The organism is Flavobacterium sp. FlaQc-57 (assembly GCF_044007395.1).
In the GTDB taxonomy this organism is placed as follows: Bacteria; Bacteroidota; Bacteroidia; order Flavobacteriales; family Flavobacteriaceae; genus Flavobacterium.
Genome location: NZ_JBIPDA010000001.1, coordinates 288,358 through 346,028, shown reverse-complemented (window position 1 = coordinate 346,028; position 57,671 = coordinate 288,358). Strand labels below are relative to the sequence as shown.

Below are 57,671 nucleotides of genomic sequence, written 5' to 3'. Positions count from 1 at the left end.
GTGCGCTTTACGGAACAGCTTATCAACGCGACGCAAGTGGAAATATAGTAATTGGTGCAAATGGATTACCAAAAGCTGATCCGCAAAAGAAGGTATTAGGACATTATACTCCAGATTATTTGGCGGGTATTACCAATACATTGACGTATAAAAATCTTGAATTATCATTCCTTATCGATGCTAGTGTTGGTGGAGAGATTTTTTCTGGAACCAACAGAACTGGTAATTATACAGGTGTACTTGCTCAAACGCTTCCTGGTCGTGATGCTGCAAATGGCGGATTAAGTTATTATACTTCTGGTACTACAAAAGTTTTGTTACCAGCTGGAGGTGCGCCAACCGGATCAACGGTTTATGATGACGGTATGATCTTTAAAGGTGTATATGCTGACGGAACTCCTAATACTACAGTTCTTAGTGCACAGGAATATTATAAAGCATCGTACAATATTAGCGAAGCTTACATTTATAGCTCAACATTTGTAAAACTAAGAGAAATTAAATTGGCTTATAATTTCAATAAATCATTTGCCAGAAGACTTGGACTAGATGGTGCCAGCGTTACTGCAGTAGGTCGTAATCTTTTATTTATCTACAAAGACGCTCCAAATATTGATCCTGAAACAGCTTTTAATACAGGAAATGCACAGGGATTGGAGAGTTTGGCTTTGCCAACAACGAGAAATTTCAGTCTTAGTTTAAATGTTAAATTTTAAAACACAAAATCATGCTTAAAAAAATAGCCTATATAACTCTATTTGCATTATCGCTGACTTCTTGTAATGATGCACTGGATGATATTAATAAAAATCCAAATGCAACAGAAACGCCATTGGCACCCTACCTGTTAACAGGATCATTAAAACAAGGTGCTGACTTATATTGGGGTTCAGATAATAACTTTAATTCGTCTTTATTATTTGTTCAGCATTGGGCTAAAATCCAATATACAGAGCCGGACAGATACGATGTTTCGAATACATCTTTCACTTCTTTGTGGAATACTGGTTACGCAACTTTGATTACGGATTTGAATACAATTATTAATTTTCCGGCAGAGCAGGCAAATTCCAATTACAAAGGAATTGCATTGACCTTACGCTCGTGGACGTTTTTATTGTTGACAGATGCTTACGGTAGTATTCCTTATAAAGAAGCAGGTAAAAAAATAACTCCGGCATATAATACTCAAAAAGAAGTTTATACGGGATTACTAGAAGATTTGAAACAAGCTCAATCTTTGTTAAGTTCAGCAAATGGAGCAGTAACTGGTGATTTGGCTTATAAAGGTGATATAGCGAGATGGAAAAAACTGGTAAATTCACTTCGTTTACGTATTGCTTTGAGAATTTCGGACAAAGAACCTGCTTTAGCAAAACAAGCTGCAATTGACGCGACAAGTGATGCAGGAGGATTAATTAGCAATAACGACGAGACTTTTAAATTTACTTATACCAGTTCTCCGCAGCAAAATCCGGCTTCGGCTTGGTTTGAAACTCGTGACGATTTTCGTATTTCAAAAACATTGGTTGATAAGTTAAATGAATTATCAGATCCGCGTTTACCTGTTTATGCACAATTGCCATCAGATGTTACTGTGGGTAAATATGTTGGAGGTGCAAACGGATTATCAAACAGTGATGCTAATAGCCAAGGTTTTGCTAAAACATCAAAACCGGGAACTTATTTCCTAACGTCAACATCGCCTGCTGTAATTGCTTCTTATTCTGAGACGTTGTTTAATGTTGCCGAAGCAGTAGCTCGTGGTTATATTTCTGGGAATGCAGAGCAGCTTTATAAAGATGCTATTACAGCATCGTTCAATCAATTTGGTATTACAAATACGACAACTATTTCTAATTATCTTAATCAGGCAACTGTGAAGTACGATGCAGCAAATTATGCTAAATCTATAGGTACGCAAAAATGGATTGCATTTTACGGACAAGGTCTTGATGCCTTTGTAGAGTGGAGAAGACTTGATTATCCTGTGTTAACGGCTGGTCCTGCTACAGTCTTGGACGGAAAAATACCTTCGCGTTTCTTTTATCCTGGAACAGAGCAATCGTTGAATGGAACTAGCTACCAGGCTGCAGTATCTGCTCAGGGAAAAGATTTATTGACTACAAAACTATGGTTTGATGCCAAGTAAGCTATAATCTGAAAGAAATATACAGTTTACTAATTATTAAAAAAGCCCATTTCTTAAGAAATGGGCTTTTTTGTATCTGGTTTATAAAGAGTAATTTTTAAACTATTTTAAGATTCTAAAGCTTAATTATCAAAAAAAATAGATAATAAGCATTTTTACAGGCTTTTTGCTCTTGTTAATAGGTATGTGTTTCAATCTTCTGAAGATTAAAACAAGTTAAATAGAAGAAGTTTATTTCTTCTCTATATTCTTTAGTTTACATCATTTTTGAACTCATATGTTCAAAAAGCAAATTGAATTTGTCTCCAAGCTTTTTCTTAAGGCGTTGTTTAGATTTTTTAACCGCCTCTGTTGTAATTCCCAATAATTCGGCAATTTCGGTATTATTGAATTGTAGTTTTTGGAGTAATAATATTCGTTTATTAGAATCTGTAATTTCCGGAAAATCTTCTTCTAGTAAACGATAGAATTCAGGATATTCTTTTTGAAATTCTCTCTTAAAACTATTCCAGTTTTCATCTGTCATTAAATGCGATTCCAGTAAAGTACTTAAATTTCCTTTTTCAAGACTATGAGATGGTGATTGTTTAATTTGCTCAATCTCATTTTTTAATCTCTTGATTTGATTGTTTTTATCTTTTAGATAAGCAACATGAGAGTTTAAGTTTTCGTTTACCTCAGATAATTTTTGTTCGCTTTTAATTTTTTCAGTTTTTAAAGAAGTAACATTTTGCTTGTATTCAAATTGCCTTTTTTTCAAATGTTTCTTAAAAATAAAGTAAAGAGCGATAAGCAATACAAAAGCCAATATGATAATAATTGCATAAATGTTTTTAACAGAAGTTTCGTGTTTGTATTGCGCTTTTGTACGGTTTATATTTTGTTGAAATTTTGTTTTCTGAATCATCCAGTTTGACTTATTGATAGCCATATCGCCATCTTTGGTTTCCAGAGAATCCTGAAGAACAAGCATTCGTCTTCTTAACACCAATTCATTATCCGTTTTACCTTGCTTTTGTAAAATTTGTAATTGAAGCTGAATAATCTGAAGTTCAGATTTTTCAAAATACGGTTTTGAACGTGCAATAGCTTGCGCATCTTTTAAAACTTGATTAACCTCTTCAAAATTTTTGTCAGCCACATACAATTCTGCCAATAGGATAGAAGCATACATGGTGTTCTGGTCGCTTTTTTGAGATTTTGAGATACTAATATCTTTTTTAACTAAAGAAATAGCGGTTTTAAAATCTCCATTTTTCTGTTTTACGACTGCTAAATTTCCAAGTGCTTTGGCATATCGAACCTCATCCTGAACTTGTTTTGCTAAAGCAGCAGCTTCTAGAAAATAAGCTTCAGCATTTTTAAGATCTAAAGAATTTAAATAGTTAATACCAATGTTGTCAAGAATTGTGGCATACTCCGCAGTTTTTTTTGGGGTATGTTTTTTGGCAAGATTTAAGTAATAGGTAGATTCTTTATAATCGCCAAGCGTTTGCATAATCCATCCAATTTTTTTGAAGGATTCACCGGGTTGAATAATTTTTTCTGATGGTAATTGCTCAATTTGATCCAGTATTTTAAGCAATACAGGTGTCATCTTGATATAATTTCTGTAGTGATAGAGATAGCTTACATAATTAAGCTGAGCCCAGGTTTCAATATTTAACTCCTTTAAAAGTTTGGCTTTTTTAATAGATTGTAAATAGTAAAAATCACTTTTGTTGTTTAACGAGTTGTAAAAATCGCTATATCCGTTGGCAAGTAACGCTTCGTAAAAAACGCTGTAATATTTATTTTTAGTAAGAGGTTGTAGATAGTTTTTTAAGGCGATAGTATCCGTATCAAAAGATTTTTCCTGCTCTAAAATTGCCTCAAAGTTTTTGCTGTTATTTTCAAAAGATGACACTCGGATTTGAGCATTTTGTGCCATTAGTTGAAACACAAAAAAAAGTAAAAAGATACAGTAGGTTTTTTTTAAAAGCATTTGGTTTTTGGCTGTAGTATTTGTTTTTGGGATTGTAAAAATAATAAAAAAAATAACTTTAGAGTAAAGAGTAATTTATAATAAGCTGATTTTACAGGTTTTCGAAGTGTAAAATGTCCCCCTTTTGTCCCCCCTTGCTTTTATTGAAAGTATAACTGATGCTTTAAATTTGTCAATATACTCCTCATGTTTTTTAAAGATAATTTCAATTGTTAAATAAAAGATATTTAGAGTTGGTGTTTTTAGAAATCACTATTAACTTCTCATTTTAGATATGAAAAAAAAAATACTATTCTTCTTCTTATTTAGCATATTAAAACTTCATAGTCAAACAACTGCTGGATATTTAAGTTCAACCTTTCAACCGTGGGGATCACCTACAAATATTAATGCAATGAATACCGTCTATGGCGCAGATTGGTCTCAGTATAATTATAGTACAGTAAACGTAACTGCTCTTTTTGATGCTAACAGAAAATTTATTTGGATAGAAGGTAGTGAAAGCAATACGAGTCAAATGATAACTTTTCTTACTGATAATGCTACAATCATAGAAAACTGGGTTAATGCAGGAGGAACTTTACTGATAAACGCAGCTACATATTTAAATTCACCACCTTATAATGTAGGTTTTGGTGTTACTAGTGAGTTTATTTATTCGTTAACTGCAGTGGCAGTAGACAATTCTGATCCTTTTTTTACTTTATCTCCCTATCAGCCTGTAACAGTTACAAATTATCAGGGACAAGCAATTGCACACAATACTTTTTCTGGTGTTGGATTAAACAATATTTTAACTTCTCCTTCAGGAGCAACAATTTTGGCCGAAAAGAAAATAGGTTCCGGATTGGTTCGTTTTTCAGGATTAACAACTTCATGGTTTGAAAATACAGCTTGGGGGCCAAAAGTTGAAATATTAAATTTATTGTACAGAATGATAAGTAAGCTTTCTGAACAACTTTTTATTACGGTAATAAAACCGGTAACAATGGTTTGTGGGGGCGAATCTGACGCTGTTCAATTTACTATATCTGATGATAAAACATCGCCTAATAATCTTATTGTCTCCGCAACTTCGTCAAATCAAACTCTTATTCCAGATGCAAATTTAGTACTATCAGGTACAGGAGCTTTGCGTACCCTTGATTTTACAAGTGTTGCCGGTCAGTCAGGAACCACAACAATATCAGTAAAGATAACAGATGAAGATGCAAATACTTATACTCAAACTTTTACAGTGACTGTTAGTGATACTGAACTTCCTGTTGTAAAAACAAAAGATATTACAGTTCAGCTAGATGCAAATGGAAACGCAACTATTACGGCCGATCAAATCGATAATGGTTCGACAGATAATTGCGGTATTGCTTCGAAGACGCTTGATAAAACTAATTTTAGTTTTGACGATTTGGGAGAAAACACTGTGACATTAACTGTGAAAGATTTAAGTGGTAATACAAGCACAAAAACTGCCATTGTAACAATTCCTTTAAAATGTCCTGCCGATATTATCATAAATAACAATGATCTGAATAAATGTGGCGCTATTGTTAATTATAATTTTGAAAAAGAACAAACAAAAGCACTCATTCTAGGTGGATATCATTATGATTTGGGCTCGGATGTGAAACAGAAATTGGAGAACACTCATGAATTTGATGTAGTAGATCTGATAGATATATCGACTTTTACTCCTGATTTAGCAGTTTTACAAAAGTATGATGTTATACTTGTTTATAGTTCTTATGGTAGTATTGGAATGCCTAGTCTAGGTGACGTATTGGCTCAATATATCGATAGTGGCGGTGGTGTTGTAGACGCGGTTTTTGACAATGCCAACCAAGCTATTACCGGATTGTATAATACAGATGAATATAGAGTGCTGGTTCCAAGTGATTATGCTGAAGTAGCATTTTCGAGTTTGGGTACAATTGATGTTCCAAATCATCCGATAATGAAAGATGTGGTAACATTTAATACAGGATCACGCGGTTTTCGATCTAGTTCTACACAAATAACTCCTGGTTCTTATGTGGTGTCACGTTATAACGATGGTGCCATGTTGGTTATTGCAAAAGAAAATATAGGTCTAAATTTTGCAAAACGTGTTAGTTTAAATTTTTACCCAATTTCTAGTACTGTAAATCCTGATGGCTGGGATGTTTCTACAAATGGGGATAAAATAATAGCAAATGCTTTAAAATGGGTAGGAAGATCTTTAATAATAAAACGAATTGCCGGATTGCGTAGTGGAAGTTTATTTCCGGTTGGAACCACCACAAATACATTTGAAGTTACAGATAAAAATAATGTTATACACACTTGCTCCTTTAAGGTTACCGTAAAAGATACTGAAGTTCCTATTGTAGTAACAAAAGATATTACTGTACAATTAGATGCTTTAGGAAAAGCATCCATAACCGAATCTCAAATTAACGACGGTTCAACAGATAATTGCTCGATTGATAAAATAACTTTAGGCAAAACCACTTTTGATTGTTCGAATATTGGCGCAAATACAGTAACACTAACAGTTTTAGACGTAAACGGAAATTCGGACTCCAAAACTGCAATCGTTACGGTTGAAGATAAAATAAAACCAGTAGTTGCCACAAAAGATATTTTGGTGCAATTAGACGCTTTAGGAAAAGCATCCATAACCGAATCTCAAATTAACGACGGTTCAACGGATAATTGCTCGATTGATAAAATAACTCTAGATAAAACCACTTTTGATTGCTCCAATATTGGCGCAAATACAGTAACATTAACGGTTTTAGAGGTAAACGGAAATTCGGACTCCAAAACAGCAATTGTTACCATTGAAGATAAAATAAAACCAATAGTTGCCACAAAAGATGTCTTGGTGCAATTAGACGCTTTAGGAAAAGCCACTATAACTGAATCTCAAATCAACGATGGTTCAACTGATAATTGCTCAATTGATAAAATAACTCTGGACAAAACCTCTTTTGATTGTTCGAATATCGGTGCAAACACTGTAACACTTACGGTTTTAGATGTTAATGGAAACTCAGATTCAAAAACAGCAATTGTAACTGTTGAAGACAAAGTGAAACCAATTGTTATCACGAAAGATATTACAGTTCAATTAGACGCTTTAGGAAAAGCCACTATAACCGAATCTCAAATCAACGATGGTTCAACTGATAATTGCTCAATTGATAAAATAACTCTGGACAAAACCACTTTTGATTGTTCGAATATCGGTGCAAACACCGTAACACTTACAGTTTTAGATGTTAATGGAAATTCAGATTCAAAAACCGCAATTGTTACGGTTGAAGACAAAGTGAAACCAACTGTTATCACTAAAGATATTACAATTCAATTAGATGCTTTAGGAAAAGCGACAATAACCGAATCTCAAATCAACGACGGTTCAACGGATAATTGCTCGATTGATAAAATAACGCTCGATAAAACAGCTTTTGATTGTACAAACATTGGTGCAAATACAGTAACACTTACAGTTTTAGATGCTAACGGAAATTCGGACTCCAAAACTGCAATCGTTACGGTTGAAGATAAAGTGAAACCAACGGTTATCACAAAAGATATTTTGGTGCAATTAGACGCTTTAGGAAAAGCAACTATAACCGAATCTCAAATCAACGATGGTTCAACTGATAATTGCTCAATTGATAAAATAACTTTAGACAAAACCACCTTTGATTGTTCGAATATCGGTGCAAACACAGTAACACTTACGGTTTTAGATGTTAATGGAAATTCGGATTCAAAGACAGCAATTGTTACGGTTGAAGACAAAGTGAAACCAATTGTTATCACGAAAGATATTACGGTTCAATTAGACGCTTTAGGAAAAGCGACAATAACCGAATCTCAAATCAACGACGGTTCAACGGATAATTGTTCGATTGATAAAATAACTTTAGACAAAACCATTTTTGATTGTTCGAATATTGGAGCAAATACAGTAACATTAACAGTTTTAGATGTTAACGGAAACTCAGATTCAAAAACAGCAATTGTAACTGTTGAAGACAAAGTGAAACCAACAGTTATCGCGAAAGATATTACAGTTCAATTAGACGCTTTAGGAAAAGCTACTATAACCGAATCTCAAATTGATAATGGTTCATCAGATAATTGCTCAATTGATAAAATAACTTTAGACAAAACCACTTTTGATTGTTCGAATATCGGTGCAAATACTGTTACACTTACAGTTTTGGATGTTGATGGAAATTCAGATTCAAAGACAGCAATTGTTACGGTTGAAGACAAAGTGAAACCAATTGTTATCACGAAAGATATTACGGTTCAATTAGACGCTTTAGGAAAAGCGACAATAACCGAATCTCAAATTAACGACGGTTCAACGGATAATTGTTCGATTGATAAAATAACTTTAGACAAAACCACCTTTGATTGTTCGAATATCGGTGCAAACACAGTAACACTTACAGTTTTAGATATCAATGGAAATTCGGACTCCAAAACTGCAATCGTTACGGTTGAAGATAAAATAAAACCAATAGTTGCCACAAAAGATATTTTGGTGCAATTAGACGCTTTTGGAAAAGCGACAATAACCGAATATCAAATCGATAACGGCTCAACGGATAATTGTTCGATTGATAAAATAACTTTAGACAAAACCATTTTTGATTGTTCGAATATTGGAGCAAATACAGTAACACTTACGGTTTTGGATGTTAATGGAAATTCAGATTCAAAGACAGCAATTGTTACTATTGAAGACATAGTAAAACCAATTGTTATCACGCAAGATATTACGGTTCAATTAGATGCTTTAGGAAAAGCCATTATAACTGAATCTCAAATCGATAACGGCTCAACGGATAATTGTTCGATTGATAAAATAACGTTAGATAAAACAGATTTTGATTGCACTAATATTGGAGCAAACACAGTAACGCTAACAGTTTTGGATGTTAATGGAAATTCAGATTCAAAAACTGCGATTGTTACTATTGAAGATAAAGTAAAACCAACAGTTGTCACACAAGATATTACGATTCAATTAGACGCTTTAGGAAAAGCTACTATAACCGAATCTCAAATCGATAAAGGCTCAACGGATAATTGTTCGATTGATAAAATAACGTTAGATAAAACAGATTTTGATTGCACTAATATTGGAGCAAACACAGTAACATTAACAGTTTTAGATGTTAACGGAAATTCAGCGTCAGGAACTGCTGTCGTAATTGTAGAAGATTTGATTGCCCCAAATGTTATCCCCAAAAACATTACAGTCCAACTTGATGCTACAGGAAAGGCAGAAGTTGTTCCGGCGCTGATTAATAATGGTTCAACGGATAATTGCGCGATTGACAAAATTACTTTGGATAAAACCACATTTGATTGTACCAATATTGGTGCAAATAATGTCACTTTGACTGTTACAGATGTTAATGGAAATTCGGCTTCAAAAGTTGCGGTTGTAACAGTAGAAGATAAAATTGCGCCTATCGTAGTTACACAAAATATTACGGTTGAATTAGATGCTACAGGAAATGTTACTATAAATGAATCGCAGATTGATAATGGTTCAATTGATAATTGCAAAATAGCCACAAAAGTATTAGATAAAAGTACTTTTGATTGTACTAATATTGGTGCAAATACAGTAACATTGACCATTACAGATAGCAGTGGAAATTCGGATTCTCAAACCGCTATAGTTACAATTTTGCCACTTTCAGCACCAACATTTCTTAATCTTACCCAAAGTTTTTGTGCTGTAGATTATCCGAGTATTGGCGATGTTGAAGTTAAAGAAACGAATGTAAAATGGTTTAACGATGCTAATTCGTCTCAACCTTTAGCACTAAGCGCCCAGTTAGAAAGTAAAACATATTATGCAGCAACTTTTAAAGGGAGCTGCTATAGTCAAAGAGTTCCCGTAACTATAATTGTGAACGATGTTGCAGCTCCAACAGGGAATTCTGTACAATATGTTTGTAAAGAAAAAGAAACCTTAATTACAGATCTTGTTACCAATGAACAAGAGATTCTTTGGTATGACAGAGCTTCAGGAGGTATTCCGCTAAACGGTTTTACGGTTTTAGAAGATAAACATAAATACTATGCAGCATTGGTGGGACCAGAATGCGAAAGTTCTCAAAGACTGGAGGTTGAAGTCAACTTCCGTTATTGTGATGTTGTCGTGCATAACGGTATATCAGCCAATGGTGACGGAGTAAATGACTTTTTTGATATTGAAGGTGCAGATACTTTTAAAGACAATAAACTGGAAATTTTTAATAGTTGGGGAAGTTTAGTTTTCGAAACTTCAAGTTATGGAAATGAAGACAATAAATTTAGTGGTTACGCCAATAAGGGATTAGGAGGCGGGAATGGTTTGCTTCCTTTTGGAACCTACTATTATGTATTTAGTTTTACAAACCATGACAATATACGCATTACAAAAAAAGGCTTTTTACACCTGAATCCGTAAACCTACAAATCGAATTATATAAATGAAATTTAATTATATACTTGCCATACTAGTTACTTTTACTATGTTTTCGGGCAACGCACAGCAAGACGCTCAGTTTTCAGATTATAAAATTAATATGTCGAGTTTTAATCCTGCTTTTGCAGGTTTCTTTGACGGAAGCATTTTATTACTTCATCGCTCACAGTTTACCGGTTTTGAAGGCGCTCCGGAAACTCAAAATCTGAATGTAAATATTCCTCTTACCATGAATATGGGAGCAGGATTTAATGTAATAAACGAAAAAGCAGGAGTAACTCAACAATTAATTGTAACAGGAGACTATTCGTATACCATTTATACAAATGATATAAACATGCTTACTTTTGGTTTAAAAGCAGGGTTTAACAGCCTAAATGTAGATTATACACGACTTGATTTAGGCAATTCTAATGATAATAGTTTCAGGAATAATATTAATAATCAAATAACGCCACGAATAGGATTAGGTTTTCTATACAATACGCAGAGTTGGTTTATTGGAGTATCGTCTCCAAATTTGATAAAAGAAAAGTTTGATCCAGAAATTAAAGAAGTTACACTTTCGGCCAAACCTCAAATTTACTTTACAACAGGATATCAGACGGCGCTTAGCGATGATCTTCTTTTTAAACCTTCCATATTGGCAAAAGCGGCTTCAAATGTGCCTTTTGCAATAGATTTTGCTTTAAACTTTGAGTATATGGAACAATTTCGTTTTGGAGCTTCATACCGATTAAATTCTGCGGTTACTGCCATGATGGGAATTAATATATTACAGGACTTTCAGGTAGGTTATGCTTATGATTACAATACAAATGAATTGGGTAAATATGCGCAATCGTCTCACCAGTTTTACCTTAAATACATTTTTAAACAAGCCAAAAACATGCGTCGCGATTGTGGTTGCAGTTTTACTGATCCGGTAAACAATATTGGTTTTTAAGAAGATTCAAATAAAAAATAAAGCCTCCAAAAATCATTTGATTTTGGAGGCTATTTTTAGTTTTAAAAATCCTCAGTTAAATTATTTTACTAAAGAATTTTAGGATTTGTGATTTTAAAGAAATTCTAAAAAGCTTGCGTAAAACTAATAGTCATGCGTGTACCATTTTCTTTTACATAATTCATATTGCTCGACTGCCATTGCGAAATAACCGTATAATAATCTTTATTAAATAGATTTTCGACACCTAAACGAATAGTGCTTTTTTCTTTGAAGGTGTAGCTCGACGAAAGATTGAAAGCCGTAAAAGATTTTATAGGACCAGTTCCATAAGTATACGCTCCATTTACGGGTTGAAATCTGTCTCTTCCTGTAGTACTAATCATTTGTAGAAAAATAGACCAATCTTCTAAAGGTCTAAAAATAGTATAAGCAGCTATTTTGGGCGGATTTATACGATCGCCTCCCAAATATACTTTTTTGTCTGTAAGTTCGCGTTTTCCCTCAGTAAAAGAATAGTTAGCACCAACATCCATTTTTGAAAAAAGACGATACTTAGCAGACAATTCGAAACCATAAATTTTTTCGGGTGAGCGTGAAATCTGCGGATTTCCGTCAATATAAACATACGAAGCTCCTAATTTTGATGTACTGTAATACAAAGCACCTTCATAAGAAAGTTTGTTTAAAGCTCCAGAGAATCCAAATTCATAATTATTTGCTGTAACCGCTTTTATTGAAGTATTATTTACTGTGTTTTCTTTAGCAGCACGCAACACCAAACCTAAATCAGCCACACTAAAACTTTGAGAAAAACTAATAAAAGGTTTAAACAAAGTCCATTTTGTGTATCGTAAACCTGCATTAAACATAAGAGCATTGAAATCTAATGCTCCGCCATTTACTGCGACACCGCCGCCTACATAAGTTCCGTTTACATAATTACGAATACCAATAGTCGTATAACCCGGAACATCAATGTTCACGTTTTCAAGTCTTAAGCCGGTTTTAAAAACAAGATCTGGTCCAAACATATTTTTAAGCTGAAAATAAGGGGCTAAATTGTTCATTTTCATTTCAGGAATTACTAATCTTCCATCAGTAAGATGCGTATCAGTAATATCCGAAAGAATATCTAATCCATACGTTAAATTACCAGATAGAAGAGAACTGAATTCATATGGTGTGTTTAAATTTAGACGAAAACCCAGTTTCTTACTTTGTGTAGCCGGCTGTCCGTTATTTTGAAAAAAGTCACTGTAGTTAATTAACGTAAGATAATCTTGAAAATAAAGCGTAGCATTAACATCAGTATTGCCAATAACATTCTTTCCAATATAACTTAAACTTGCATTATGATTATAAGGAGTTCCTTCAGGCTCACCTGGTCTTTGTCCTTTAACTCCAATAGTTGGTGAATCAAAATTGCCATAAACGCCCGCTTTTGCAATATAATCTGTATGTTGTGTGCTTTGGAAATAGTTATACATTACTTCTAAGCGATTGTTTGAATTGAGATCATAACCAATTTTCGCAAAAGCATTATAATTTTTCAGATCATTCATACCATATTCCGGCGAAAGCACACGCCCTTTGGCATCACGATAAAGACCAGTTTCTTCGTAACGACCGCTAACAACATAATCGATCTTTTTTACTTTTCCCGAAAATAATTGAGACACAAAGAAACCGGCTGTTTCTTTAGGTTTTACAAGAGAGAAATTTGTTCCAACCTCAGTCGATCCGCTTATGGTTTTATCTGTGTTTGCCCTTTTCGTAATGTAATTTATCAAACCACCATCAGCACCATTTCCGTAAATAGCCGTGGCTCCTTTAATAACTTCGACACGGTCTAAAACTGTAGGATCCAGAGAGCGCATGTCTTTTGCTCCATCTCTTAAAGGTGTAGATTGCGGAATGCCATCAATCATGACCAATACTCTGCGTCCACGTAAAGTCTGACCTAAATTTTGAGTTCTGTTAGTCGTAAAACCTAAACCTGGTACAGATGCACCTAAGATGTCACTAAGATTAGAACTTATACTTAATTGTTGTTGTATTTGTTTTTTAGAAAGTAACGTAACAGAAGACGGAACTTCGTCTAAAATTTCGGCCTTTCTGGATGCAGAAACCACAATTTCTTGTAATTCGTTATTAGTAGCAGACTTATCCTTTAAGATGCTGTCCTGAATTTTTGAGTTTTTATCTTTTTCTTTATTAGAGTTTGTTTTGGATATTTCTTGTGCCGAAAGTGAACTTATAGAAAAGAACACAAGAAGTAGAGTAGCGTATTTTATCATGTTTTATTTAGACTTAATTAAAATAAATGCAAATATATAAAATGTGATAAAAATAACTTGAGAGTTTACAGTTTTTAATTTTTATGTTATTGGCGAGAATAAAAATGTTGATAATCAGTGTGAAATGAAATTTTTTGTTGTTTTTATTTAAAACGTAAACCGACTTTTATTGTTTGAATGCCTTTGAAGAGAAATAATCGATTTCATTCTATGAAATAGTTTTCTAGTATTTACGGGTTCTCGTATTGATTTTTAGGCTTTAATTTGAAAGTTTACTAAACAGTTTAATGTAATTTTTTAAGAGTTAAACATGTGTTGTTAATTTGTTAGTAAATAATAAAGTATCTCATTTTTTTTAACAGATAAAAAAATAAAAAATATTTACATTTGATGAGAATTGGATCATTATTAATTTAAAAATATTTACAATGGAAAAAGCTATAAAACTAAAAGTTCGTAAGGAGTTGGATAGTCAACAACAGTTGAATATAATTAAATTAAAAGGAAGCTTAATTTCTAAAGGATATACCGAAATTATACATATTCTTGATCAGGATGATGAATTTCATATTAACTCATTTGAAACTCCGGTTGAAACCAAAATTGAAGTGCAGGAATTTATTAATGCATTTATAATTAAAGAAAATCTGGCTGATACAATATCGCTTTTTAGATAAATTTTATTGATAATAAAAATGATGAATAAAAAGCCTCCATTAGAAATAATGGAGGCTTTTTGTTTTGAATAGACATTTGTTTAGACCTGACCGAAAATGATGATGTCAAAACAATTATTCTTAAGTATTTTGACTAGTTTGAACTGACTGAATTCTACTATAGGTACAGCTACAATTTAGGGATGTTTGTATTAAGTATTAAAAGTTACGATTTAGATTTACTTTTTACTTTACAAGTTATTTTTTATTATTAATTTTAATTTAACAGTTTAAATGTAATTCACAATAGGTTGAGATCATTTGCCTAAAATTAAATTGTAAATAACTTTAGAGATACAAGTATGAATCAATCGCAAAATGTTACGGACTACCCAAATAATAATACCATTTTTATGGTTTGGAAATTTAAAAATGAGCCTGGTATAAAGTCTGCATTTGAGAAAATTTGTTCGCTGGTAAGTAATTTGAATAATTCTTTTACAATAAGAATTCCCAATGGGCGAAGCAGTTGCGTAATGGGTATTGGGCATGATGCGTGGATAAAACTTGGATTACCAAAACCGTTACCTTTAGAATTAACGAATTTTGAACCAATAGCAGGATCAAAGCATATCGCAAAATCTACTGCAGGAGATCTTCATTTTCATTTAAGAGCTCAAAACGTCGCGATTTGTTTTGATATGGCTATGGCGATTTCAAATGTGCTGGAACCAGTTGCAGAATGTCTTGAAGAAATCCACGGATTTAGATATTGGGATGGTCGTTCGATCATCGGTTTTGTTGATGGCACAGAAAATCCGATAGGAGATGAAAGACAATTTTTTGCAGTAGTAGGATAGGAGGATTCTGCTTATAAAGGAGGAAGCTATCTCTTTGTCCAAAAGTATTTCCATAATATGAAAAATTGGGAAAATTTATCTACTGAAGATCAGGAAAAAGTAATTGGCAGATCTAAAATGAACGATATTGAAATGGCAGATGAAGTGAAACCGACAAATTCTCATAGCGCTCTGACGGCTATTACAGATGAAAATGGCGATGAACTTAAAATTGTACGGGATAATATGCCTTTTGGAAATCCTTCTAAAGGAGAAGTAGGTACCTATTTTATTTCTTATGCCAGTAAATTCAGTACGACAAGAAAAATGTTAGAGAATATGTTCATTGGTAACCCACCGGGAAATTACGATCGCATACTGGATTTTAGTACTGCAGAAACCGGAGCATTATTTTTTGTACCAACATTAGATTTATTAGATCAATACGCTGCTGAATCTGATTCTTAAAAGTGTTTTTATTACAATCAGGAGTAATTAGCAAAAAAACATCATATAGTCCATATTTAGGCATAACAGCAACTCAATTGAGTCGAATACGTAAAAAAAATAAAGTTTTAATTCATCAACAAATGTAAATGTTTGAAAATTTTTTATATCTGACTTTTGTGTCATCATAAAAAATATAAAAAATGAAAACATTAATTAGTACAGCTGTACTGCTGGCATTATCATTATCTATTTCGGCACAGGATATTATTCATAAAAAGGTATTTAGCCAAAAAATGAATAAGGAAATCGAAACTGTAATTATTACTCCAAAACTTTTTAAAGGGAAAAAGTATAAGACTATTTATATTCTTCATGGTTATAGCGGAAATGCCGACCGAACTTACAAAGAAGATATTCCGGATCTTGCCGCTAAAGCTCAAAAATACAATACAATTTATGTCTTACCCGACGGTAATTTTAATAGTTGGTATGTCGACAGTCCAATAGATAAGTCGTCGCAATATCAAACTTTTATAGGAAAGGAACTGGTCGAATACGTGGACGTAAATTATCCGACAATACAAAATCGAAAGTTTAGAGGAATTCTTGGATGGAGCATGGGAGGATATGGCGCATTGAATATTGGAGTTTTTTATAAAAATACTTTTTCTATCGTGGGTAGTTCTTGTGGTGCATTAGATTTTAATCGCTTTGGAGAAAATTTCCATACTTATCAGGCAGATAAAGTTTTAGGAGAATTTAAGAGCTTACCCAAGGAGTATTTTACATTTGAAAAAATAAATCAAATGGCTTTAGCAAATCAACTGTATGTACTAGATTGTGGTATATATGATTACCAAATGATTGGGATGAACAGAGATTTTCATCAACTTCTAACAAATGAAAAAATCGAGCATTTTTACATTGAATCGCTTGGTGGACATGACCCCAAGTATTGGAACAAATCGTTATCAAACCAATTGGCTTTGTTTGAAAACTATTTTAATAAATAAAAACAATCTGTTTTTTTGTAAAATGACCAAACCTTTAAAATTATCCGGATTTTTAGAGGTTTGATCATTTATTCTCTTATCAAAATTATTTTTTAAATATAAATCAGTAGTTTAGGTACTGGGCATCTTATATTATTTAGTCAATTGATATCCAATTACTGTTTTATTTAAAGTTGGAACTATCAATAAGTTGTCCTTTGCAATATATTCGATGTCTGCAGTGATGATTTTTTCTTTACCTAAATCAATAATTAATTTTTTATTCCCTCCTGAATCGATATGAAACAATTGTCCCTGCCAGGCGCCGGACACTATATATCCGTTTTTACCATCACTAACAATACCGTCTAAATTATCAATACCATTAAAAAATTCATGAGACTTTTTGCTCAATTTGTTTATAGCAAAAGCGGTTTGATTTTTCATATTCAGCACTAAGACATTGTCTTTTGTACATAATAATCCATTTGGTTTAGAAAGAATGTCAGATTCAAGCCATACTTTTATTTTTCCATCTGATATTTTATAAATTTTATTATCAAAACAATCAGAAATGTAAATATCTCCGTTGGTATCAGATGCGATATCATTAAAGAATTTGGCAGAATCAACTTTGTATATTTTTTCTATTTTAGCAGTATTGGTATTGATCTGAATCACTCTGTTAATGTCTGCAACATACAATTTGTTTTTATATAAACCCATACCTTGTGGATTATCCAAGCCATCAACCCATTTCAGTGTTTCTATTTTCCCATTTGTTTTAATTCTTGAAATAAATCCGTTGCCATCTTTGGCAAGGTATTCACCATTTATATTTGAGATGTAAATAATCTTTTTAGAAGAATCATAAAGTGCCGATTCTGGTTTTAAAAAAAGAGAATCTGACTCCCATACTTTTGTGATTCCTTGACTAAAAACGATTAAAGGAAGTAATCCAACATATAAAAAGAGAATTATTTTTTTCATTATTCATTATTTAAATGGTTAACTATATTTTGTGATTACCGTTTGCTGTATAAATTAAATCACTCTCCCGCGACGCGAGGCCAATGTTATTAAGTTAAGCAAGCACTATATTGTACTTTTTTGGTTTTAAGTATTTTAGATTTGGATTTACTTGAAACTAAGTACGATTTGAATAAAGCATTTAATTCCCCATTCTGAAATCTGTAACACTTTTTTGATCCAGGCTAATTTCTTCAAAAATACTTTGGGTTCCTTTATCGACAGGGCATTGTGTACTAATTCCCATCCAGATGCTAGCAGGATAATTGTTTTTATACAAACGAACCATCTGCCAGTTTTTTTTATCTAGCGAATAGTAACTCGCAACGGTTCGGGTATCAGATGATATTTTCATATATATCGTTGGGCTTTTGACAATATCGTGATTGTTATCATCAGAAGTGCCAATTGTACGAACCGTTACAACACGATGATTGCCACGCTCATCCTGCTCAAAGCAGAATTTCTGATAAAAATTATCATTGACATAAATATATAAGACACCGGCATTGTATAATCCTTTCTCAGTGAACTCCGGCGTTACTTTAGAGATTAAAGTAAAAGGTTTTGTATTATCGACTTTCGAGAGTAGAATAGGAGCACTATTATTGGATAATTGCCCGTTGGGATCAGAGAAATAATCTTTTTTTTCGCCAGCGCGGAATACTACTTTACCATAATCAGCTTCTGCAAGCTTATCTGCATCATTAACTGATTTTGTAAAATGAATATTAGGAAGTTTAATATCACAAGGACTACCATTGACAAAAGCAGAATCTGTTTTTGTATTGTTTTTTGAAGTAACAGCTGTTTCTTTTTGGTTATTGTTGCCACAACCCGTTAACAAAGTTAATCCGGATAAAATGCATAGGCCATAAAATTTTGATTTCATAAAATGTTTTTTTTAATAGAAAAATTATATTTTAGTTAATCCAAAAATACCACTGCTTCCTAAAAGCTGCAATACGTAAAATTAACCATTTTAAGTTCCGTTTATGTCAAATGTGTCCGTCGAGAATCAATTATCAGCCACTTTATTAGAGCAAACATTTTCGATCGAAGAATGCAATGATATAGAAACATTCAAGAAATTAGTTGCAGGTTATGTAAGCCTTGATCAGTGTGTGGCTGTATTGTCTGATTTTCAAGCAGACTGTAGTTATATTTATGCCGGTAATTTCGGAAGGGTATTTGGACTGCCTTCTGAAAACTCCGTTATTGATTCTGCTTTTGAAGAGTGTATTTTTACCAAAATTCATCCGGATGATTTAATTGAACGCCACATATTAGAATTAAATTATTTTCAGTACCTCAAAAGCCAGCCTTTTCAGGACAGTCATAAATACAGTACATCAAGCAGGATACGAACCCAAAACACAATTGAGAATTGTGCCTATATCAACCACAGAACCATTTATCTAAAAAGCTTTAGCAACGGAAGCGTCTGGTTGGCATTATGTCTTTACGCACCGTCAGCAGATATTCAGCCTCGTTTAGGAATCGACGGGAAAATAGTGAATATAGAAACGGGTGAGGTTATTGCGATCGAAAAATACAAGCATTACGAACAGACCCTGCTCTCTAAAAGAGAACTGGAAATCCTGACGTTTGTAGCCAAAGGAAGTAACAGTTTACAAATCGCAGCACAGCTCAATATTTCAGTTTATACCGTTCGTCGCCACAGGCAAAATATAATAGAGAAAATGAAAGTCTCCAATACTACCGAAGCTGTAAAAACGGCAATGGTTATGGGAATTATTTCTATTTAAGGATTACTGTTTTTTAAATTTTTAAAAAGCGCTATCCTAAGTAATCAGGCGAATAGGTTTTCTGGCCGTATTTAATATCAATTTCTTTCAAAAAATCCTTTCGTTTTTCCGTTAATTCAGGAACTGGCAGAAATTGACCGGCTTCTACCAGAGTTCCTATTTCCTTAAATAAGTTTTCCAATCCTGAGGGGACGACGGTACAAAGTAGACGGGCATAGTTTTCTGAAGTATTTTTAAAACAGTGCACCGCTCCTCCAAAAGGAATATTTATAAAACCGTCCTGAGTTACGATCTGTTTTCCGTGCTCAGTTTTAAATTCGAGCTCACCTTCCAATACATGAAACATTTCCTGGGTTTCAGGGTGTGCATGAGGAGGTGGTCCACCACCTGGAGGCACTATCATTTCGATAACGGCGTAATTACCGTTGGTCTGTTCACCCGAGATTATAATTCTGTAATTACCTCCGGCAACTGCCAATCTTTCTCCTTCATTTTTACTGATAATCTTGATTGTTTTATCCATATTTACATTTGATTTCCGCTGTACATACCGTCTTTATAAATTTCTCCTTCTTCATCCGTTAAGAATAACACCAGTTCAGCATCTTCTGAAACTTGTATTGAAACAGCCTCGTTTTTAAAAACGATACATTCTTTTTTATTAAGAGCAATGTTTCCATTTACCTGCACTGATCCTTGAAAAACATACAAAAGTGCAGTAAGATTTTTCTTTGGTAGTTCAGGAATTTCGGAAGCCCTGCCACTAAGCAGTTTCATATCATAAATCCAGGTCTGGCTACTGAATTGAAATTCAGTTTCGGGATTTGGAGATCCGATAAGACGCCAGTTGTTTTCACTGTGCAGGCTGTCTAATTCCAGGAAAACCACTTCTGGATTCAAGTCTTTTTTTTTCGGACGGATAAAAATCTGAAGTCCTTCCATCGTTTCCTGCTGCCCCATGATTTTTTCCTCATGAAAGAATGATCTCCCGGCTTTCATCAGCATTAGCGTCTTTCTGCCTATTATTTTTACAAAACCTTCTGAATCACTGTGTTCTGCCTCTCCGGTTCTAAAATAAGAAAGTATTTCATCATTAATGTGAGGATGCATTTTAATAACCGTATTGTTATTGATTTCCGGATGGTCTATTCTTCCAATGCTTCCTATACCAGTATCTGTAGTTGAAACTGCAGATCCGGGATACAATACCTTTATTGGCCCATGTCCTATAAACTGAGAGCTGTTTATTTTCTGTATCATAATTATATTTTTGAAGAAGCCAGATATTATAATATCCAGCTTCGATTATAAGAATTTATTAATTAAGAGAACTGTCCTACTTTAGACATTACTTCTTCAAAAAGAATAGGAAGAACTTTTTGTCCGTCTTCTGTTGCCCAGTTGTGCACCATTTCAGATATAATCTGGTTGATAGTTGTGGTTCTAACACCTTGGCTTTCCCAAGTCTGTTGTGCAATATCATCAGCAATTTGCGAAGGAGATCCGCCAGCATCAAGAACGACCTGAACATTAAATTCTTCTTCCTGCATTGAAATTGAAGGCCAAACAATGCATACATCATTAGTAAGTCCTGCCATAATCACGTTTTTTCGTCCTGCAGCTACTTTTAAAACGGAATTTTTAAAATTCTCATCATCCCATGCATTTGTAATTCCTTCTCTTTTTACTCTGTCTGTAAATTCTTGCGGAAGGAGTTCCTGTAAATCCTGAATTAGAGGTCCTTGTGCATGATCTTCCTGACTGCTTGTAAGAACTACTGGAATGTTTAGCGCTTTTGCAAATTTAGCTAAAGCTCTTGTTCTGCTCACAATCATTTCATGAGGTCTATTTGCTGCAAAATTTAGTGTGCCTGTTTGATGATCTATTAATAACATAATGGTATCATCTTTTGTAAACTGTTTCATTTTTCTAATGTTTTAAATGTTTGATAAATTTTAAAATCATTACTACTGATTTATTGGACAAAGTTATTTCAGCTCTGGAGCAGAAAACGATGACATTTGTCAATAAACAACATTAGAAGAATTAGGGCAGGGCATTAATTTTACTTTTGGAATAATTTACTACGTACTCTACTGAGGGTTTCTTTACTAATACCAAGATAAGAAGCGATGATATGCTGAGGGAAACGCTGTATAAAATCAGGGTAATTTTTTAATAACTGTTCATATCTTTCCATTGCAGGGAGAGCAATAGAATTGTTTAATCTTTTTTGAGAAGCTATAAAACTGCTCTGATTCATTTTCCAGAACATCTCTTTAATTGCTGGTATTTCAAGGAGGCGCTGTAGATCATCAACTTCCAATATGAGGAGTTCGGTATCTTCCCAAGCATCAATATTATATATCGAAGGTGTTTTCATAAGATAGCTTTCGCGGTCCACCATCCACCAGTTTTCAAGAGCCAGCTGAATGATATGCTCATTACCGGCAATGTCAATGCTGTATTGTCTCATAGCACCCTTTAATATGAAACCTGTGTATTGGCAGATTTCCCCTTGTTCAAGAAAAAGTTCTTTCTTTTTTAATTTAGTGGGCTTCATTGATGATTTAATTAACTCTTCATCGTCTGGTGCAAGAGGAGATTCGCTGTATCTATTAATATAGCTGAAAAGCTGTTCATACATAATGTCAAATATTTTAAATAAAGGTACAAAATATTTGAATTTTCGAATAACTAATAGATTTATGGCATTTATATTTGAAAATAGAGTAAAGTGCTTATATTGAGAATGAGGTTAATAGGGAAGTAAAAATTGACCATATTTATTTGTGTACAAAAGATGTTATAAACGTATAAATAAGGTACAGAAAAAGCCCATTTCTTAAGAAATGAGCTTTTCAGTTGCACCGCAAACAAATAATTTTTCTGTTAATACTCTAATTAACAACAGTAATTTAAGAGTAGGTGTTTCATTTTATCAATGACAAAATTGGACTTGTAAATAAAAAAAATTAACCTACCAAGTATTGCGATTTTCATTATTAAGAGTTAGTTCAAAAAATAATTGCTTTTTGTTTGAAATAATCTCAACAGCACTTATTTAATTTTCTTGAAACTTTGGTTCTATGAATTCCCACTCTCTTAAATGAGACGGTTGGTGTTCCTCTTTTAATATTTTTTCGAATTTTATTACTAGTTCAGGATTTTGAGAGGCAACATCTGTTGTTTCTTTTTCATCTGTTTTGAGGTTGTAAATTTCCCAAGGAGCATTTTTATTCTTTCTCATATTGCTTTTAACTCCTTTCCAGTTTCCCATTCGAACAGCTACTTGTCCTCCTTTTTCAGGAAATTCAAAATAAAGATAATCGTGTTTTTTTTGTTTATTATCTTCTCCAAGAAGTGTTGGCAGAAACGAAATTCCGTCATTTTTCAGTACTTTTATTTCTGTTAGTTCAGATAATGTTGCCATTAAATCAAACTGAGCAGAGATATGATCTGTTACTGTGCCTTTCTTAATTTTTCCTGGCCATCGTGCAATAAATGGCTCACGAATTCCTCCCTCGTAAAGGTCTTGTTTTCGGCCTCTTAGTCCCGCAACACTATTAAAAAAGACAGTATCAGTCCCGCCTACATCAAATGTAGCACCATTATCACTAGAGAACATCACTATGGTATTTTCATCTAATCCAAGGTTTTTTAATAATTTCATGATTTCACCTACCTGTTTATCCATATAAGTAATCATGGCGGCATACGTTGACCTCGGATAAAGTGTGGATGCATATCCTTTTTCACCACGATACGGCATTTCTTCAAATTGACCTAAGTATTCTTTTATTGCCTGATCTGGTGCCTGAAGTGAAACATGAGGTCCGGTGTAAGGCAGGTATAGGAAAAACGGTTTCTTCTTGTTGTTTTTGATGAATTCAAATGTTTTCTCAGCCATTTTTGTAATTGAATACTCCTTTCCTTTGAAGTAATCAAATGCAGAATCGGGAGCATCTTTTGCTAATGGTTTGTGAACTTGTATATACGGATTATTCAATGTGTCTCGTTTCCCATTTTCCCAAAGATGCGTAGGGTAAAAATTATGAGCCTGTTTCTGACAGAGATAACCATATGAATAATCAAAACCCTGTTTATTAGGTGCACCCGTGGTGTTATTCATTCCTAATCCCCATTTACCAATGATTCCTGTAGTATAACCTGCTTGTTTCATTAGCTTGGCAATGGTGAAAGTGCCTTCCGGCAATGGCATTTGTCCACCTTCGTTCTCGTCTTCAAAACCTCCTAATTCGTAATTACCTCTAATGTAGGAATGTCCACTGTTTTTACCGGTCATTAACATGCATCTGGAAGGTGCGCAAACAGGTGCACCGGCATAGTGCTGTGTAAATTTGATACCTTCATTAGCAATTTTGTCTAAATTGGGAGTTTTTATTTTTTGCTGACCATAGCTGCCTAATTCTCCATATCCCAAATCGTCGGCATAGATATAAATGATATTTGGTTTTTGCTGAGCGAATACAAAACTTGTAATCAAACAGACTAAGATTGTTTTCCAAATTTTACTCATAATTTTATTTTTTGCTGAAGCTAACTTAATAAACCTCTTCTCATCTATGGCATCAATATACAAAGTTGTATGTAATGGAGTATCAACTCTTAGCTCTTTTTTTACAAATGATTTTCACAATTTTAATATTCAAAACATACATTATATCCTTGCCGACATTGATTTATTGATTTATATCAGAGCAGACTATGTAAACTATTAAATTTATATTTCGATTTAGTAGCCAAAATTCTGATCTTCTTGATTGATATTGTTGTTATTATTTATTTCATCAGCAGGAATTGGAAGTACTAAATTCTTCTTTAAAAAATCTTCTGTAATATTACCATTACTAAGAATATAATCTCTGAATTGGCCTCCAACACTATTAGCAGTTTCAAGTTGGTATCTGTATTGAACATTCTTACTATTGTTGTGAAGCTCTATAACTTTTCTCAAATAGACAGTTCCTCTACGGCGAATATCTTCAAACAGTGATGGTTCTCCTGCCAATTCGAACATTCTTTCAAAAAAGATTTTATCACGCATTGCATCTTTACTTAAGGCAGTTTCAGTTTTTGGATAAACAGCTCCAGTTCCACCTGAATTTCTTGCACGATCTAAAACCTGATTTAAATAAGTTAACGCCTGACCACTATTTCCTAATTCATTTTCAACATCAGCCATTAATAATAATAGATCGGCATAACGAAAGAGCATTAAATTTTTAGGATCGTATTGCGCATTAGATAAAGTCGTCGAAAGTAATTTATTGTTTAATGGATGTAAATTTCTGTCGCCGGTACCCGTATTATTCCAAAGCGTTCTTAAACCTGCTGGCATAGTTGAAGCAGCACTAAAATTATAATCAGGATTTGTTGCTGTATTTCCTGCATTACGAGGAGCAGAAGCATACATATCATAAACAACAGGAGCAGTTACTGTACCCGTATTGTATAATGGATATGCATAATAAGTTTGAGCAGTATTTAAAGCGTTTGTCCATTTTGATAAATAGGTTGACTTCATACGGGGATCGTCAGGATAAGTACCGCGATGCAAGTCATAGAATGCTCTGTCAATTTTGATATTTCCAAAAGAAGGTTGAAGCGAAGCAATACGACCAAAATTAGCACTAGGACCAAAATTATAAGTAGTACGCAAATTTAATCCAATAGCATCAGTAAAATTAATTTGAAATATAGATTCAGGAGAATTGTTGCTATGAACCACCCATAAGTTGGCATAATTAGCTTCTAAGGCAAATTTTCCAATTGCTTTATCTCCGTATGATTTTGCCAAAGTATATAATGCAGTAGCATCAGTACCGTCAGCTTGAGCGTGGTTTGCCATAATCCAGTAACATTTGGCAACAAACGCAATCGCTACATCTTTTGTGGCTAAACCATCCATACTTTCGGTTAGAGGCAAGTTTTCGGATGCAAAAACTAAATCACTAATAGCTTGTTCATATACTTGAGTTCTGGTACTTAATGGCGTATGCAGATTTTTTGTTGTAAGCGGTTGTGTTATAATAGTAGCTTTTCCAAATAAGTTAGCCAATTGAAAATAAGTATATCCTCTTAAAAATCGTGCGTGTGCTATACATCTGGTTTTGTAAGCTTGAGAAAGACTGGAACCTTCTAATCCTTTCATTAGATAATTACTTTCAGAAACTACTCTGTACAATCCTGTCCACATATTGCTTAAAAGAGTGTTCTCTGCATAATTATCATATTTAATGGTACGTTCAAGACGATCACCATCAGTTTTTGACCAGTAAACTCCGTTAGAAGTTGTTACTTCGTGTAAGTATTGGCCGTAAACGGCAGCGTTTCCTAACCAACCGTAATTTTGCATTAAAACTGCTTCAGTTGTACTCTGACTATTAAAAACTGTTGTAGAGTTAAAACTATATTTAGGATCTTCGTCTAGAGAACATGATGTGCTAATGAGTGAGACCAAAACAATCATTAAGCTTGTTATATTGAATTTGATTTTCATAACTTAATTTTTTAAAACGTTAAATTTAAACCTAGGATAATTTGTCTCTGAACAGGAAAAGAATAAAGATCAAAACCTCTTCTTAACGGATCAAAGTTGAAAGATCTGCTTGCAGGATCATAACCGCTATAGCTGCTAATTGTGAAAGGATTTTTAGCAGATGCAAATATATCCAGACTGTTTAATCCTAGTTTACCCACGACATCTTCTCTTAAAGTATATCCCACAGTAATATCGGTACATCTTAAATAACTTCCGTCTTCAAGGTAGCGATCATAAATATGTCCGTTAACAATGTTACTGTTAATTGAAGGATATTCATTAGATGGGTTTGTAGTAGTCCATGCATTTGCAATTGCTGCAGGATTCATGTTTCGGTCTCCGCTTTGCAAATTAGCTAAATTATTATATCGGTTATTGGCGTTTATAATATCTCCGCCTTGTACACCAGAAAAAGAAGTACTAAAGCGTAATTGCTTATAGTTTAAACTCGTCTGAAAACCGTAAGTAAAGTCCGGATTTGGATCGCCAATAATAGTTTTATCTGCCAAATTAACAACACCATCACCGTTTACATCTACTACTTTTAGATTTCCGGGAGCTGCTGAATTTCCAAAAGGAGCAGCTACAGTATAAGTATCATTTTGCTGTACAATTCCATTAGTTTTAAAACCATAGAAAAGCCCCGGCGCCTGACCTTCGATAAAAATATTAGCGGCACCAAAATGATCGCCTGCCGTATTACCAAGAAAAGCAGTTATTGTTCCAAGAGAACCAAATGACCCCGGAGTATTTCCTATTTTATTAATAGTAGATGTATTGAAAGCAATGTTTCCTCCAAAAGTCCATTTAAGATCTTTTTTGCGAATAATATCCACATTTAATGTAGTTTCAATTCCTTTGTTTTGAATTTCACCTCTGTTAACCGTTAATGAAGTATAAGCAGTAGAACCTGGAATCGTAATACTTACCAATAAATCCTTAGTGGTTTTATTGTAAACGTCAACTGTACCGGATACTCTACTATCAAAGAAACCAAAATCGACACCTGCATTTACAGATTGTGTACTTTCCCATTTTAGATCAGGATTATTTATTCCGCTGACGCCTAAACCTTGAACCAGCGCTCCTGAACCTGTTGCATATCCTGAACCTACAGCTCCGTAACCAAATATAGTGGAGTATGGACCAATGTTTTGACTTCCAGTTTCTCCATAACCAACACGTAATTTAAATTGAGACAACCATTTGCTGGTACTCGCCAGAAAGTTTTCCTGAGTTGCATTCCAGGCCAAGGCGAAAGAAGGGAAATAACCCCATCTGTTTTTTTGGCTGAATTTGCTGGTTCCATCTGCACGCATTGTTCCTGTTACAACATATCTTCCGTCAAAAAATGAAGCATTTAATCTCCCTAAATAAGAGAATAATTGATAATCACTTTGTATTGGAGTCAAAATTTGTACACTCGTAGCAGTATGTAAACCGTCTGTACGTAAATTTTTGTACGTAAAGCCTTTTCCAACTGAACCCGTATTTAAAAACTGGTACGAATCGTAAGTTACACCAGCCGTAGCATCAATATCTACAACACCAACAGATTTGTTATAAAACAAAAGGTTTTCAATATTATAGTTGTTGCGTTCTAAACGGTCTTTGCTTAAGTAACCATTGTATAAATAACCGTTGTATAAACCTAAATCATACCAGTTTTTCTTTTCGACATTGTTTAAGTTGCCGCCGGTTCTAAAAGTGTATTTCAGGTTCTTAGTAATTTTATAGTCAATGTTTGAAGCTACAGAAAAACGGTACTCATTTGTAATATCATCATAGTCTGTAAGCCAACTTAAAACAGTACCTCTGGTATCTACGTCGTTTGCAAAAGTTACATCATCAGTAGGTCTAAAATAAGGTGCAGTATTTATCGCTGTGGACAAAAGGGCTCCCGAAATTCTGCCAACACTGTTTCCACCAGAGGTCATGTTATTTTTTCTTAGAAATCCGCTAAACTGAAAACCCATTGATAATCTGTCTGTAATAGCAGTATTTAAATTTAAACGGAAATCGCCATGAGTCAATCCAGTGTTTTTAACAATACCTTCGACATCTTTATAAGAAGTAGAAAAGCTGTATTTTGTTTTTTCAGATCCACCGCTTATATTTAAATTATATTCTCTTGATAATGCCGTTCTTGTAACTTCTTTTTGCCAATCTCTGTCTGTAAGAAGAGTTTCTTTAACAATGTTTTGTCCACTTTCATTCACACCAGTATAGACATACTTGATATCATTGCCAATAACGAATCTTTGATCACTAGGATATTTTGTATTCCAGAACGAAGCATATTCTCTAAGGTTCATAAGATCAATAAATTTCGTTGGGTTTGCCACAGAAAAAATTGCACTCACACGAATCGTTGCTTTTCCTGCTTTTCCTCTTTTGGTAGTAACTATAATAACACCGTTGGCACCACGAGAGCCATAAATTGCAGTTGCTGAGGCATCTTTTAAAATTTGAATATCTTCGATGTCATTTGGATTTATTCCTGCCAACGGATCTAGAGTAGGTTGATAATCTCCAGTAGAATTTCGCATTGTTTGCCCTGTAGATGGTTGAGGTACGTTATCAATTACATACAAAGGCTGGCTGTCCCCATTAAGAGAATTCGATCCGCGGATAGTGATAGAACCTGCTGCTCCCGGTGTTGAACCTCCTGTTGATACGCTAACTCCCGCGACTTTTCCTTGTAATAAATCGTCGATAGACGTTGCAATAGCAGCCTGATCACGACTTGGCTTAAAGGATGAAATAGCTCCGGTAAGATCTTTCTTTTTCATTGTACCGTATCCTACCACAACAACTTCGTTTAACTCTTGCGAATCATCTTTAAGAGAAACATTTATATCTTGCTCTGCATTAACAGTTTTTTCCTGAGTAATAAATCCCATGTAACTAAAAACTAATACATCACCTTTTTTTGCTTCCAGTTTGTACTTACCGTCAAAATCTGTAGAGGAACTTTTCGAGGTATTTTTAATCTGTATATTTACGCCCGGTATAGACGAACCTTTATCATTTGTAACCTGCCCGGTTACTACTTTTATTTGTGCAAGCAAAGTATTGCTGGCTACAATTATAAAAAGTAATGATAATATCAAACTTCTTTTGTTCATGAATCTGTGTTTAAATTGGTTAAAAAATAAAATTTTGGTTGGTTATTTAATAGTGTTTTATATTTATTCTGAATATTCTTTATGATTTGATTTCTTTACTGTTTTGCGATTGTTATAAAGCTGAATATAATAATTGTCTAAAGTCTCAGAATCTTTATATTTTACTCTTAACTCCTGTAGTTTAGTTTTCATCGTTGCAGCAATATCTTTATAAGCCGGATCGTCATAAACATTATGTAATTCGTTAGGATCTTTTTCTCGATCGTACAATTCCCAAGCATCAATATCATAATAAAAATGGATCAATTTGTACTTTTTTGTAGCAATTCCGTAATGTCTTTTAACAGCATGCTCTGCAGGATATTCGTAATAATGATAATAGATAGCATCTCTGTCCCATTTTTCTTTTTTGCCTAATAGTAACGGAACCAAACTTTTTCCCTGCATATCATTTGGAGCTTTAACTCCAGCGATTTCTAAGAATGTCTGCGCAAAATCAAGATTTTGTACCATCTCATCTTCAGTTGTTCCGGGCGCTATTTTATTGGGCCATTTTATTAAAAGTGGAGTTCTAAAAGATTCATTATACATGAAACGTTTATCAAACCAGCCGTGTTCGCCCAAATAAAAACCTTGATCTGAGGTATACACCACGACGGTGTTTTCTGAAAGCTTTTTATCATCCAGATAATCTAATAATCGACCCACATTTTCGTCAACAGATGCAATTGTCGCTAGGTAATCTTGCATATAGCGTTGATATTTCCAAATCGTCAGCTCTTTCGGACTCATTTTTGGATAGTTCTTTAAGAATTCTTCATTAATAGGACCATACACAGCATCCCAAGACGCACGTTCAGCCTTAGTCATTCGATTTAAACCCGTATTTAGTCTTCGTTCATTAATACCCAAACTATCCAAAACAGAACCTTCTAATTTATTATCATACGTTAAAAGCATATCTTTTAAAATGTTCATTTCGGCAGATTTAGCAGCACTAGATCTCGTACTATAATCGTCAAATAAAGTTTCAGGTAACGGAAATGTCTTTTTAGTAAACTCCTTATAATACTTTTCCTTAGGAAGCCACGGACGGTGCGGCGCTTTGTGCAAATACATCAATAAAAAAGGTTTTGTCTTATCTCGACCTTTCTCCAGCCAGTTTAAAGTTAAATCTGTAGTAATATCCGTTACATAACCTGTTATCGTAGTATCGCCTTTTTTAGTAATAAATTCCGGATTGTAATAATCGCCCTGATCAGGCAAAATCATAAATTCATCAAACCCTTTAGGATTGTTACCAAAGTGTAATTTTCCAAACATTGCAGTTTGGTAACCTGCTTTTTGCAGTAATTGCGGAAAAGTTACATTCGAAGTATCAAACTTACTTAAGTTATCTATTTTACCATTTAAGTGACTGTGTTTCCCCGTAAGGATTACGGCTCGAGATGGAGAGCAAATCGAATTGGTTACACTTGCATTCGTAAAAATCATTCCTTCTTGAGCAATGCGATCTATATTTGGAGTTTGCATTAATTTATTGTCATAAGCACTAATAGCTTGATAAGCATGATCATCAGACATTATAAAAATTATATTAGGCTTTTGTTTTTCAGTTACGTGATTTTTGTGAACTGAGCATGCAGTTATACATAAAATTACAGCTCCTAAGATTCCGTTTTTGGGAGCAAAGATGCTGTAATTTTTTATTTTAAAAGAGGGAAATAAGTTGATTGAAGTAAAATTCATTTTTTATAACTTTTATTGAGTAAACTATTGGTTAAATCAAAAACTAATTAGGGCAAAAATATCATTTGTATTAAATTATTGTTAATATTGCAGGCCTACATAAAGGTTACATGTGAGGAATTTTCAGGTTACATCCCTACTTTTGCGCCTATAGTCTTTAATGACTAAAAGCCAAAAAAAGAATAAATTATGATACTACGATTAAGGTTAATAAATTTTATATTTTTTGTATTTCTATTACAACAAACTGCTTTGCACTCTCAAACACATGCTTTACGATTTAAACGAATTACATCGCAACAGGGCTTAACCACAAATAGAGCCAATGCCGTATTTCAGGATTTTAACGGAGTACTTTGGGTAGGAAATAAAATAGGAATAAACAGCTTTGACGGAGAGCTAACAAAAGTGTATCACGTTGGTGAAAACAATAGCGTAAATCAATTTTTTGAAGACGTTTACAAGAACCTTTGGGTAGCCACAGAGTTTGGGCTTTACTTTTTTGATAAGAAACAGAATGATTTTGTTAGAATTAAAATCAATGCAGAAAAAATTAAGGTTTTATTTAATTCTAATGTATTATGCGCCTCACAAGTAAAAGGAAACGAACTACTAATAAGTGGAGGAAAAGGTTCTTTGGTCAAGTTTAAAGTTGATAATAAGGGACAGATCGTAGACAATTCAATTAAAATTTTAGACAAACGAAAGATAAACGGATATGTTATCAAAATTGTAAAAGGTTACGATTCCAGATTTTGGTTAGGTACAGATAAAGGCGAAGTATTTTATATAGAAAATGATGTTATAAAAGAATCAGGTTTTGCAAAATCCGGCAATAATTCATACATAAATGATATGTCTATTGATAATTTGGGTAATCTATGGATTGCTACAAACGGTAACGGACTTTATTCTTATGCGATTGAAAATACTACTGTAAAACATTTTTCTAAAAAAGGAAACCAGCAAGAATCAACCATAAATAATGATGTAGTAACAAAAGTGTATGCAGAAGGAAAAAATGTTTGGATTGGTACAGATGGAGGAGGACTCAATCTATACAGTCAGGATAAAAAAAGTTTCAATTATTATATGTACGACTTCGGGAACGAGTTCTCTATATCAGATAATTCTATTATCGACATACAACCCGGATTAAATGGCGTAATCTTATTAGGAACGGTGCATGGCGGAATATCCATTTTTCGAAATAATTATAAAACAGAAAATATTCCAGCTAAAAACTTCCATTTTTTAATTCAGGATCCGCAAGGTTCCCGCGTGATAGAAGACAGTTATAAAAACATTTGGTTATCAGCAGGAAGAGCAGGACTTCGAAGATATAATCCCAAAACAAAAGCATTAAATGTATTTTCCGGCACAGGATCCGGTACAGGATTTCGAGGAGATATAGTACTTTCTCTTTTTGAAGATTCGAATAAAAGACTTTGGGCAGGAACGCTCAGAGAAGGAGTTAATGTATATGATCTAAAAACGGATAAGTTTATAGACGTACCTAAAGGCAGAGAATTAAGAGGCGTTTTTTCAGTAGCCGAAGATAAAGAAAGCAATATTTGGGTTGGTCATAGAAATGGTATTACTATTTACAGCAAGGAGTTAAAATTGATAAATGAAATAAAACTCGCAGCCAATGTTAATTCAAATTCAAATCAGGTAAATTGTATTTATAAAGATCTTGCAGGAGCTATGTGGATTGGAACTACAGATGGCCTTTTTAAATATGAAAGGCGAGGCAACAGTTTTCTAAAGAGCAGTTACAAACACAATAGTAAAGACACTCGCTCTTTGAGCAGCAGTTATATATTATCAATTGATGAAACCTATGATCATTCGATTCTTGTGGGAACCTATGGCGAAGGATTGAACAAATATATAAGAAAGTCCGGAAAATTTGAAAAGGTTGTAAATGGCGATCGAATTAAAGGAGGAATTATACGTGGAATCTTGCAGGATAATCAAAAAAACATTTGGCTTAGCACAAACACAGGTTTAACAAAAATAGATTCAAACAACAACGTATCTAATTTTGGAATGGCCGATGGTATTTATCCATTTAATGGAGGTGCCGCAAGTTTAGATTCTGACGGAAAAATATTAATGGCTGGTGTTTATGGATTGTCTTATTTTAATCCTGAAAAATTAAACTATAAGATTTATTTTCCGCACGTTTATTTTACTTCAGTTAAAGGAGTTAACGGAAAAAAAGAGTTTGTTTATCCTTTTGCCGAATTAGCAAACGATACAGTAGTTATTGAACCCGACAATAAGTTTTTGAATATAAACTTTGCTTCGTCAGAGTTATATTCGAAAAGTAGTATCGAATATCAGTTTTTGATGGTTGGACTTGATGAGAATTGGCAAAACTTAAACGGACAAAATAAAATATCTTTTTCGAATTTAAATCCGGGCAAATATGAGTTAAGAGTTAGAGCAACTAATAATTTAAAATTGTGGGACAAAAAATATACCTCGCTGTACATTATTGTTAAGCCGTCATTTTGGCAAAGACCTATTGTGCGAATTATGATGGTTTTATATTTTATTGGAATGCTTTTATTATTGTACAATTGGAGAACTTCCAGCATTAAAAAACAGAAAGAAAAGCTTGAAAAACTTCTGGACTTAAAAACAATAGAGATCAAAGAACAAGAGCAAAAAATATCTCAGGACAAGATTTCTATCTTAGAATACGAGAAGCAAAATCAAGCCTTAAAGCAAAAAAAGTTAGAAGATGAGCTGACTTTTAAAATAGACGAACTCACCAATAATACGCTGCGAACCATACACAAAAACAATTTACTAAACGATATAAAAGACAAGCTTAAAATCGAAGTAAAAAGTAAAACCATTGATAAAACCAGTTTGCAAGGTATTGTTGATCATATTAATGATAGTTTTATACTCGATGCAGATTGGGAAAGTTTTTACACCGTTTTTAATCAAGTGCATCCTACCTTCATTAAAAGTCTAAAAAAGCAGTATCCCGCACTAAGTGAGCGCGAAGTAAGATTGTGTGCTTTGGTTTTAATTAATTTCTCTTCTCAGCACATAGCAACACTTTTTGGAATATCGTTAACCTCGGTAAAAGTAGCAAGGCATCGACTTCGAAAAAAACTAAATATACCAGCTAGCAAATCTGTGAAACAGTTTATGTCTGAGTTGCCACTTGAATAATCATTAAAAGTAAATTACAATAGCAAAAAATGATAAGTCTAAAAGCAAGCCATTTGCTTTTAGACTTTCAATATTCGTGAGTTATACTTTTTGATATTTGTTTGTATACTTCTTTTGCGGGATAAGTGCTTTATTAGTAGTTGTTTAGTTTTGTTTTTAAGCGCTAATGTAACTTAAATGTAGTAGTGAAGTAACGTATTTGTAACCCTTAAAAAAGCCGTCTAAGTAGTTTTAATTTTATTTTTGGACAGTCGAAGTTTAAGATTTAGTTACATTGAAATAATATAAAACTTCGAAACCATTTGGCTTAATCAAAAGATTTTATTTTGATTCTAGATTGCCATTTTTTCCTCTTAAAGAGAATAATCCGAACAATTCAATTTAATGAATGTCCGATAAAATAAAAATTATATAAAAAATAATGAAAAGAAATTATAGTAGTAGAATATTAATATTAGCTCTTGTTTATTGCGGATTTACGTCTTGTTCAGTTCGTAAGAATACAGTAGAAAAAAAGAATGCGATTACTTATAAGTTAGTATTAGAAGATAATTTTGATGGTAATGCATATAATACAAAGTTATGGAGTGCTTATCCGACTAAAAATGCAAAATCACCGTGGAATAGATTTGTAGTTGATGATAAAACTCTGACAGAAGTTAAAGATGGTAATTTGTTTGTAAGAGCGCGCTGGAATACTGAAGAAGAACGTCCAGAAACAGGCGCAATACAAACGAGAGATAAATTCAGTTTTAAATATGGAAAAATTGAAGTTAGAGCAAAATTTAGTAAAGCAGGACAGGGAGGATGGCCTGCAATATGGCTAATGCCTCAGAATCCAATATATCCGGAGTGGCCAAAAGGAGGTGAAATTGATATTATGGAAAGGCTCAATAATGACAATTTTGTCAATCAGGTAATTCATCAGAGCGATAGTGGTTTCAAGCCAATATCAACAGGAAAAACACCGTTGATTTCGCCTACAGAATACAATACGTACAGCGTAATAAAACTACCAAATCGCATAGAATTTTATGTAAATAATGTATTAGTTATGACACATGAACCCAAAGGTGACTTTGCTAAAAATTGGCCTTTTGAAACCGATTATTATATTATTTTGAATCATGCTTGTGCAGACAAAGGAAAGGCTGGTGTTAAATTTTGGCCCGGATTTGTAACCTCAACAGATGGATTTCCATACGAAATGGCAGTTGATTATGTAAAAGTTTGGAAAGCTGCCGATTAAAACATGATGGTTTAAAATTCAAAATTAAGTAAAAAAACTAACCAAAATAAACCAAAAACAAACCAATATGAAAAGGTGTCTAATACTACTATTATTAACCTGCATTTTATTTTCCGCATGTGTTAACCCTTATAAAAGTTCCAAAAATTCAGCGTCAGATTATCAGATAATACCAAAACCAGTATCATTAGAAATTGTCAAAGGGAAGTTTTTAGTAACTCCCGAAACCAAAATTTCAGGAACCTTAGATTTAGAAAATGAAGGACAATATTTAGCCTCATTTTTAACGCTAACTACAAAAATGAATATTCCGTTTGTAACAGAAGGTTCGGGTACTATTGAATTGAAAATAGATAAAAGCATTAATGAGGATGAAGGTTATGTACTTTCAGTTACGCCAGATAAAATTCTAATATCAGGAAAAAACTCTACAGGCGTTTTTTACGGCATTCAAACCTTAAGACAATTATTTCCGGCTTCGCTAGAAGCAGGAAATAGTGTTACAGATAAAATTACAATTCCGGCAGTTACGATCAAAGACAACCCGAGATTCTCATATAGAGGAATGCATCTGGATGCAGGAAGACATATTTTTCCTGTGTCGTTTGTAAAAAAGTACATCGATCTAATTGCCCTGCATAAAATGAATACGCTGCATTGGCATTTAACAGAGGATCAAGGCTGGCGCATAGAAATAAAAAAATATCCAAAACTTACCGAAATAGGATCTAAAAGATACGGAACCATTACAGGGCATTTTCATCAGGAAACAGGTAATGATGAGACAGAATATGGCGGTTTTTATACTCAGGAAGAAGTAAAGGATATCGTAAAATATGCCACTCAAAGACATATTACAGTTATTCCCGAAATCGAACTTCCCGGTCATGCAAGTGCCGCGATAGCCTCATATCCTTTTTTAAGCTGTTTTCCGGACGAACCTACATTTGTAACAAACAACATGGGATCGAAAGCAGGAAAAGAAGCGCAGGCAAAAGGAAATCCAAAAATTGTTCAGGAAACCTGGGGTGTATTTGATGACGTATTTTGCGCCGGAAACGAAAAGACCTTTGCGTTTTTAGAAGATGTTTTAGCCGAAATTATTCCACTGTTTCCTTCAGAATATGTTCATATTGGAGGAGACGAATGTCCAAAATCAAATTGGCAGCGTTGTCCGGCCTGTCAAAAAAGAATGAAGGATAATAAGCTGGCTAACGAACATGAACTGCAAAGTTATTTTATACAGCGCATGGAAAAATACTTAAACGCAAAAGGCAAAAAGATTATTGGTTGGGATGAAATTCTCGAAGGAGGTTTAGCACCAAATGCAACAGTAATGTCCTGGCGAGGAGAAAAAGGCGGAATCGAAGCTGCAAAACTGCATCATAACGTTATTATGACTCCGGGGACGCATTGTTATTTTGACAAATATCAGGTAGATAAACAGGATTATGCAAAAGAACCTTTAGCCATTGGAGGCTTTATATCTGTCGAAAAAGTGTACAGTTATGATCCAACACCAGACGCTTTAAGTTCTGAAGAGAAAAAATATATACTTGGTGCTCAAGCCAATGTTTGGACAGAATATATGGACACAACCAATTATGTCGAATATATGGTTTTGCCTAGAATGTCGGCCTTGTCAGAAGTAGTTTGGACTCCAAAAGAAAATAAGAATTGGAACGATTTTAAATTTCGTTTGAATACAATGAAAGTGCGTTATGATGCTTTGGGAGTAAATTATGCGAAACATGTTTTTGAAACTAAAAAGGATAGTACTCCCTGATATTGAGAAAATCGACCATAAAAATAACATAACTCGTTGGGTGTAATTACTTCTTCTGTTCACTTTGTTCGAGTCATCAAAAAATGTAATAAACACATAGAAACATAGATTCTATTGGTAAAAAAAGGAGATAAAAAGGAATATATTTCTGGCACATAGCAAACTATGTGTCTTTTAAAAAAGTGAAACGCCTTTTGAAGAAAACAAAACCTATGTTTCTATGTGTTAAAATAATTGCCCCGCTGGGTTAACAAACTATATATCGTAACTAAATATGAAGATTTCTATAAAAAATAAGTATTGGATTTTATTTTTGATGTTTTGCGTCTCCTCTCAAGTAGTTTATTCTCAGACTAAAACTTCAAAATCCAGACAAATCACCTCTTTAAATAAAAACTGGAAATTCCATTTAGGCAGTGCCAATAATCCATCAAAAGACTTTGACTACAGCATCGTTCGTAATTTTACCATTGCAGGCGGCGGCGGCGGTTGCATTGTTCCTGAATTTAAGGATGATGATTGGCGCACCGTAAATGTGCCACACGATTGGGCGGTTGAACTTCCTTTTGAATACCATAAACATTTTGATGTACAAAGTCATGGTTACAGACCCGTTGGCGGTTTTTATCCTGATAATAGCATTGGTTGGTACAGAAAACATTTTACGGTTGATAATACAAAAGAAGGACAACGTTTTATTATTCGTTTTGAAGGAGTTTATCGTGATTTCAAGATTTGGGTTAACAACAATTATATTGGAAGTACTTTTAGCGGATATTCTGAAAGTTCATTTGATATAACAGATTTTATAGAATTATCAAAAGACAATGTTATTGTAGTTCGCGTTGATGCCACCCAATATGAAGGCTGGTTTTATGAAGGAGCCGGAATTTACAGAAACGTTTTTCTGGAAACATTAAGTCCGGTTCATATTCCGGAGTATGGAGTTTACGTATCATCAAAAGTCGAAAAAGCGAAAGGAATAGTTCAGGCACAAACTTCTGTAAAGAATCAGGAAGGAAAAACTGTAGATTGTTCGGTCGTTTCTTATGTGGTAGATGCAAAAGGGACAAAGATTACTAAATCATTGACAGAAAAACTAACGGTTAAAAACAATGAAAGTGCTACAACAATTCAGAATTTCACCATTAATAAACCTGAATTATGGGATTTAGAAAACCCTAATTTATACCGATTGGTTTCGATTGTAAAAAAGAATGGGATAACGACAGACAGTACTCAAACCGAATTTGGAATCAGAAATTTTGTTTATGATGCAGAAAAAGGATTTTCGTTAAATGGAAAATCCATGAAAGTAAAAGGAATGTGCGTACATCAGGATCACGCTGGTGTTGGAACAGCAGTTCCGGACGCATTGGTGTATTACCGAATAAAATTATTGAAAGAAATGGGCGTTAACGCCTACCGTTGCAGTCATAATCCGCCATCAAAATCTGTTTTAGAAGCCTGCGATAAGTTAGGAATGATGGTTTTGGATGAGATTAGGGTAATTGGTACAGGTAAAGAATATTTTGAACAATTCGAAAAACTAATTTTAAGAGATCGCAACCACGCAAGCATCATGCTTTGGAGTCTTGGAAATGAAGAAACAGGAGTTCAGAATACCGATTTAGGGCGACGTATGGCGCATACTTTGGTACAAAGGCAAAAAGAGTTAGATCCTTCGAGATTGAGCACTTATGGAGGAAATAATGGTATTAAATATCTTGGTATAAATCAGGAAATGGATGTGAGAGGCTTCAATTACCACATTAAAGAATTAGACGATTATCATAAAGAACATCCTAAACAACCCATTATTTTTAGTGAAGTATCGAGTATGGTTAGCTCCAGAGGAATGTATGTAAAAGATTCCATAAAAGGTTATTTGCCGGATTATGATTTGAACAAACCACGTTGGGGACAAACCGCCGAAGAATGGTGGAAATTTACAGTCGACAGACCTTGGCTTATGGGAGGTTTTGTTTGGACAGGTTTTGATTATCGCGGAGAACCTACACCGTTTACCTGGCCTAACGTCAATTCACATTTTGGAATAATGGATGTTTGTGGTTTTCCAAAAAACACTTACTATTATTATCAAAGTTGGTGGACAGATAAAGACGTTATCAAGATTTACCCACATTGGAATGGTCATAAAACGGGTGAAAAAGTAAATGTTTGGTGCAATAGTAATGCAGACGAGGTCGAATTATTGTTAAACGGAAAGAGCCTCGGAAAAAAAGTAATGCCCAGAAACGGACATTTAGAATGGGACGTTGTATACGAACCCGGGAAACTCGAAGCTATTGGTTTAAAAAATGGAAAGACAATTCGAACTTTTGTAGAAACAACTGATAAAGCGTATCAAATTGTTTTGACACCTGACCGTAAAACTATTAATGCTGACGGAAATGATGTATCTGTCATAAATATAACTGTTTTGGATAACAAAGGAAGAGAAGTTCCTGATGCGATGAATTTGATTCAGTTTGCGCTTACTGGTGATGCTAGTATTCTCGGCGTAGGCAACGGAGATCCAAGTTCTCATGAAGCTGATAAATGTCTTGATGGCAATTGGAAACGTTCGTTATTTAACGGAAAATGTCAAATTATTCTTCAGTCTTCAGAAAAAGAAGGAGAGTTTGTATTGACAGCTTCTTCTGAAGGTTTGAAAAGTGCTACAACGGCTATTCTGATAAAAAATTAAGAGTGTAAAAAACTTAAAATCTCATTTAAATTATAAAGACATATTGAAGAAAGAGACATTTTAGTTTTGCATTAAAAATCAATAGCATATTAATGAATTTTCAAATTACTACTAGACACTTTCTGTTGTAGTGGCATGGATATTCTATGTTCTTAGATTAATTTTTTTGCCTGATAAAACGACTCTTTCTTTATAAAACCATTAAAAAAGAGTGCTTATAGATTGACCAAAAATTAACCAAAAACAACCGTTTATTATGAAAAAAGTATTACTTATTGCTTTTCTATTGACCATTAACCAGGTAATGAAAAGCCAGACTACCAACCAAAGTATCGCCTTTTCGGGCACGACAAGTAGTTACGCTTCTTTTGGAAATATTAATGAATTAAATGGAGTGAACCAGTTTTCTTTTGAAGCTTGGGTTTATATTAATGCTTGGAATGTAAATAGTTATGTTTTTAGTAAAACCGCTGCAACACTTCCTGCTCAAAATAGAATTGACATTCAGTTAGGACAGCTCTCAACAAAAAGATTATATTTTCATGTTGCCAACAATGGCAATAGTTATGCGCAAGTAGATAATTCGGCTATTGCAGTTGGACAATGGAATCATATCGTAATGGCTTATGACGGTACAAAGTCAGCCTACAATATGATTCGTGTTTATATCAATGGAACACAGGTTACAACTGGCATTACTTATTCTTCAGGAAACGGTACGCTTCCTACAAGTACTTCTAATTCAACGGGAGCTTTTGAACTAGGAAAAAGTTTTGATGGGCGCATCGATGAGGTCAAAATTTGGAATTATGCTATTGCGGCAGCAGATATTGAAATGAAGAACACCATTAATAAATACCATCCTTTGTACGCAAATCTAATTTCGTACTGGAAAATGGATAAAAGCGCCACATCAATTGTTGATACTAAAAACCTTTATCAAGGTACATTTACAGGTGCGTCTTTGGTACCCGTAACAGATAACAATGTTTTTAAATATAAGATTGTAAGCGGTTATATAAGATCTAATTTTTACGAAAGCGGACAAGTCAGCGAAGAATATGTTCGGAATAATAATGATTTAATATATCTGGCAGCCAATCCTTATGCAAATGGTGATTTATTTTTTGAATATCCTGTAAATAATGGTGTCTTGACAAACGCAACTTATCTTGCTAGTTTTGCTTCAAGAAATGGTTTGATGGATTTTTCCGGTTCCGGTGCTTCCATGAATTGTGGAGGCGATTTACTTAATAAATCGACAGCGGGACTTGGCTCATTTTCTTTTGCTACATGGGTCTATATTGATCAATGGATTGAAAATAGCAGTATTTTTAGAAAATACGAATCTGCAACCAAAAATATTGATTTACAATTAGGAGCAGCCGCGACAAATCAATTGATTTTTCATCTTTCCAACGGCGCAGATAATTATGTAACGGCTGATAATTCTGGAATTACAACAGGAGGATGGCACCATATTGCTGTAACTTATGCAGGAACTGCCGGAGCCAATCAACAAGTTAAAATATATGTTGATGGAGTTTCTGTACCCGTTTCCTATAAAAACGGCGACGGATTACTCGCTACAACCGGACCTTTTATTAGATCAAATTTTGAATTGGGAGTTAATTTTGATGGAAAATTAGACGAAACCAGCCTTAATTTATTGAGTTTAAGCAGTAGCGAAATCAATACAGTCAAGAATAACGAAATAGTGGTCGATTCCTGGAATGAAACCAAAACTTGCGCATATTGGAAATATGATGATATAGCTCAACCCGGAAAAGATTCAAGAACATGGCTAGGTGTATTAGATGGATTAAAACAAACATTGTCCGGTTATAATGGAGCCGAAATTCGTTTAGGAATTAGTGGAGGCGATTGGAAAACAATGATTGCAACACCTGCAGCCAGAACAAACTTTGCCAATAATGTAAAAAATATTGTAGAAACCTATGGTTTTGATGGAGTAGATTTAGATTTTGAATGGTGTTTGACCACTCAGGAATGGTCGGATTATAGTACTGCAATATTGGCTCTAAATACGGCATTATCTTCAACTTCAAATTTTAGTGTGACACTACATCCGTTGTATTATAAAATAAGTCCGGCTGCAATTTCAGCTCTTGATTATATATCGATACAGTCTTACGGTCCAAGTCCTGATCGATTTCCTTATACTGAATTTGTAAATAATATTACCGCGATGCTTAATTACGGATATCCTGCTCAGAAACTTATTATGGGAATGCCATTTTACGGTGCTACAACAGATAATTCGAAAGCTACCGTAAGCTATAGAGCAATAGTTGCTCAATATCCGTCACTCGATCCTTCATTGGATAATGTTTTAATGAATGCACCTACCTCAAAAGACATTACGTTTAACGGACAACAGACTATAATAAAAAAAACAAAATATGTTCGGGATATGGCATTAGCCGGAGTCATGTATTGGGATACGGCAACAGATGTAGATTATCTCAACCAACTTTCGCTTTTGCGAGCATTAAATACGGTTATGAATGCTAATCTGGAATTGACTGTTTCAGGCGGAAGTTTAACCAGTAGAAATCTTAATACCGAAACATTCGAAAATAGTTCTAACGATGTGGCTTCTGTTTTTTCAGTATATCCAAATCCTGCTCAAAATATTTTTACAATAGTGCTACCGGCTGAACAAAAGGGATTTATAAAAATCTATAATTTAGTTGGACAGCAATTATTTAGTCAATCCTTAAATAATCAAAAAGAGGTTAGTATCAATAGCAGTAACTTTATATCAGGTGTATATATCGTTAAGTATATTGATGAAAAAGGAAACTCGAAAACCACTAAGCTTATCAAAATTTAAACACTTTATAAAATATAAAATGAAAAAGAGAATACAGTTAATGCTTTTGATGACGGCTCTTACAACAGCAGGTTTTTCGCAAAGCAAAAATTTTGTCCGTATCGATAAATCAATGTCAGATGAAGAATTGGTTGAAATTGCAGCAACAATTACTCCCTCTCCACAGCAACTGCGCTGGCAGCGTTTAGAGATAACAGGTTTTATTCACTTTGGAATGAACACTTTTACAGGTAGAGAATGGGGAGAAGGAAAAGATGATCCTAAATTGTTTAATCCAACAGCTTTGGATGCGAGACAGTGGGTAAAAACCTGTAAAGATGCAGGAATTAAACAAGTCATTCTTACTGCAAAACACCACGATGGTTTTTGTTTATGGCCCACTAAAACAACAGAATACTCTGTGAAAAATAGCCCATGGAAAGACGGAAAAGGTGATGTTGTAAAAGAAGTTGCTGATGCCTGCAGAGAATTAGGAGTAGGTTTTGGTGTTTATTTATCGCCTTGGGACAGAAATAATGCTTCTTACGGAACAGCCGAATACAATGATTTTTTTATCGAACAATTAACAGAATTACTTACTCAATATGGCAAAGTTGATGAGGTTTGGTTTGATGGAGCAAACGGAGAAGGTCCTAACGGAAAAAAACAAGTATATGATTTTGAAAGATGGTATGCACATATTCGAAAATTACAGCCTCAAGCAGTTATTGCTGTTTCTGGTCCAGATGTACGTTGGGTAGGAACAGAAACAGGCCATGGACGAGAGCAGGAATGGAGTGTAGTGCCGGTTGGTAAAAATAAAAAATACAATGAAGGTTCGCAAACTAAGGCTGATGAACCACCATCCGGAAATAATAGAGGTCAGATTTTAGGAAGCCGCAGTCAATTGAGAGATGGCGATGCCTTAAAATGGTATCCTGCTGAAATGGATGTATCGATTCGTCCGGGTTGGTTTTATCACGAGGCTGAAGATGATAAAGTAAAAACAGCTGATTATCTTAAAGAAATCTATTTTCATTCCGTAGGACGAAATGGTGTTCTGTTATTAAATATTCCGCCAGATAAAAGAGGTTTGATTACTGATTTTGATCGTAAAGTTTTAAAAAGCTGGAAAGCAAAATTGGATAAAATATTTAAAACAAATCTTCTCAATGAGGCAAAGGGAATTGGTGCTGTTAAAAAAATAAAACCTTTGCTTGATGGTAATGATGCAACACATATTTCTTTTTCGATGAAAGGAAATGAAAATGTAGTCGAAATGAATTTGAAGAAAGAACAAACTTTTAACGTTTTACTACTTCAAGAAAATATCACTATTGGACAGCGAGTTGAAAGTTTTGTTTTTGAATATTGGGATGGTAAAGAATGGAAAAAAGCAACAGAAGGAACAACTATAGGTTTTAAACGCTTGCTGGAGTTTCCTACAGTCAAAGCATCTAATGTAAGATTACGCATTCTATCAGCAAGATTGCAACCTGCATTAGCAGAAATGGGATTGTATTTTGATGAAGAAAATAAGGTTAAATAAATTTTTTCCTTCTTGTGTTCGAATAAAAAAAAACATTTGTAATTATTGTTTTTTCCTGCAAGGTCACCGAGACTTTGCAGGATTTTTTATAATCTTATGGTATTTCTTAATTTTTAAACGTAACCGTAACAGAATTACCGTCTGGAGTAATTGTAATGGTTCTACCTAAAATCAAAGTCTGATTGTCTGGTTGATGCCCACAGGGAAAGTCAAAGTAAACAGGGTAATCAAATTCTTTTACTTCATCCAAAACTATTTCATAATCAGTTTTGCCGTATGGCAAATTATCTTCTTTAATATTAGTCATGGCACCCACCAAAATTGCCTTTAGGTTTGCTAATTTATTGTTTCTTTTTAGCGCGATTAATGCTTTGTCCAGGTGATATAAATATTCGTCAATATCTTCAAAAAACAATATTTTTCCAGTTGTATCAATATCCGAAACAGACCCGTTTAAAGCAAATAAAATAGATAAATTTCCGCCTACCAAAGTTCCCTCAACAGTGTTTTCGCTAAATTTGTTTTTTTGGCTTTTAGCAATTTTGTATGATAACGATTCTCCAAATAAAGCAGTTTTTATTGAGGCTACAGATTCTGGAGTAGCTCTTGGCATACCTTGCAACATCACAGCATGGATCGTTTCTATTTCCAATGTATGAATATGGCTGTGTAAAACTGTAATGTCGCTATATCCCACAATCCATTTTGGGTTTTTCTTAAAATTAGTAAAATCAAGTTGGTCGATAATTTTTATAGTTCCATAACCACCCCTCGTAAAAATGATCGCCTTTATGGTATCGTCGTCAAGCATTTTTTGCAAATCTTCGAGTCTTTCCTGATCTGTTCCAGCAAAACAGCCGTAAACATTATGAGCGTTTTCGCCAATAACAGGCTCTAAATTCCAGCTTTTTAAAATTTTAAGACCTTCTTCTATTTCTGTTGCGCTAACAGTTGTTGCAGGACTTACAATTCCGACTTTAGCTCCTGATTTTAGGTATGGCGGGGTAATCATGGTTTTTTATTTTTATTGGCGCTAAAATACCATTTTTAACTAATAGAGTAGAATTGGTAACCAAAATTTATAAACCTCAAAGTCATTTGATTTTGGAGGTTTTTGGTTAAAAATAATCAAATAAGCTTACTTGAGTCTTTTAAACAAAAAAGCGATTGAATAAATCAATCGCTTTTATAAAACAACAACATCTTGAAAACACTATTTAGTATATTTTTTTCTAAGAATATTTATTTCCTTTGGTCCAATTCCCATTTCCTGCTGTAAAAAATGCTCTATACTTCCGTATTGTGTTTTAAGGCCTGCGAAAAATGAACGGATAAGTTCCGGTTTTAATGCCATTTCATTTTCTATTTGTTCCTGGCTCAAACCGCTCATTTTCGCTAGAGGTGCCATCATACCTTTATTCATTTTCTTAAGGTAGGTATTTGATGCAACATAATCCTCTTCGATAGTTTTCTGAGGAACATTTAAGATATAAAGAAATAAGGCAGTAGCCATTCCTGTACGGTCTCTTCCGCCTGTACAATGGTACATTATGGCTTCTTTATTGTCTAGAACCAATAGTTTTACAAATAAAGGTCGGAATCGGTCTCCGCTGTATTTCACGGCATCTGTGCCATAGAATTTTTCAAGAAAACCTCCTTCTTTCAAAAGTTTAACCATTTGTGCAGGATTTGGAATACTATCGCTTCCGGCCGGACTAAGGGTATAATCTGTATTTTGTGGTAAACGGTCCGGAGCAGCTTTTGATTCTGCTACACCTCTAAAGTCTACTACGGTATGGATTCCTTTTTTATCTAAAAGTGAGACGTCGTCGTCGGTCAATTTATCAATAGCTGCACTTCGGTATACTTTCCCCCAAGCAACTTCTTTTCCGTCGGTAGTTTTGTATCCGCCTACATCCCTAAAATTTAATCCGCCCTTTAAAGGAACTACTCTTTTTATACTGTCTGTAAGTTGAGCATTTGCTAATGTCTGCACTAGTATAGCCATAACTAATATTGTCTTTTTCATTTTATTTTTGATTAATTTATTTAATTATTTGTTTTTAAAATATGTCATAACGTAAACCTGCCTGTCCACGGCTTCCATACCATTCTTGTGAAGTAATACGGCGTTTGTCATTACCCATATACATTTTAACAGGAGAGTCACTTAAGTTGTTTAACTCAATAAAGACCTTAAGTCTCTTGTTAATGTTCACAGTTGCAGATGCATCAATAGTAAAGTTCGAATCTGTCCAGATGTAATAATCAGGTCCTAATTGCTGATTGATAGATTCTACTGAATTTCCTCTGTAATTACCGGCAAGACGTAGCATTACTCCGTTGCGCTCATAAAAAAGGATCGCGTTAAATAAGTTTTTAGATTGATTTGGCAGGCTTGTTTTATCATTATAAACATTGGTTCCATTAACACGCGGTACTTCTGTCTTTGAATCTAAATAAGTATAGTTAAATTCTACTCCAAAACCACTCCAGAAACCGTCTAGAAAATCTAACCTTTTGTTGATTCCGGCTTCAAATCCAAATAAAGAGGCTTTGTTTAAGTTTTTTGCCTGAGTAACTAAGTAATCACTGCCATTAATGTTCTGCATGCTAACATCAGTAAATACAACATCAGTAATATTTTTGTAGAAAGCGCCGCCTGATAAAATTCCGACATTGTCAAAATAGTACTCTCCCATAAGATCAAAATTGTTACTAAAAGTAGGTTTCAAATCAGGATTTCCCTGAGTAATTGTCATTGGAGATGCAGTTGTATTTGTAGAACTTCCCGGTGTCATATCTCCAAAATTTGGACGAACAAATGTGCGTGTATAGGCAGCACGAAGATTTGATTTGTCGCTTAATTTGTATTTCAAATGCAGCATTGGAAGAAATGAGTTATAATTATTTTCTACTATCGACGGGCTAAGCGTTATTACTGCAGGAGTTCCTTGTGTTGTTGCTTTTGTACCATTTAAAGTCATAGCAGTATATTCGTTTCGTATACCTGCTACTATTTTGAAGTTGTCTGTAGCGTCGATTTCAGCCATTGCATATCCTGCAATTACATTTTCATCGCCGGTATAAAAAGAAGTTGCATTTGTTTTGGATGTAAAATCCATAAATCCGTTAGCGGTTTGAAAAGACTGCCCGTACATAGCAAACAGCTGATCTTTAGTTAATGGGTTTACTATGAACTGGCTGAAATCACCATTCATATTTCCGAAAAACTTGCTTCCGCTTGGGAAATTGGTTGTTTGTAAATTTGAAAGTGGTACTAAAGCCGGTGAATTTGGTATCCCGACTGCTGCTCCTGGCAGATAAACGAAATTAGACCCATAAGTATTTGTTCTGTCTTTATGACGGTATTTAGCACCAAACTTCAAATTGACTTTTGAACTAGCTTCCACTTTTAAATTGACTTGGCCAATTTGATCTCTTTCACTATTATTAAGCTGCGCAATTACCAATTGATTTAGTAATAGTTTTGTTGGATCCATTACTTCGTTTGGATTTGCAATACCTGTTTCAAAATGATCTACAGTACCACCAACTCCGTTTGGAGAATCAAAACCCCAGTAACGTTTTCCGTCGCTTGAAAGGTCATTGAAACCTCCCGTTATTTTTTGACGGAAAGTAGCAATAGGAAGCCCTTTGTTGCCTGAAGTAGGAGGAGTATCCAAATAATATTCGGATTTATGATTGCTGTAACTCCAGTCCAATTTAAATTTTTCGTTCATTTGGTGTTCACCGCCCACTTCAAAACCATTCAAAGCAGTTTGATAATGGGAGTATCTGTAATTGTATTGAAAACGAGAATTGGTATAATCGATATAAGATTCATAAACCGGACGAACGTCGTCAAATTTATTAGCCATTCCTCTGAAAAATATTTTATCAGAAGAAGTAAGCTTGTATTCGGCTCCAATATTTAACCCTTTAGTTTCGCGCTCTCCCATATAGCGTTTAAAAAGTACAGTATTAAGAGATCTTTTTTGCTGTACAACTGTTGCTCCCGTATTATAAGTAGCGGCAAACTCATCAGATCCCCATTGTCTGCTCCAGATGGCTCCGGAAACAATTACGCCAAGTTTGTTATTAAAAAATCGATCGCCGTAAGTTAAAGATGCATTATAAGTACCATTTTCACTAAATGTATTGTAACCTCCTGCCGCACTAACATTCAGCACACGTTTTGAGGGAGCAGTACGAGTAATGAAATTGATTGATCCTCCAATAGCATCTCCTTCCATATCAGGAGTTATTGCTTTTGCTACCTGTACATATTGAATCATTTCAGAAGGCACAGCATCTAATACAGATGATCGGTTTCCCATAACATTTGAACTAGGAAGACGATTACCATTAAACAGGGTAGAGGTCCATGCAAAAGGAGTTCCTCTAACAGTTGCCTGATCTGCCTCACCATGATAACGGGCAACGGCAACACCTTGCATACGCTGTACTGCTTCGGCAGCATTACGGTCCGGTAATTTTCCAATTGCATCTGCTGCCATCACATCCATAATGGCGAGTGAATTTTTCTTGATGCTGTATGCTTTTGCCTGAGATGGCGCCATTGTACCTTTAACAACAATTTCTTTCAGTGAACTTGAACCGTCAGGCGACATTTGGATCAGGCCAAGATCATTGATCCCTTTTACAAGATTTATAGTCAGCGTTTTTGTTTCAAAACCAATGTAACTGATTTCAATTACTATTTCTCCAGTCGTTGGAGCAGTAAGGGTAAAGGCACCTTGCAGATCTGAAATCACTGAATTGTTGAGTGTTTTAGCAACAACGTTCGCCGTTGGCAGTGTTCCAGCATCGCTGGTAACAATTCCTTTTATCGTCTGGGCATAAGTCGATACAAAAGAACTAATTGTAAAGAAGGTAATTAAGAATGTTTTTTTAAATTTCTTTTCTCGCTGGAGCAAAGATTTAAGAATAATTTTTGGTGTCATGTTTTGTAGTTTTCTGCAAAGATTGCTTCGAATTAAACCAGTAAACGACTTTATCGAACTAGAACTACTTTTGAGAAGTGTCAATCTTTTTGATTTTAAATAAGTGGTTAATTATCAGTGTTTTGCTTTTTGTTATTAAATTGTTATGAATCAATTTTTTGGTAATTAGTAAACATTAAATTAACAGCGTGATTCTACTTTAGCACAAAGATTTTTAAGATGAAATATATTATTGCCATTGGGATATTTCAGGCTCTGTTAGCTGTTGTATTACTATTAAGAAGCAGGTTCCGAAAGAATGCAGATGATTTATTAATCTCTTTAGTAGTATGCATAGGACTGCATCTTTCGATTAAATTTTTCATTTTTACTTTTGTAGAAGATCAGCAGGTGCTTACAATGATGAATACCTTTATTGGGTTTTGTTATATTCCTTTGTTGTATCTCTATACCTTAAAAACGATTCGTCCTGAATTTGTCAGCGCTTCAAAATGGTATCTTTTTATTCCGTTTATTATTGGCGCAATTGGTTATTTTTCTACGGTGTGCGTATTGACTGTGACTTCACCAAAAGCTTATTTGGTTTTATATTGGTACAATACCATCAGTTTATATACACTTCTTCCGTTGGATATCATTTTTTCTTGTGGCATTATTTTTCTTGCGATAAATAAATTGCCTAGAAACTCTCAGGAGAAAAAATTAATCGTACAGCTGGCGTTGCTTTTTTTATGTATTGGAATATTAGGTGTTTTATTTACAATCTTCAGCGCTGTTACTTTCTCTTTAAATTATCTGAGTAGGTCTATAATTTATGCACTGCTTATTGTAATTACTATTAGAATTATTACCTATAAATATGGGGCATTGACAGATACTGGTTCAACCGGTATAAATAATGAAATGTTTTTGGCAGCTTCAAATTATAGTGTAGATTCAGAAATAAATGATGAAATGAATTCCGTTGCGGTAAATAATTTTTTACCAGATACTGCAGTTGAAAATGTTATAATTGAAGAAAAGGAAACGCAACAAGGACAGAAGCGAAAAGAAATATTAAGTCAGAGCGAAATGTTTAAGATATTGCTAAAGCTCGAAAACGCTATGGAAAATGAGCATTATTATATGCAGAGCGAATTAACACTCGATAAACTGGCAAATCTTACTGGTCTTAACAAATATCATATAAGTGAAACATTAAACCATTTCATTAATAAGCCATTTTATACTTTTGTTAATCAGTACAGAATCGCTTATGTAAAAGAGAAATTAAAAAGTTTGTCTGAACAAAACTATAGCATTAATATTCTTGAGTTGGCTTATGAAGCTGGTTTTAATTCTAAATCTTCATTTAATAGATATTTCAAAGAGATTACTGCTTACACTCCCAGAGAGTATCTGAACTCGATTTCTGTGGCAGTCTTAGATGGAAAAAGCGAATAAATCAACTATTCTTTTTCGGTCTAAAGTGATCATCAGGTTTGATCCTGAATCTTATCTTAAGCTAATAGGGACGGCCTTTCGAAAACCATTCAAGTAAAGAGGCACTTAATTGGAGTTTTAGCATAGTGCACGCTTTGTGCGATTCCTTTTTTAACTTATCTTCGCGGTTTATACATATGTGAGTACATTTTACTCATTTAAAAATCTAATTTGTGAAAGAAAAACAGGAAGATGTACAAGAGAATCAGCTCAAACGTGGGCTGACGAACCGTCACATTCAGTTAATTGCTTTAGGCGGATCAATAGGAACAGGTCTTTTTCTTGGTATTGGTCCAGCGGCTGTATTAGCAGGGCCATCGGTTATTTTAGGATATGCTGTTGCCGGAATTATCGCTTTTTTTATAATGAGACAATTGGGCGAAATGGTTGTCGAAGAGCCTGTATCAGGAAGTTTTAGTCACTTTGCCTATAAGTATTGCGGTTCTTTTGCAGGTTTTGCATCAGGTTGGAATTATTGGATTTTATATATTTTAGTTAGTATGGCTGAACTTACAGCCATTGGTGTTTATGTACAGTTTTGGTGGCCCGAAATTCCGCTGTGGGCATCCAGTTTATTTTTCTTCCTGGTTATTAATGCCTTAAATTTTGCCTCTGTAAAAGTATACGGAGAAACTGAATTTTGGTTTTCAATCATAAAAGTTGTCGCAATTATTGCCATGATCCTTTTTGGTACTTATTTGCTCATAAGCGGAACAGGAGGGGAACACGCTACAATTCATAATTTATATAACGACGGAGGCTTTTTTCCAAAAGGTTTCTTTGAAAAAGGCACAGATGGTAATTTTCAAGGTTTATTATCTGCAATGGCTTTAATTATGTTCTCTTTTGGAGGTTTAGAACTCATTGGAATTACCGCTGCTGAAGCAGAAAATCCGGAAAAAAACATTCCAAAAGCAACCAATCAGGTAATTTATAGAATCCTTATATTTTATGTTGGTGCGTTGGTCATTTTATTTGCTTTGTCGCCTTGGCAACAAATTACGACAGATAGCAGTCCGTTTGTAATGGTTTTTCAAAATTTAAACGGAATGGAATTTGAGCTTTTTGGCAACAAAATATATTTTACACGCCTTATTGCGAATGTGCTTAATTTAATTGTATTAACCGCTGCTTTATCAGTGTACAATAGCAGCGTATACAGCAACTCACGTATGCTGTATGGTTTAGCAGATCAAGGCAATGCTCCAAAGTTTTTAATGAAGCTCAACAAACAATCGGTGCCAATTAATGCTATTTTAATATCGTCATGTTTTGCAGCGATCTGTATTTTAATCAATAAAGTAATTCCAAAAGAGGCATTTAGTATTTTAATGTCTTTAGTAGTGTCTACTTTAATCATTAATTGGGTTATGATTTCGTATACGCATCTAAAATTTAGACTTTCGAAAGACAAGGAAAACACAAAAACGAAGTTTCCATCCTTATTTTATCCGGTAAGTAATTATATCTGTTTTGTATTTTTATTGGGTATTTTATGCATCATGTGGATGACAAATATGAAGTTATCCGTAGAATTAATTCCTATTTGGTTGGGGATTCTTTTTGTATGTTATAAAGTTTTTAAAACCAAAAAATAAGCAGCTTTTACTGCATTATTCTATTATATAACTGGTTGGGATAATTTTAAAATATTATTTTAAACACATAGAAACATAGTTATTTCTTTATCTAAAAAAAGTAAACAAAAAGAAACTAGTTTCTAACACATAGTGGTCCCGAAGTTTCGGGATGTATTAATGCAAATGAAATACCTTTTAGCGGTAGCAAAATTTATGTTTCTATGTGTTTAAAAATAATTACACCAATTGGTTATTAAATAATACGATACCATGAGCAATATATTTTCCCAAAATAGCCAAATAGGAGTAGTGTCTACTTTCTCTGATCTTGTACATACCAATTTTACAGGAGAAATGAACGCGTTATGCTGGTACAGAAATTTGGATGGCGATTTTAATGAGATTGTTGCCCAATTGTCTTTAGAAGAAAATATAACCGAAGTTCATCCTGAAGATCTAATCGCGCTCCAACTCTCCGAAAAAGGGAATATAGCAAGGGAAATAATCTTAAATGATTTACAATTATTAGCCGATTTTGGCGCTTCGCCCTCTCTAAATTTACTAAAATGTTATGAACGCGATGACGAATTCGATTTTATATCGACCGATGTATATTCGTTTCATGTTGATCGTTCGCCCATTGCAACAGATACTTTTTTATGTACCTATCACGGAGCGGCAAGTGACATTGTTTCTAATGCACAAGCAGAACAAAAAATCCTGATTCCGGAAATAAGAGCAAAACTTAAAGAGCTGCATGATGGAACAGAAGAAGAATTTGAAGACTTTTTAAAAGAAAATTATTTTGATCTGCATTATCAATTACATCAAGATGCCGAACCTATTAATTTAGGATTAGGTCATCTTTGGCGTCTGGCGGTAGATCATCCAAAACAACAAGTGCTGCCTTGTATTCATAGAGCACCAGTAGAAAATGAAGGTGAATATAGGTTGTTGTTGATTTGTTGAGGGAATCTTTTTATTTTAAATCCAATCGCTCGGATATGCGCAACGATAGCGCGGAAATTCTTTCCGTGCCCGTTCCTAATTATTAATAGAAACTGGATTTTCTTTTTTTAAATCTGTTAAGATATACTTTGCGGGCACGGATTACAAATCCGCGCTATCGGGTTTTGTACCAGTAGTATTGATCAGATGAACAAAAATAATTTTGAATTTATGGGAAACCGTAATCTATGTCAATTTTTTTTGTGTAGTATTGTAAAACCCGAGATAGTTCCAGAATTTTAGATGTCATTTTAAAAAAAACTTATGAGAAAAGCATTGATTGGATTCAGTAGTCCAACCGCATATTTTTACGATCACGATCGTCAATATTTTAATGAACAGTGGAGATGGAATCCAATATTAGAATCTCCGCAAGGACTATTAACACTTTATGATGAACTTTGGTTTGTAAGCCGAGCTCTATGCCCAGCTAATCTTCGCAATACAACTTATGTTAAATTTCTCGATGAAGATTCTAGTTACCAATCGATAATTCAACCAATTTTATATGACTTTACTAATAAGAAATTTGATGAGTTTGTAAAACACTACCCTTATTTAAATGAGATAATGGACACATCTAATTCTTTTATTACTACTGAGGAAATTTCTGATTATAATCATATAGTTAGGCAAGTGTACGGGAAAAAACCAGGAGACGGTTTACCTTTAGATAATCATAGTCACAATATCAAAATATTTGGAAAAGATATTTCTGGTAATTCTTTCAGAATCGATTTATTAGCTCTAGATAATGTAATTTGCGACTATCTATCAGTTTCAAATTTAGAACTAATAACAAATAGATTTAATAGTGGGTACATAAAACCAAAATATAACGCTTTAAATCAAATTATAACATCACAGGCTATAACCGTAAAAAGAATACCTGTATTACAAACCCCAAGTGGTCCTATAATAAATAATATTGAAAAAATTCGAGAGAATAATTACTTAGTAGATTTTCGTAACAAAATTTTATCAAATTCTAAAATAGAAGAAGCGCAGGAATTAATACCAAAAATAGAAGCAGAATTTAATAATTACAGAAATCAACTTCTAATTGACAAACACCGAGATGCAACTTTAGCAACTAGTTTATCAAATACTATTCTTACAGTTGTTAAAGATTCTGTTTTTTCAGGATTGAGTGTAATTCAAGAAATAGGAGAAAAGCGAAATACAAGAACAATGGATTGGACGGCATTTGTATCTACAATTGAAAATTAACTAATCCTAGTTATTAAAATGGAAAATTATTTCTTTTTATTAAGTCAAGAATTTGACCTTCGAATTAAACAGGTAAAAGAGTTTATTAAAAACCATAACCCAAGTTTAGGTGCAATTAATGAAGAAATTTTACGTAAATTTTTAAAAGACCATTTGCCGAAATGGGTTGAAGTTGCTCAAGGATTTATCCTATCGAAAGATAGAACTTTGTCTACGCAATGTGACATTATAATTTATAACTCTCATTTTATGCGCCTCTATATAAAGTTAATGATTTAGTGATAGTTTCACCAGAATTAGTAATTCACATCATTGAAGTAAAGACAAAAATTAACCAAAAAATGCTATATGAACAATTTCCTAAATTTAAAGCAATAAAAACGATTTGCCCAAATGCCGATACAAGCATATTCATATTTTACCCACCAAAATGGAAAAAAATAATTGAATATATAGATAAATTCAAATTCTTAGATTATTCAGATGCTGAAGTACTAGACAAAGTTTACGGATTTAATAATTATTGTTTATCGAAAGAAAATATAATGAATGAGAATAAAAGAGGTGTGGGTTTTATGTGTATGCAGTATTTTAATGAAAATAATCAAAGTACTTTATTTGAACATTTTTTTTTATGATATTTATAGAAGAATTGAAAGCCGAATTAATGATGATTTAAAGGTTGGAATTGATAAAGTTTGGCACCTAAAAGAAGATACTTTGGAGCCACATGGTAGACTTGGTTATTCAAAATCGGGAATCTCCAGCATGGAGTTTGGGAACATCATTATTGAAAAAGATTAAAAAAATAATCGCTAACAGCTACAACAATGTATTTGAGTAATCTTATGTCAATCCAGAATTTAATAAATTTTAATCTGAAATAAATGTCAAAAATATTTTCATATATAATATTCGTAATATCTATATTATTTTTAATAATAATAATTTTCCTTATCAAAGAAAGTGAATTTAGTACAACAACTATAAAGGATATAGCCGTTATTTCATGTTCCTTTTCTACTCTAATTTTAGCAGTTTTATTGTACGATAGATTTGATTATAGAAAAGTCATATTTCAAAGAAAATTAGAAGTTGTACTTAAACTATTAGTTGATTTAAAATCGTTTACTTTTTACGCAAATTATACTAATTCAGATTATAACTATAATGTAGGATTTGATATAGAACGACTTTCGTTAAAGAAGCAGCTCAACTCTAATCATTTAGAGAAGATAATTAGTTTCAATGATAATTATCACAAACGGCTCTATGAGAAAATTAGTTCCTATATTACTAATCCATTTTTGCCAAAAAAAATTGGAGAAAGTTTACAATTTTTATATATGCGAAATAATCATTCTATAAATCATATTGCAGATTTTGAAGTAATTAGACTATTTTTCAATGATGAATTGCCAATTAATTTAGATACCTCATGGTATATAGAATCCTCAAATACAATTACTTTAAAAAGCTACCTTCAAAATTATATTACATGTTTAGATATTATTGAAAATTGGATCAACGAACATTCTAATATTAAAGCTGATTTAAATATATAAGAATTGCCGCTTCCCTTACCGAACGGTTATTACGGAAAACTATGAAAGTGTTTCCTGACTTGACATTTATAATACTTTCAAAACAAAAAAGAGACTCTAAAAGTCTCTTTTTTTGAATAATATATCTTTATAAATAATCACTTATTGATCAATTTCTCAAGTCTAATCATCATTTCATCTTTCTCCTTCAACATACGCTCATACAACGTAATTTTTTCTTCGTGAAGTTTTAAAATTTCTTGTAATGGATTAACATTATAAGTGCCACCAGAATTACCGATGAATGCTTCATCGTGAAAAGTATTAGAAATAATATTTATCGCTTGTTCCTCATCAAAATTCTGAAAAGCTTCAACCGGAATTTTTAATACTGCTGAAATTTGTTTCAACAGATTGTCTTCAATTACATCTTTCTGCTCCAGCATAGAAATTTTCTTCTGGTTCCAGTCTTCTCCCAGATCATAAGCTAATGCTTCCTGCTTTATGTTAAGCATTTCTCTGAAACGTTTTACGTTTCTTCCCTGATGTATTTTCTGTTCCATAATGAATATTAATTTTCTAAAGGCTCAAAGATAAAGCCATTCCGGTTAAAAATCCTGAATTTCAAAGATAAAAAAATATCTCATTAAAGAGCTTTTTTTGTCAGAATATTATAGCTGCTTTTCGAATAGATTATCCTTTTGAAAGAGTGGAATTTCGCTTGAGAATTTTAAATCTATTGACTATGAAAAAGAATAAAATATCCTTCGAAACGAGCTTTTGGCCAGGATGTGTAGCAGGAAATCCATTTAAGGTAATCGATGCCTTTTTTGCCTTTGCAGATCTGGATTATTATAAACAGAATTTAACCGAAGCGGTAATGTGCAGCTATAAGAAAAAAGTCTACGAAGCGAACAATCCTTCTAATGCTTTTGTTTTTTATACTGCTATAAATACTTTTCTTAAAGTGTGTTACTGCCTGCAGGAGAAAAGCAAAAAATGGAAAGTTACAGCGTCTTTGTGCTCTGAAACTGTATTTCAGCTTTCTTCCCTGACAAAGGAAGAATACGAGAATCCTTTTATTGTATTTCAAAAAGCATTTGATGAAAAAACGCTGGAAGAATTTGAATCATTTCTATGTCAAATTTTGGAGCTTTCATTGTCTCCCCGTGCCGGAGATCCTTACTCTGACCTAACGACGCCTTATATTTATTTAATTAAAATGCTCGATGCATTAGAACTAATAAGAGAAAGAGGAGTTGAGAAAATCAAAAAAACGCATCAGCTTGTTTCTGTAACCGAATAAAATATCTCTTCTTGAAACTTTGTATTGACTAATGATTTAACCGCAAAGTTCGCTAAGATTTTTATACATATTGGATTTTATACAAAAGCAAAGTTCGCAAAGCTTTGTATTGATTTTAGCTTTGCGAACTTTGTGTTTTTAAACATATGCAGATAAAAAATCTTAGCGAACTTTGCGGTT

At 33.7% G+C, this 57,671-nt stretch carries 38 protein-coding genes and 1 pseudogene (1 of these 39 running past the window's edge); 23 read left to right on the top strand and 16 right to left on the bottom strand.

The window, feature by feature from the left end:
* Positions 1-716, top strand: partial view of a SusC/RagA family TonB-linked outer membrane protein gene (locus tag ACHRVZ_RS01500; RefSeq protein WP_395420309.1) — the end only. Its footprint begins 2,470 nt before the window's first position; 716 of the gene's 3,186 nt are visible here — the last part of the coding sequence; the start codon falls outside the window, past its left edge; it ends in the stop codon at positions 714-716.
* 11 nt (positions 717-727) lie between these two features.
* The gene (locus ACHRVZ_RS01495; protein ID WP_395420307.1) at positions 728-2,152 is read left to right on the top strand and encodes a SusD/RagB family nutrient-binding outer membrane lipoprotein; all 1,425 of its coding nucleotides are present in this window, start codon (positions 728-730) and stop codon (positions 2,150-2,152) included.
* 256 nt (positions 2,153-2,408) lie between these two features.
* Here the strand turns inward: ACHRVZ_RS01495 and ACHRVZ_RS01490 are convergent, their stop codons facing one another.
* On the bottom strand, positions 2,409-4,082 hold the full coding sequence (locus ACHRVZ_RS01490) for a hypothetical protein (RefSeq protein WP_395420305.1): 1,674 nt from the start codon (positions 4,080-4,082) through the stop codon (positions 2,409-2,411).
* 328 nt (positions 4,083-4,410) lie between these two features.
* On the opposite strand from ACHRVZ_RS01490, the gene ACHRVZ_RS01485 reads away from it, so the two are divergent.
* Positions 4,411-10,608, top strand: coding sequence for a gliding motility-associated C-terminal domain-containing protein (locus tag ACHRVZ_RS01485; protein ID WP_395420303.1), 6,198 nt, complete (start codon positions 4,411-4,413; stop codon positions 10,606-10,608).
* A 22-nt stretch (positions 10,609-10,630) separates the two neighbouring features.
* Positions 10,631-11,572, top strand: coding sequence for a type IX secretion system membrane protein PorP/SprF (locus ACHRVZ_RS01480; RefSeq protein ID WP_395420301.1), 942 nt, complete (start codon positions 10,631-10,633; stop codon positions 11,570-11,572).
* Between the two features lie 125 nt (positions 11,573-11,697).
* On the opposite strand, the gene ACHRVZ_RS01475 is transcribed toward ACHRVZ_RS01480, so the two are convergent.
* A complete protein-coding gene (locus tag ACHRVZ_RS01475) occupies positions 11,698-13,872 on the bottom strand; it encodes a TonB-dependent receptor (protein ID WP_395420300.1) in 2,175 nt (724 codons plus the stop codon).
* A gap of 428 nt (positions 13,873-14,300) precedes the next feature.
* On the opposite strand from ACHRVZ_RS01475, the gene ACHRVZ_RS01470 reads away from it, so the two are divergent.
* The 3 genes and pseudogenes from ACHRVZ_RS01470 to ACHRVZ_RS01460 all read left to right on the top strand — a co-directional run bounded on the left by ACHRVZ_RS01470 (position 14,301) and on the right by ACHRVZ_RS01460 (position 16,830).
* Complete coding sequence (locus tag ACHRVZ_RS01470) at positions 14,301-14,549, top strand: hypothetical protein (RefSeq protein ID WP_395420299.1); 249 nt, start codon at positions 14,301-14,303, stop codon at positions 14,547-14,549.
* Positions 14,550-14,890: 341 nt separating this feature from the next.
* Positions 14,891-15,835: pseudogene (locus ACHRVZ_RS01465) on the top strand (Dyp-type peroxidase).
* Between the two features lie 182 nt (positions 15,836-16,017).
* Complete coding sequence (locus ACHRVZ_RS01460) at positions 16,018-16,830, top strand: alpha/beta hydrolase (RefSeq protein ID WP_395420298.1); 813 nt, start codon at positions 16,018-16,020, stop codon at positions 16,828-16,830.
* Positions 16,831-16,962: 132 nt separating this feature from the next.
* Here the strand turns inward: ACHRVZ_RS01460 and ACHRVZ_RS01455 are convergent, their stop codons facing one another.
* Both ACHRVZ_RS01455 and ACHRVZ_RS01450 read right to left on the bottom strand, forming a co-directional pair.
* The gene (locus tag ACHRVZ_RS01455; protein WP_395420296.1) at positions 16,963-17,799 is read right to left on the bottom strand and encodes an SMP-30/gluconolactonase/LRE family protein; all 837 of its coding nucleotides are present in this window, start codon (positions 17,797-17,799) and stop codon (positions 16,963-16,965) included.
* Positions 17,800-17,980: 181 nt separating this feature from the next.
* The gene (locus tag ACHRVZ_RS01450; protein ID WP_395420295.1) at positions 17,981-18,730 is read right to left on the bottom strand and encodes a DUF1349 domain-containing protein; all 750 of its coding nucleotides are present in this window, start codon (positions 18,728-18,730) and stop codon (positions 17,981-17,983) included.
* 103 nt (positions 18,731-18,833) lie between these two features.
* Between ACHRVZ_RS01450 and ACHRVZ_RS01445 the strand changes: the two genes are divergently transcribed.
* On the top strand, positions 18,834-19,607 hold the full coding sequence (locus ACHRVZ_RS01445) for a response regulator transcription factor (RefSeq protein ID WP_395420293.1): 774 nt from the start codon (positions 18,834-18,836) through the stop codon (positions 19,605-19,607).
* 31 nt (positions 19,608-19,638) lie between these two features.
* On the opposite strand, the gene ACHRVZ_RS01440 is transcribed toward ACHRVZ_RS01445, so the two are convergent.
* From ACHRVZ_RS01440 to ACHRVZ_RS01405, 8 genes are all read right to left on the bottom strand, one after another.
* Positions 19,639-20,130, bottom strand: coding sequence for a cupin domain-containing protein (locus ACHRVZ_RS01440; RefSeq protein ID WP_395420291.1), 492 nt, complete (start codon positions 20,128-20,130; stop codon positions 19,639-19,641).
* A 2-nt stretch (positions 20,131-20,132) separates the two neighbouring features.
* Positions 20,133-20,867: a pirin family protein gene (locus ACHRVZ_RS01435; RefSeq protein WP_395420290.1), complete on the bottom strand. Its 735-nt coding sequence runs from the start codon at positions 20,865-20,867 to the stop codon at positions 20,133-20,135.
* 62 nt (positions 20,868-20,929) lie between these two features.
* Positions 20,930-21,532: an isochorismatase family protein gene (locus tag ACHRVZ_RS01430; RefSeq protein ID WP_395420288.1), complete on the bottom strand. Its 603-nt coding sequence runs from the start codon at positions 21,530-21,532 to the stop codon at positions 20,930-20,932.
* Positions 21,533-21,672: 140 nt separating this feature from the next.
* Positions 21,673-22,254, bottom strand: coding sequence for a Crp/Fnr family transcriptional regulator (locus ACHRVZ_RS01425; protein WP_395420287.1), 582 nt, complete (start codon positions 22,252-22,254; stop codon positions 21,673-21,675).
* 417 nt (positions 22,255-22,671) lie between these two features.
* The gene (locus ACHRVZ_RS01420; RefSeq protein ID WP_395420286.1) at positions 22,672-24,147 is read right to left on the bottom strand and encodes an arylsulfatase; all 1,476 of its coding nucleotides are present in this window, start codon (positions 24,145-24,147) and stop codon (positions 22,672-22,674) included.
* Positions 24,148-24,363: 216 nt separating this feature from the next.
* Positions 24,364-26,130 (bottom strand): RagB/SusD family nutrient uptake outer membrane protein, encoded by a 1,767-nt coding sequence (locus ACHRVZ_RS01415; protein ID WP_395420284.1) that lies wholly within the window; start codon positions 26,128-26,130, stop codon positions 24,364-24,366.
* An 11-nt stretch (positions 26,131-26,141) separates the two neighbouring features.
* Complete coding sequence (locus ACHRVZ_RS01410; protein ID WP_395420283.1) at positions 26,142-29,300, bottom strand: SusC/RagA family TonB-linked outer membrane protein; 3,159 nt, start codon at positions 29,298-29,300, stop codon at positions 26,142-26,144.
* Positions 29,301-29,363: 63 nt separating this feature from the next.
* Positions 29,364-31,049, bottom strand: coding sequence for a sulfatase (locus tag ACHRVZ_RS01405; protein ID WP_395420282.1), 1,686 nt, complete (start codon positions 31,047-31,049; stop codon positions 29,364-29,366).
* A 189-nt stretch (positions 31,050-31,238) separates the two neighbouring features.
* Between ACHRVZ_RS01405 and ACHRVZ_RS01400 the strand changes: the two genes are divergently transcribed.
* The 6 genes from ACHRVZ_RS01400 to ACHRVZ_RS01375 all read left to right on the top strand — a co-directional run bounded on the left by ACHRVZ_RS01400 (position 31,239) and on the right by ACHRVZ_RS01375 (position 44,374).
* A complete protein-coding gene (locus ACHRVZ_RS01400) occupies positions 31,239-34,244 on the top strand; it encodes a triple tyrosine motif-containing protein (protein WP_395420281.1) in 3,006 nt (1,001 codons plus the stop codon).
* 421 nt (positions 34,245-34,665) lie between these two features.
* Positions 34,666-35,493, top strand: coding sequence for a glycoside hydrolase family 16 protein (locus tag ACHRVZ_RS01395; protein WP_395420280.1), 828 nt, complete (start codon positions 34,666-34,668; stop codon positions 35,491-35,493).
* Between the two features lie 67 nt (positions 35,494-35,560).
* Entirely contained in the window at positions 35,561-37,279 is a 1,719-nt protein-coding gene (locus ACHRVZ_RS01390; protein WP_395420279.1) for a beta-N-acetylhexosaminidase, read from the top strand.
* 274 nt (positions 37,280-37,553) lie between these two features.
* A complete protein-coding gene (gene galA / locus ACHRVZ_RS01385) occupies positions 37,554-39,989 on the top strand; it encodes a beta-galactosidase GalA (RefSeq protein ID WP_395420278.1) in 2,436 nt (811 codons plus the stop codon).
* Between the two features lie 256 nt (positions 39,990-40,245).
* On the top strand, positions 40,246-42,846 hold the full coding sequence (locus ACHRVZ_RS01380; RefSeq protein ID WP_395420277.1) for a LamG-like jellyroll fold domain-containing protein: 2,601 nt from the start codon (positions 40,246-40,248) through the stop codon (positions 42,844-42,846).
* A 19-nt stretch (positions 42,847-42,865) separates the two neighbouring features.
* Positions 42,866-44,374 (top strand): alpha-L-fucosidase, encoded by a 1,509-nt coding sequence (locus tag ACHRVZ_RS01375; protein WP_395420275.1) that lies wholly within the window; start codon positions 42,866-42,868, stop codon positions 44,372-44,374.
* A gap of 106 nt (positions 44,375-44,480) precedes the next feature.
* Here the strand turns inward: ACHRVZ_RS01375 and ACHRVZ_RS01370 are convergent, their stop codons facing one another.
* The 3 genes from ACHRVZ_RS01370 to ACHRVZ_RS01360 form a co-directional block, all read right to left on the bottom strand.
* A complete protein-coding gene (locus ACHRVZ_RS01370) occupies positions 44,481-45,386 on the bottom strand; it encodes an LD-carboxypeptidase (protein ID WP_395420274.1) in 906 nt (301 codons plus the stop codon).
* 201 nt (positions 45,387-45,587) lie between these two features.
* The gene (locus ACHRVZ_RS01365) at positions 45,588-46,403 is read right to left on the bottom strand and encodes a tyrosine-protein phosphatase (RefSeq protein WP_395420273.1); all 816 of its coding nucleotides are present in this window, start codon (positions 46,401-46,403) and stop codon (positions 45,588-45,590) included.
* 34 nt (positions 46,404-46,437) lie between these two features.
* Positions 46,438-49,341, bottom strand: a complete 2,904-nt coding sequence (locus ACHRVZ_RS01360; RefSeq protein ID WP_395420271.1) for a TonB-dependent receptor — start codon at positions 49,339-49,341, stop codon at positions 46,438-46,440.
* A gap of 219 nt (positions 49,342-49,560) precedes the next feature.
* On the opposite strand from ACHRVZ_RS01360, the gene ACHRVZ_RS01355 reads away from it, so the two are divergent.
* From ACHRVZ_RS01355 to ACHRVZ_RS01320, 8 genes are all read left to right on the top strand, one after another.
* Positions 49,561-50,784 (top strand): helix-turn-helix domain-containing protein, encoded by a 1,224-nt coding sequence (locus tag ACHRVZ_RS01355; RefSeq protein ID WP_395420269.1) that lies wholly within the window; start codon positions 49,561-49,563, stop codon positions 50,782-50,784.
* 212 nt (positions 50,785-50,996) lie between these two features.
* Positions 50,997-52,421, top strand: a complete 1,425-nt coding sequence (locus ACHRVZ_RS01350) for an amino acid permease (RefSeq protein ID WP_395420268.1) — start codon at positions 50,997-50,999, stop codon at positions 52,419-52,421.
* 252 nt (positions 52,422-52,673) lie between these two features.
* Complete coding sequence (locus ACHRVZ_RS01345; protein ID WP_395420266.1) at positions 52,674-53,372, top strand: DUF1826 domain-containing protein; 699 nt, start codon at positions 52,674-52,676, stop codon at positions 53,370-53,372.
* A 303-nt stretch (positions 53,373-53,675) separates the two neighbouring features.
* A complete protein-coding gene (locus ACHRVZ_RS01340) occupies positions 53,676-54,641 on the top strand; it encodes a hypothetical protein (protein ID WP_395420264.1) in 966 nt (321 codons plus the stop codon).
* A gap of 18 nt (positions 54,642-54,659) precedes the next feature.
* Entirely contained in the window at positions 54,660-54,920 is a 261-nt protein-coding gene (locus tag ACHRVZ_RS01335) for a DUF6602 domain-containing protein (protein WP_395420263.1), read from the top strand.
* A gap of 62 nt (positions 54,921-54,982) precedes the next feature.
* On the top strand, positions 54,983-55,279 hold the full coding sequence (locus tag ACHRVZ_RS01330) for a hypothetical protein (protein WP_395420262.1): 297 nt from the start codon (positions 54,983-54,985) through the stop codon (positions 55,277-55,279).
* On the top strand, positions 55,260-55,445 hold the full coding sequence (locus ACHRVZ_RS01325) for a hypothetical protein (protein WP_395420261.1): 186 nt from the start codon (positions 55,260-55,262) through the stop codon (positions 55,443-55,445). The genes ACHRVZ_RS01330 and ACHRVZ_RS01325 overlap by 20 nt, the downstream gene beginning before the upstream one ends.
* Positions 55,446-55,528: 83 nt before the next feature.
* Entirely contained in the window at positions 55,529-56,206 is a 678-nt protein-coding gene (locus ACHRVZ_RS01320) for a hypothetical protein (protein ID WP_395420260.1), read from the top strand.
* A 137-nt stretch (positions 56,207-56,343) separates the two neighbouring features.
* On the opposite strand, the gene ACHRVZ_RS01315 is transcribed toward ACHRVZ_RS01320, so the two are convergent.
* Positions 56,344-56,748 (bottom strand): helix-turn-helix domain-containing protein, encoded by a 405-nt coding sequence (locus ACHRVZ_RS01315; RefSeq protein WP_395420259.1) that lies wholly within the window; start codon positions 56,746-56,748, stop codon positions 56,344-56,346.
* Between the two features lie 182 nt (positions 56,749-56,930).
* Between ACHRVZ_RS01315 and ACHRVZ_RS01310 the strand changes: the two genes are divergently transcribed.
* Entirely contained in the window at positions 56,931-57,491 is a 561-nt protein-coding gene (locus ACHRVZ_RS01310; RefSeq protein WP_395420258.1) for a hypothetical protein, read from the top strand.
* Positions 57,492-57,671 lie beyond the last annotated feature (180 nt).

What these genes read in the sequence shown, in the direction of transcription:
- ACHRVZ_RS01495 (WP_395420307.1), top strand. Translation starts at nt 728, where the DNA reads ATGCTTAAAAAAATAGCCTATATAACTCTATTTGCATTATCGCTGACT.
- ACHRVZ_RS01490 (WP_395420305.1), bottom strand. Translation starts at nt 4,082, where the DNA reads ATGGCACAAAATGCTCAAATCCGAGTGTCATCTTTTGAAAATAACAGC.
- ACHRVZ_RS01485 (WP_395420303.1), top strand. Translation starts at nt 4,411, where the DNA reads ATGAAAAAAAAAATACTATTCTTCTTCTTATTTAGCATATTAAAACTT.
- ACHRVZ_RS01480 (WP_395420301.1), top strand. Translation starts at nt 10,631, where the DNA reads ATGAAATTTAATTATATACTTGCCATACTAGTTACTTTTACTATGTTT.
- ACHRVZ_RS01475 (WP_395420300.1), bottom strand. Translation starts at nt 13,872, where the DNA reads ATGATAAAATACGCTACTCTACTTCTTGTGTTCTTTTCTATAAGTTCA.
- ACHRVZ_RS01470 (WP_395420299.1), top strand. Translation starts at nt 14,301, where the DNA reads ATGGAAAAAGCTATAAAACTAAAAGTTCGTAAGGAGTTGGATAGTCAA.
- ACHRVZ_RS01460 (WP_395420298.1), top strand. Translation starts at nt 16,018, where the DNA reads ATGAAAACATTAATTAGTACAGCTGTACTGCTGGCATTATCATTATCT.
- ACHRVZ_RS01455 (WP_395420296.1), bottom strand. Translation starts at nt 17,799, where the DNA reads ATGAAAAAAATAATTCTCTTTTTATATGTTGGATTACTTCCTTTAATC.
- ACHRVZ_RS01450 (WP_395420295.1), bottom strand. Translation starts at nt 18,730, where the DNA reads ATGAAATCAAAATTTTATGGCCTATGCATTTTATCCGGATTAACTTTG.
- ACHRVZ_RS01445 (WP_395420293.1), top strand. Translation starts at nt 18,834, where the DNA reads ATGTCAAATGTGTCCGTCGAGAATCAATTATCAGCCACTTTATTAGAG.
- ACHRVZ_RS01440 (WP_395420291.1), bottom strand. Translation starts at nt 20,130, where the DNA reads ATGGATAAAACAATCAAGATTATCAGTAAAAATGAAGGAGAAAGATTG.
- ACHRVZ_RS01435 (WP_395420290.1), bottom strand. Translation starts at nt 20,867, where the DNA reads ATGATACAGAAAATAAACAGCTCTCAGTTTATAGGACATGGGCCAATA.
- ACHRVZ_RS01430 (WP_395420288.1), bottom strand. Translation starts at nt 21,532, where the DNA reads ATGAAACAGTTTACAAAAGATGATACCATTATGTTATTAATAGATCAT.
- ACHRVZ_RS01425 (WP_395420287.1), bottom strand. Translation starts at nt 22,254, where the DNA reads ATGTATGAACAGCTTTTCAGCTATATTAATAGATACAGCGAATCTCCT.
- ACHRVZ_RS01420 (WP_395420286.1), bottom strand. Translation starts at nt 24,147, where the DNA reads ATGAGTAAAATTTGGAAAACAATCTTAGTCTGTTTGATTACAAGTTTT.
- ACHRVZ_RS01415 (WP_395420284.1), bottom strand. Translation starts at nt 26,130, where the DNA reads ATGAAAATCAAATTCAATATAACAAGCTTAATGATTGTTTTGGTCTCA.
- ACHRVZ_RS01410 (WP_395420283.1), bottom strand. Translation starts at nt 29,300, where the DNA reads ATGAACAAAAGAAGTTTGATATTATCATTACTTTTTATAATTGTAGCC.
- ACHRVZ_RS01405 (WP_395420282.1), bottom strand. Translation starts at nt 31,049, where the DNA reads ATGAATTTTACTTCAATCAACTTATTTCCCTCTTTTAAAATAAAAAAT.
- ACHRVZ_RS01400 (WP_395420281.1), top strand. Translation starts at nt 31,239, where the DNA reads ATGATACTACGATTAAGGTTAATAAATTTTATATTTTTTGTATTTCTA.
- ACHRVZ_RS01395 (WP_395420280.1), top strand. Translation starts at nt 34,666, where the DNA reads ATGAAAAGAAATTATAGTAGTAGAATATTAATATTAGCTCTTGTTTAT.
- ACHRVZ_RS01390 (WP_395420279.1), top strand. Translation starts at nt 35,561, where the DNA reads ATGAAAAGGTGTCTAATACTACTATTATTAACCTGCATTTTATTTTCC.
- galA (WP_395420278.1), top strand. Translation starts at nt 37,554, where the DNA reads ATGAAGATTTCTATAAAAAATAAGTATTGGATTTTATTTTTGATGTTT.
- ACHRVZ_RS01380 (WP_395420277.1), top strand. Translation starts at nt 40,246, where the DNA reads ATGAAAAAAGTATTACTTATTGCTTTTCTATTGACCATTAACCAGGTA.
- ACHRVZ_RS01375 (WP_395420275.1), top strand. Translation starts at nt 42,866, where the DNA reads ATGAAAAAGAGAATACAGTTAATGCTTTTGATGACGGCTCTTACAACA.
- ACHRVZ_RS01370 (WP_395420274.1), bottom strand. Translation starts at nt 45,386, where the DNA reads ATGATTACCCCGCCATACCTAAAATCAGGAGCTAAAGTCGGAATTGTA.
- ACHRVZ_RS01365 (WP_395420273.1), bottom strand. Translation starts at nt 46,403, where the DNA reads ATGAAAAAGACAATATTAGTTATGGCTATACTAGTGCAGACATTAGCA.
- ACHRVZ_RS01360 (WP_395420271.1), bottom strand. Translation starts at nt 49,341, where the DNA reads ATGACACCAAAAATTATTCTTAAATCTTTGCTCCAGCGAGAAAAGAAA.
- ACHRVZ_RS01355 (WP_395420269.1), top strand. Translation starts at nt 49,561, where the DNA reads ATGAAATATATTATTGCCATTGGGATATTTCAGGCTCTGTTAGCTGTT.
- ACHRVZ_RS01345 (WP_395420266.1), top strand. Translation starts at nt 52,674, where the DNA reads ATGAGCAATATATTTTCCCAAAATAGCCAAATAGGAGTAGTGTCTACT.
- ACHRVZ_RS01340 (WP_395420264.1), top strand. Translation starts at nt 53,676, where the DNA reads ATGAGAAAAGCATTGATTGGATTCAGTAGTCCAACCGCATATTTTTAC.
- ACHRVZ_RS01335 (WP_395420263.1), top strand. Translation starts at nt 54,660, where the DNA reads ATGGAAAATTATTTCTTTTTATTAAGTCAAGAATTTGACCTTCGAATT.
- ACHRVZ_RS01330 (WP_395420262.1), top strand. Translation starts at nt 54,983, where the DNA reads ATGCTATATGAACAATTTCCTAAATTTAAAGCAATAAAAACGATTTGC.
- ACHRVZ_RS01320 (WP_395420260.1), top strand. Translation starts at nt 55,529, where the DNA reads ATGTCAAAAATATTTTCATATATAATATTCGTAATATCTATATTATTT.
- ACHRVZ_RS01315 (WP_395420259.1), bottom strand. Translation starts at nt 56,748, where the DNA reads ATGGAACAGAAAATACATCAGGGAAGAAACGTAAAACGTTTCAGAGAA.
- ACHRVZ_RS01310 (WP_395420258.1), top strand. Translation starts at nt 56,931, where the DNA reads ATGAAAAAGAATAAAATATCCTTCGAAACGAGCTTTTGGCCAGGATGT.